Here is a 57,189-nt window from a genome sequence, read left to right as displayed (position 1 = left end):
GTGAAAGGAGTAAATAATGAGTTCTGAAAACATCAAAAATGTAGTTTTCGACATCGGTAATGTTGTTGTGCGTTGGGCTCCTTTAGAGATAACTCGGCTTACTTTTGGCGATAGCCCATCCCTAGAAGAGAAAGCGAAATCGATATTTCAGTCTGATATTTGGTTAAACTTGAATAAAGGGCTGCTATCTGAAAACGGCGCTAAATCTCAGTATCGCAAGGAGCTAGGTTTAACTGAATTAGAATGTGAGCGCCTGTTTTACTACGTAAAGCAAACTCAGATTTTGATTCATGGCTCTGTCGAACTCATTAGACGCTGTAAATCTGCTGGGTATCACGTCTTTGCATTAACTGATAACGTCCATGAAATTGTGTCTCACATAAAAGCGTTTTATACATTTTGGGACCTATTTGAAGGCGCAATAGTTTCAGCTGAGGTTGGTCTATTGAAGCCACAACCTGAAATTTACGAATCGCTTCTTTCCCAGTACGGTTTAAATGCTTCAGAAACCGTCTTCATTGATGATATGCCATATAATGTGGAAGGCGCAGAATCAGTTGGTATAAAAGCTATTCAGTTCGAAAGTGCCTCTCAATGCGAGCAAGCTTTAAAGTCTTTGGGAGTTGAGTGCTGATGGCAAAAAATTCACATAACAAAGCATTCAAGAGTGATTCGCAACGCTTGCTGTTTTCGCTTCGCTCAAAGTATAGGCAAGCGCCGCTCACACCTTAATGCGGCGTTATGTTTAATTAAGCCAATTAACTTTTGGGAAATAGAAATTCATAATGGATTACGAAAGAAAACTGAAAGCTGCTCTTGCAGAGCTAAACAATAAGGGAGTGTGGAAATCTAACTATAATCCACCAAACGACAAATTGTTGAAGATGATTGGTTGCAAACAACCACCGCCTTACTATCGTTCTTTTGTGGTAAATGTTTCCCTATCCTTTATTTCCTTCACTCCAATATACGGGATATTGATGTGGCTATTTTCTTGGGGGGCTGAGGGCAAGTCTATTACCGAAGCCGTTCTTTGGTCATCAATTGCGGGAACTCTTTTCGGTGCTACAATCGCTTTGTATTTCTATGTCCAGCATAAACGGCTGAAACTTACTGACTGGAAAAACCTAGGCGGCGAGTAAAAACCTACCAAATTGCTCAACAAAGGCTCCTAACGCTTGGCGACTTCTGTCGCAATTTCAGCTCCGTGTTTATGGCACAATATTCAAGTTAAGTGTCAACGCGTTGTCGCTTGTTAGCAAAGCGTTATGTGTTAGATTTAGTTAAGCGATTAATTTATAGGAAGCATCAAAGAATGATCAGGTTAGAGTTAGCGAAAGTTGTCGATGCTGAAATGTTGAAAGCTATTAGTATATCCGCATTTGCGAAGGACTATAAGCAGTATGGTTCTTACCCGCCTGGAATAGAGTCTCTTTTGTGGCATCAAACAGAAATTGAAAAAGGTCATTATTATAAAATTCAATATAATGATGAGTTGGCCGGAGGTATTTGTGTTATCCCATCGGAAAACAACGAAGTTGAGGTAAAATATTTTTTATATCTGACGACTTTCAAAATAAAAGAATAGGCTCTACGACAATGGAGTTGATTGAAAATGAATATTCTCATGTTCCTGTTTGGAATTTAGTCACTCCGTATAAAGCGTACCGAAATCATCATTTTTATGAAAAGCTTGGCTATCGTAAAGTTGGAGAAGTTCAGCCAAATCCAGATAATGACTTCAAAGTTTTTGAATATCAAAAAGTTTTGCGAAAAAACACATAACAAAGTGTTCAAGAGCGACTCGTAACGCATGGTATTTTTGGCTTCGCCAAAGTATATGCCATGCTACTCGCGCCTTAAAACGGCGTTATACCGCAATCAATTATCTAACCTTTTTATAGCTTTACGGTAAACATCGCTACGTTCGCGTTTTCCGACTGCTAAGACGGTTACAATGATGACATCGTCTTCAACTTTGTAGACGAGACGGTAGCCCGACTGGCGCAGCTTAATCTTATACATGTTGTCAGCTCCAGAGAGTCTTGAAGCCGCAACATGCGGGTTATCTAAGCGCTCGATTAGCTTTTTCTTAAATTGTTGTTGAAGCGTTGAGCCAAGCTTTTTCCACTCTTTGAGTGCGCTCCTTTTAAAGTCGAGTTTATAGGTCATCAATATTTACCGAAATGCTCTCTTCAGACTCACGCTCTTTCGCAATAGTTAGTAGTTCAAGATCTTCGAGTCTGTCGATCATCATTTCGTACGCTTCGGCTGGTACGCAATAAAATGCTGGCTCATTTCGGTTCAGTACAGCAACAGGTTCACCGTAAGCACTAGTTGCAACTTTCATAGGGTTAGCTTTCAACTCAGTAATGCTTGCAGCAACATCGGCTAAAATTCTAGTGGTCATGTAATAGGTCTCTTAAGTGGTCTTTATTTTGGTCATTTTAGCCTCAACCAAGCGGTATAACAAGTTGCTTAAGAGTGATTCGCAACGCGTGGCATTTTTACTATGCGTTGGTTTATGTGTTTAAGGTATTATGCGGAGGCTAAGGTCTTGCTTTGCTCACACCTTATCAAGGCGTTAGCAGTCAGAAGTAATAAGGAATTATAGATGGAATTAAAGTATCGTTTAGCTGGTTTTAAAGATTTGGAGAGTCTTGTTGCTTTGCTTTCAAATGACCCGCTTGGTAGCAAAAGAGAAGACGCGTCTGTTCCGCTGAATAGTGCGTATATTGAAGCGTTCGAAGCCATTGCACGAGATCCAAATAACGAATTACTTGTTGTTGAACTGGAAAACTCTCTAGTAGGGATGCTTCAAATTACTATTATTCCCTACCTGACACATATTGGTAGTTGGCGTTGTCTTATCGAAGGTGTACGAATCCATAGTGACTATCGTGGACAAGGTTTCGGTGAGCAAATGTTCGAATATGCTATTGAACAGGCAAAAAACAAAGGCTGTACAATCGTTCAGTTAACAAGTGACAAACAGCGTCCTGATGCAATCAGGTTCTATGAAAAACTTGGGTTCAAAGCAACACATGAAGGGTTTAAACTCGCGTTGTAAGCTGTCTGCTAACAATAAATTTAAGCAGATTCGCAACGCTTGGCACTTTTGGTTCTACTTCCAATTTAGTGCCACGGTACAATGCTTTAGGTTGGGTGGTGGCGTTGTTCACCCCTTAATTTGGCGTTATACGCATGCAGCAGTTTATCGATGGAAGGGAAGCAATGAAGTTAGCACAGTTGAATATAGCGTTGGCCAGATATGCATTGGATGCGCCGGAAATTAAAGAATTCGTTGATAACTTAGAGTTGGTGAATGGTATTGCCGAGGAAAGTGAAGGTTTTGTTTGGCGCTTAAAAGATGAAGGTGGTGATGCTACCAATATCCAATTGTTCGATGATCCGAATATGATTGCAAACATGTCCGTTTGGGAATCAGTCGATGCGTTGAAAAACTTTATGTTTCGAACCCATCATAGAGATTATATGCGACGAAAAAGTGAATGGTTCCATCGTCTTGATGAAGACAACTATGTCCTTTGGTGGGTCAACGATGACCATATTCCTAGCACAGAAGATGCCCTTGAACGGTTAAATCACCTTCGGAAGCATGGTGATAGTCCTTATGCGTTTACTTTTAAAAGTAACTACACACCTGCTGACGTAAAATCATGGGAGTAAAATGCTTCTTACAAATTGTTCAAGCAGACAGCTAACAGTCAGCGATTTTGGTTTAGCTGGGCTTGTGATTACGGTAGCTTTGATTGATTGATTGATTGAGCGCGGCGGCGGTTAGCTGTCACTTCATAAGGTGTTGGTTTGCTACAAAGAATCGGGAAGTATCGTGACAAAAAAGCAAGTAAAGATTAGACCAGCAAAAGAGAGTGAACTGGAATTTATCCATTCTCTAGTCATTTCAAATGACGAATGGACGAAGTTTAATGGTCCTTACTTTTCATACACTCACCCGTCATTAGAGCAGTTTGAAAACTCTTCATTTCAGCGCCTACTAACAGGATTAGACTTGCAGTTAATCACAGTCGACGATATTCCAGTGGGAGCAGTTAATTGTTACTGGGAATGTGAAGAAACGCGTTGGCTTGAAGCGGGAATTGTAATTTACGATAAAGAATATTGGGGTAGAGGCATTGGTGCATTAGCTATTCCTTTGTGGGTGTCGTACTTATTCGAAAATAAGGAACTTGAAAGGGTTGGTTTAACCACTTGGTCGGGTAATCCTCGAATGATGTCATTAGCATTGAAATTAGGTTTTCAGCAAGAAGCTATACTTCGTAAAGTTCGCTATTACAATGGCGAGTATTATGATTCAGTCAAATATGGGGTGTTGCGCTCGGAGTGGTTAGAACGCAACTAACAAACAATTTAATAGTGACTCCCAACGCGTGGCGATTTAACTTTGGTTCGAGGTTCGAGGTTCGAGGTTCGAGGTTCGAGGTTCGAGGTTTGTGTTTACGGTGCAATGGTTTAGTTTGGGCGTGATAGCATGTTGCACATCTTAATTGGTCGCTATACAACGAGTGCCAAATATTAACTAACAAGGAAGTGTTATGTCAGTTTTACCAGATGAAAATCAGAAACGATTCATTGCTATTCTAAGTAAAAAGATGGAGTTAGGAAGAACACTGAACGTATTGGGACATTTGAGTGTTGGATTATCGAGCCAGCTTGAAAGCAGTGAAAGTCAATATGTTGATTATGCAGACATGGATGGCAATGTACACCCTAGTTTATCTCACTACCCCTTCATTGTTTTGAAAGCGGACAACTCCAATAAACTTAGGAAAGTCAGAGAAGAAGCGATAAGCCGAAATATCAAATTTACTGATTTTACAAGTTCAATGATTGAGGGAGGCTCTGTAGAGCAGCAACAGAGAACCAAGGAAACGAGAGAAGTGGACTTAGAGTATTTAGGTGTATGCATCTTTGGCGGCACAGATACACTTAGGGAGTTTACTAAGAAGTTTAGTTTGTATAAATAAGTCGCTGTATAACAAGTATTAATGCGGAATCCCAATGCTCGGCGCTTTTTTTTGAAGTGATGCGCGCTTGGTAGATTAGTAGACAGCGCTGCTTAGTAAGGCGTTATCCCACTATGCGAGAAACTGAGTTTCTGCATACAAAAATATAGTTTACGATTCGGTTTTTTTGAGGCGGTTCTATATATGTCGTATGCCGTAAAAGCTGAAGCTCTTGCTAAAGCTATTTTAGTTCTCGTTGATGGTGGAGTTGATGATTCGCATTGTTATCGCAATTTAGTTGATAATTTGTATGCGTATCGTGTAGGTGCAGTAAATGGAACCGGTAAGTGGGATACAAGGAAGATAAAAGAGCATTGCCAATGGACAACCTCAGCTCGAAACAATGACAAAGTAGAGAAAGAGCATGTTGTGCCTATGGCTGAGGTGGTGCGCATCTTATTATCATTAACCGATCCCCAAATCACAGATGTTTATGATGTGATCGACAAGTACTGTGTGTACTGTATTGTCACGCCGGAAGAGCATCGTCTTTTGAATGTAAAATACCAAAGAAAAATGCCATCAGAGTTCTGGGACAGTAACACTGACTACTATATGGATGCTTGGGCAAGATATAAGTTGTCTGGTTTAGAGGGTAAGGTGATATGCGGAGGCTAGGGCATTGCGTTGCTCACCTTTTAGCCCGGCGCTATAATTACATCGCAGTTTGATCTCTCTCGAGTTAATTTTCTTCAGTTTGGCGTAAACAAGAATCAATCGTTAATGTCGGGTTTCGTCAACGTTAGAGAACCCAAATGTTTAAATGTCTACATTGTGCTAGCGCTATATCCATCAAAGAAAAATTTAATTTGAGGCCTGACAAGCAGCTCGCGTGCGGACAATGTTCCAAAAAGTTAAAGCCGTTTAAATTCTATTACTACGGCATCTTTTTTGTCGCTCCCTTTGCCACATCCTTTTTGCGTCTCTACCTTGAATTCAATGCTTTAAGCTCCGCAGGAATTGCGTTCGTATTTTGCATGTTGTTGTTTGTTTGTCAGCCAATGCAAAAAGCGGAGTTATCATAAATAGTTCAAGCAGACTGGTAACCGCTTACATTATTGGTTTGAAGTGGGTTTTGTGATTACGACATTAGTTCAATGACCCTGACTACGATATGGGTACTTTCTTCTTGGTATTAGGATTAGCAATGAATGATCAAAACTTTGAATACTGGAGAAAGACACGAAAACAGGGTTTTCTCTACTGGGCATTTAAAAATACAGCGTTAATGGTCGTTGCCTCTATAGTGTTTAATATTTTAATTAACTACCCATCATCAGAAGCTAAAAGCGTATCAAATTACGTGCAAGCCAATCTTGTAGAGTACGCCATCCTTCCATGCGTAATGTTTTTTGTTAACTGGGGTTTTTGGTTATATATAGAGAGAGTAAATTTAAGGCAGAATTATTGCGAAGAAATGTCGAATAACAGGTGTTTAAGAAGGGGATATCAATACTTGGTATTTCTGGTTTGATTTAGTTTTAGTTTTTACGCCACGCATGACTTAATAGGCATTATAACTGCGTGGTATTTTGAACAGCGTCGAAGTATATTAAGACGGTTTTGCATAGAAAGCAGTCCAACATTAGTGTGTAATTTGTACATAATTAATTAGGAATGGACATGTTCAAGTGCCCAAGCTGCCTAGCGCCGTTGAGTGTGAGAGATAAGCTCAACCTCTTCCCTGGCAGAGCAGTAACGTGTAAAAAATGTTCTCAAAAGTTAGAACTGTTCAAGGTCTATTATTATGCTTCTTTTTTTGTTGCGGCTTCGGGGGCATCTGTATTAGTCAATCGATGTGGATTGAACGAGTTAGTTGCAGCAGGACTAACGTTTGCCTATTGCTTTTTGTTATTTATATGCCAGCCAATCAGGAAAGTGTCGTAATTCAAGTATTAAGACTTGTTTTCAACGGATGGTGCTTTAGGGTTACTTTGAATTAGATTATTTAACAATGGTTTAGGTATGGTGATTGGCGCTGCTTATCACTTAACGCGGCATTGGAACGCTAAGATAAAAATTACAATCATTAGGATACTAAAATGAGTGAAATTGCTCGCTTCATATCTGGAGACGCTCCAGATAAATTGGGCCGTAATATTGAGCAGTTGCTAGCATACAATCACTTCTGGCTAGAGCACGATCATAAGTACATTCAAGTTCTTTTCCCGATAGATGAGGGGACTAAGTTCAATAAACATGCACCGTTGGTTACTCAAGAAGACCGAGAGGTGTTTAGTCAGTCGGAAGATCTGCGTGCTGCTCACTTAAAAGTACTCGACCTTTTGCTTGAATTTTGGGGATTGCGGCGAGATGGGTGTGAAATATCCTCAATGTTGGCACTTAGTCCTGCTAACCATGTATGGCTTAAAAGTCATGACCATAACCAACTTCGCCTGACCCGAGCAATTCGTAGTTTGTATTTGCTGGGCAACGAACAGGTAGCGGTTAAGCTGTGCAACTTTCTAATTGCAGCAGCCAATGAAACAGGCATGGTGTCAGATAAAACGGTGGAGTATTGGCGTAACGCGGTAAAAGGTTAGGAGAACGTTGTAAAAAGCGCATGCACAAACCGTTGAAGAGGAAATCTTTTATGTGTTGGTTATGTATAGCTTCATTTATTCACTATGTGCGTTAACGTATATGCACTTTAACTTTTATGTGCTTTAACTTTTATGCGCTTTGGTGCATTCGTGTGATTGGTTTCTCATTCATGTGGAGCGCTATCTCGTTATTATTCCTTATAAGTTTATAACCAATAATCGAGGTCAGAATGAGTGCTAGATATTGTGAGAAGTGCGGTAAAGAAACAGAATACAAAGAGTTAATAAAGCAAAAGCCGTCCCAATATGGCAAGAGTAAAAAACAACAGTTTAACGCATTTCTCTCGGGCTTCTTTGGTGGAGTAGCGAGTCCGGCAGGCGCATCACTCGATCTCATTGATCGGTATGTCGTTTGCCTAGAGTGTGGCAGTAAGACCTTAGATAATCATGGTGATGAATTTCAGTAAATGGTCTCCGTTTTTTGTTGCAACCATAGAGCTAGTCGTCAATTTAAGCTGGCAGCAAGCACACGGCAGTTTTTGCTTGAGGATTAGATGAAGTTGAAGTTAGTGGGTGTAAAAATAGCTGTGTATTCGGTGATTACGTTGTTAATACTTGGATTTGGCGTTACGTGCAAGGAGGCACAATGAACATAGGTATCTATATTTACGACCAAGCAGAGGTTCTGGATTTTTCAGGTCCATTTGAAGTGTTCAGTACGGCAAAAAGGCTGGGTGCTGATTGTTTGAATGTATTCCTGGTTTCAGAAAGTAACGAGCCTGTTATTGCTCGTGGTGGGTTCAAAGTGTTGTCTGACTATACGATACAGAATCATCCTCAAATTGATCTATTGGTTGTCGTTGGTGGGGTTCACACCGATGAAATATGTAAGCCTAAAATACTGAGTTGGCTGGCATCTATTGCCCCGCAAGCAAGTGAAATTGCTTCTGTTTGTACGGGGGCATTCCTACTCGCTAAGGCGGAATTACTTGAAGGTCATACTGTTACTACTCACTGGGAAGATATCACGGACTTATCTTCTCAGTTTCCAAATCTGAAAGTCATAAATAATCGACGTTGGGTAACGTCTGGGAAGTACACCACATCGGGCGGGATATCCGCAGGCATTGATATGAGCTTGCATCTCGTATCTCAGCATTATGGTTTAGAGTTTGCCAAGAAAGTAGCCAGGCAGATGGAGTACACCTGGCAAAATTGCGAATAGCAAACACTTCAAGCATAGTCGTAACGTTTGGTCGTTTGGGCTTGCGAGATTACCATTATAAATTTTGGCTTCTGTGGTGCGTGACGCACTAGGTAGGGTGGCGTTACTCTAAGGAGGGACTAATGACTATTACAACAATGATGACACTATTTGTGGCCATGGCTTTATCGGCGGCAATACCAGGCCCCAGTGTACTGGCTGTGGCGTCTCGGTCAGTAGCATACGGTTGGAAGCAAGGGTTTCTGGTCGTTTTTGGTGTGCTCTTGGCGGATTATGTGTTTATTCTTCTTGCACTTACAGGATTATCTGTAGTGTCTAGTTTGCTAGGTGAATTTGCGATACTACTGAAATATATCGGTGCTGGGTATCTGTTTTGGCTCGCATACGTTACCTGGTTGGACAACAGCAACTCGGAGTTTGGAGCAACCAACAACAGTGGTTCAAGTATTTTAGCGGGATTGTTAATGACGCTCTCTAACCCCAAGGCAATCTTGTTCTATATGGGTTTTTTCCCTGCATTTATAGATTTGACGTCTATTGATTTACTTGACGCTGTTCTAATTATGGCTATATCGACGCTATCGGTCGGTGGTGTTCTATGTAGCTATGCCGTGATGGCGTCTAAGGCTGGTAGATTGCTTAAGGGAAAACAATCAAAACGGTGGCTAAACAGACTTTCCGGAGGTATTTTGGCCTCGTGTGGGACTGCGCTGATTGTTAAGACTTAATAATTCAAACGTTCCCATCACGCGTGGCATTCTGATTTACATTGAATTGGTGAGTACAAATTATTGAGAGAAATTGAGTTGAATAATTATTTTGAAAGTCCTTTTATCGGCAAGTCTCTTAAAGAACAAGTGACGAATCCAAATATTATCGTGGGCGAGCATAGTTACTATTCTGGCTATTATCATAATCATAGCTTCGACGACTGCGCTCGTTACTTGCTTCCAGATAGGTCTGATGTTGATAAGTTAATTATTGGCAGCTACTGCTCAATTGGTTCTGGTGCTGTGTTTATGATGGCTGGTAATCAAGGGCATCAAAATAACTGGGTGAGTACCTTTCCGTTTTTTTATCAAGACAATGAAATCTTCGCAGATGCCAAAGATGGATTTGAGCGTTCGGGTGATACGGTTATCGGCAATGATGTTTGGATAGGCACTGAAGCCATGATTATGAGTGGCGTTACTGTTGGAGATGGGGCAATTATAGCAAGTCGTTCGGTCGTGACGAAGGATGTTGCCCCATATTCAATTGTCGGCTCAAACCCCGCAAAGCACATACGTTACCGATTCACTGAAGCAGAAATATCTCAGTTATTAGAGATGAAGTGGTGGGAGTGGGATGACGAACAGATAAAGGGCGCAATGAGCTTAATGTGTTCTTCTAATATTGATGGTCTCTACGATTATTGGAAAGCGTTGGTACACGGGCAGTAGGCATTAATAAAAGTCATTTTGTACGTTGAGTTAACGTGATGCTAGGTGCTAAAAATCAAAAGCATGGCGCAATAAAATATAAGAAAACACGGGTATTTAATGAAGGCATTGAGTTATCACATGTCTTAAGAAAAGCAGCGGAGTACGACTCTGTTTGTCGAGTGTAAGGAAGGGAGAGCGAGTTATGCGTGACTCATTGAGATGTCGAGTGATCGAGGTTTGTAAAAAGAAAATAGCTCAAAAGGGCGACAATGTTGGCGTTTCTTTTTATGCATTTTTCGCAAACAAAAATGATCAGCCTGAATTACTAATGGAAGCGGCAACGTGGTGGATACAAGAGCATAAGTTAGACCACTTTGAGAAGGCGCACAAAATCATTGCTATGGTAGAGACGGGGCAATAGATATTCAGTTTTTGTATGTAATTTGAAAAAGAGCTCGAATTGCAGAGCTCTTTTGATTCACTATTATACGTGAACGACGAGTTGTTCATCTTCAGAAGTGACTAAGGTCGCTTTATTTTGCTCAATTAATTGCGCGGCATATGACGGTGTAACCGCTAAAATCTGTCCTTTCGTTCTCAGGGTTAACGCTTCCCAAGCTTGATCTCTATATTTGCCCGGTTGTGTATATTGAATAAGTACTTTCATCATTTTCCCACTTCGTCTCATTAACGTGCTACTAACAGTAGTGGGTTTGTTGTGGTTGCGCATCTGTTAAATATGAAACATAAGTTTAACCAAATAAAAGATGCGAATAGTCAGTGATATTTGGGCAACTCATGACATTCGCTTGTGTATGTACGGGTTATTTTGGTTGCGCTGTCAGCCGCGGTAGGTTTCAGAAAATTGGAACCAAAGAAAAACTATCTAGGAAGAAAGTATGTTTGTAATGGAAGTTGAAGACGACTTAGCGTTGGCGTTAGTGGAGCCAAAGTTTGCTCCGTTGTATCTGGAAATTGTGGTTCGTGAACGCGATTATTTATCTCAATGGTTAGCATGGCCAGAACTCGCTCACGATGAGGCTTTTTTCTTAGCGTTTATTCAGCGTTCATTGCAGGGTTACGCGGAAGGAAAATCTATGACTTGCGCGATGGTTTGGCAAGATAACGTGGTTGGTAATATTAGCTTTAATACCATTAACACCCGTTTAAAAAAGGTTGAGATAGGGTATTGGCTAAGTGCGAAGTATCAAGGAAACGGCATCGTCACAAAATCAGTCGCTAAATTGATAGAGATTGCTTTTTTAGAGCTTGCGATGGAAAAAGTGGAAATATCGGCAGCGGTAGAAAATGGTGCGAGCCGAGGCGTAGCAGAGCGTTTAGGTTTCGCCCATGAAGGAACCATTACTCGTAGTGAGAATTTGAACGGACGAATTATTGATCATGCCATTTATGGTCTAAGCCGTACGGCATGGAGAGTAAACAGGGATTGAGGCCATGTCGTATGTCGGTATGGCGTGATAATATGACCGCTTGCGGGGAGGACACATCATGCGCTCAAATGAGACACTAATTCGGGATATTAAACGATGCACAGTGTGCATTGACTCGCTGCCTTTTGGCGCTAATCCTACTATTCAAATGAGTGAGACGTCGCGAATCCTTATTGCAGGCCAAGCGCCAGGAAAGCGCGTACATGAATCTGGAATCCCATTTGATGACCCCAGTGGCGACCGATTAAGGGAGTGGTTGGGAGTTTCTAAAGAGATCTTTTACGATCCTGATTGCTTTGCCATTGTGCCTATGGGCTTTTGCTACCCAGGGACAGGAAAAACGGGGGATTTACCCCCTAAACCCGCTTGCGCGGCAACATGGCGAGAGTCAGTGTTGGCGTCATTATCTAATGTTGAATTGACGCTGGTGATTGGCCAATATGCGATGGCGTATCACCTCCCTCAACCGCGCAAGAATTTGACGGAAGTCGTTAGCCAGTGGGAAGATTATTGGCCCGAAGTGCTGCCATTGCCTCATCCAAGCCCAAGGAATAATCGATGGCTAAAGCGTAACCCGTGGTTTCAAGAAACGGTGATTCCTCGACTTCGACAGAGAGTGACTGACGTATTAGCCCATAATTAGTTGATGGGTGAAAGAAGACAAACTTTAATATAGGAATGAAAATGACAGCGTCTATTAAGCAGCGTATTGGTAATGTGGCATTGGTTGTTGAGAACTACGACGCAGCGATCGAGTTCTACACAAAAAAACTGCAATTTACGGTCGTCGAAGACACCGATTTAGGAGGAGGGAAACGTTGGGTCCAAATTTCGCCGCCTAATTCAGATGGGACAAACTTGTTACTTGCACAAGCAAGCGGTGACCATCAGCGTCAGGCTGTCGGTAATCAAAGTGGCGGTCGTGTGTTTCTGTTTTTACAAACGAACGATTTTTGGCGAGATTATGAGTTAATGAAGCGCAATGGCGTGGTGTTTCATGAAGAACCTCGTGAAGAGGAGTATGGTGTGGTTGTGGTATTTGAAGACTTATACGGGAATAAGTGGGATTTATTGCAGCTTACTCATTAACCATTAACCATTAACCATTAACTATTAACTATTAACTATTAACTATTAACTATTAATTATTAGCCATTAATTATTAACCGTTAGCTTTTAGCTACGAGCCATCAGGGTGGGTGGCCTGTTAGCTGTGTCGGGTTCGATGAGCTAGGTGTGACTCATCTGATACATGAAGGCGCTTTCGCTTAGATAGCCATCAATTTTAGGTATATTTAAGCGAAAGACAAATTCTGAATAGGATCTATGGTGTGAACAACCCGGTGTTACGCACAACACTTTTTATATTTTTTCCCGCTACCACACAAGCATGGATCGTTACGGTTTGGCGTTTTCTCAAACGTCGTCGTTTTTGGCTTATTGATTAGTGTTTCAAGCTCAACGATGTTTTCTTCAGCAGCTGCATCAAGGGTAATGTTGGCAACAATCTTTGCTTCTGCTAATTGCAGTTCAATTTCGGCTTGACGCTCTGCGGTATTCACCACTATCGAAATTGGCGCTTCTTCCGTGCCTGCTTTTACGTCACGATTCACGTTGTAGCCAGACATTACATGATTGTGTCTGGTATCTATTCGACCTTTAAAAAACAACTTTGACATTGGAGACTCGCTTACAAATGGGGGAGTGATATTACTAGGGCGGCGATTATACCGATATCTAGCCATTGATAAAGCAACAATGCGAGACAAGCGATGCTATTGAGCATGAAAGTGTAGGTCTTTTACGAAATGCGCGAGACTCGTTACCAATTGCATTATGATGGCAGCATCAGGAATTAGATAACGATAATAACAAGGATAGTTATGTCGAAAGTGATACTAAAAGGCTACATCGTAGTACCAACTGAAGAGCGAAAAGCGGTGCTCGAGGCATTGGTGACTCATAAGGCATTAACGCTTAAAGAAGATGGTTGTTTAGTGTTTGAAGTAGATCCGGATGCAAACGACCAAACGCGTTTTAATGTTTATGAAGAGTTCGTTGATCGATCAGCATTTGAACACCACCAAGATCGAGTTAAAGCCTCTGAGTGGGGGAAAGTGACCGTTAATGTCGCAAGGCATTATCAAATTATTGAGTAATACCTTCGCTTTAGTGCCACACTAAAAATAACTATATAAAGAAGGAATAAGGTAGGGAGAAGGAGGATTACGTTAGCGTGAAGTAATCGCAAATACCGAAAAGGCAAAGTTTGAGGTATTATGCGCCATCACTATTGATTGCAGAATGATTGATTAAAGAATTTATGACCATTCAAATACAGAACATCACAGAAGAGTCAGAAGTCACTTGTTCAAACTGTCACGCTTGCTGTTGCCGTTTGGAAGTGATGATAATCACTGATACTGGTGTGCCCGAAGAGCATATCGCTTATGACCAGTGGGGCGCGGAAACGATGTTACGCTTGGATGATGGTTGGTGTTCAGCGCTTGATCGTGAGACTTACATGTGCACGATCTATGAAAATCGACCTTGGATATGTCGTGAATTTGAAATGGGTTCATATGAATGCAAGGTCGAGCGTAAAGAGCAGATGCCCTAGCTTGCAAGGGAGAAGGCCTGCTTTGTCCGTTTAGATGCCCAGACCGATCTCAATGACAGACCCCATTACCCACCTACATAGACTGCTCCGTGTAAGTGGGTTGATAGCCCCATTACGATGTAGCCATTAACGTTGGTTATCCCAAGTATCAAGTGATCCTGCGTATAAAATGGTTCTAAATATAAAATGATTCTAAGCAATAAGTGCGCTTAGTGCTGAGCACTCGTCTATTCACTATCATGCTCTGCAGTATCTAAGCTTTTTCAATGTACACCTTTCTTTTTATATACCCTGTTTCTTTCTATATCTTGTTTCGTTATATACCTTGTTTCTCTCAATATCTGCTTCTTTCTATATCCAAACTGAATATCAATTGGGAACAATCGATGTCAGTTGACTAAATGTTATCGTTATAACGGCTGTACAGTTCTGACAACGTTTTGGGCTTTCGCGATGATTGACCGTGATGACCTTGATATTCTGAGAGGATGGCTTGTCTATGCGCTTCAGCGGACTGAACGAAACTAGGATCAGCCATAGCTTGTTTACGCAGTTCATTGATTCGGTCTAATCTTTCTTGCAACATAACAACACCTCATTAAATACTGTATGTACAATCAGTATAATGTGGGGCTGTATAAATATCCAGTAATTGGAGGTAAATTAGTGAGCAGACGTCTGAGCATGGTTGAGGTATCAGTATGATGCATGAGTTTGGCGGGAGTGATAGGCGGACTGTATGGAGTGGCAATGTGCAGTGAGCGCGGTAGATGAACATCAATGTTATGCATAGCGCCGGGACTATTCTTTGCCGGAGTAATGTCGTGTCGTTGCTGGAGTAATTCCGTGGGCGAATGTCAGAATCAGATAAATCACGACTCATGCAAGAACGTCTTCGTGACGTTCGTCAGTACAGGGTCAAAATCGAAAGAAATTGCTGGTGAACTGTTAGGTGAATTACGGTTTTTTCGGCTTTTCTGTCAATTCTTGTGCGTAAAGACTTATGTTTATGTGATGAGTGTCAAATTAATACCATCAAAAAAGTGATTAAGAAATAGTCATTCAGGGCTGTTTTCTACCAATGTTATGTACTACTAACATTCGCTTGAAGTGAATTTATAGGAATAATGACGCAAACCTAAATATGATTCTATCAGCTAACGTACTGATTCCCATTTAATTTATGTTTGGAATGTTGGTTATTAAAAGCTCGGCATATTGACGAGAAGCTATGTTCGCTCTTATTTGTTGGTGTTATATAGAGGCTGGCAAGTATTTTTTTCAAGCGAATTGTTACAATTTGTAGCACATTGGCCTTGCATGTATAGTCTCCCGCCAGTTGATAAACGATGTTCGAAAGAACATAACAGATGGAGATCTATAACAATGGTCACAAATGATGCAGTCATAATGGGTATGCTCGCCTTAATTCTAGGTGGGGTATTCATTACAGAAAGCAGCCAGAATCCGTTTTGGAAAAAATTCTATACTTTTGTCCCTGGTTTATTGCTTTGCTATTTCGTCCCATCATTGTTGAACACGACCGGTGTCATCGACGGTTCAAGTTCAAACTTATATTTTGTCGCAAGTCGCTACCTTCTGCCTGGCGCACTAGTATTGTTGATTGTCTCCGCGGACTTAAGAAAAATCTTTGGTTTGGGCTCAAAAGCAATCATTATGTTTTTAACCGGTACACTCGGAATCATCATTGGCGGCCCAATCGCGTTGCTGATCATTAATGCAGTGAACCCAGAGTTAGTCGGTGGGGATGTATGGCGCGGTCTAACAACGGTTGCGGGTTCTTGGATTGGCGGCGGTGCAAACCAAGCTGCGATGAAAGAGGTATTCGACGTTGATGACAAGCTGTTTTCTGCAATGATTACGGTTGATGTTATCTGTGCCAATATTTGGATGGCAATCTTGCTGATAATGGCAGGACGCCAAAAGAAAGTCGATGCTTGGTTGAAAGCGGACACCTCTTCAATTGATGAGCTCAAAGAAACCGTTGCGCACTACGAAAAAGAGAATGCGAGACCGATTACGACGACTGACATGATGAAAGTTGTCGCTATTGCTTTTGGTCTGACGGGTCTAGCGCACTTCTTTGCAGACTTAATTGCACCGTGGATTGAGACTAATGCACCGGAGTTGGCGAAATACAGCTTAACGTCAGGCTTCTTCTGGTTAATTGTATTAGTCACGACGTTTGCACTGATCGCGTCAACCTTCAAAAGCGCACGTACTTTAGAGCACGCAGGTGCGTCAAAAATTGGTTCAGCTTTCATTTATATTCTAGTCGCTACCATTGGTATGCAGATGGATGTTACTGCAATATTGGATAACCCAGGTTACTTCTTTATTGGTATTACTTGGTTAACTATTCATGCTGTACTGATGATTGTTGTGGCTAAATTAATCCGTGCTCCGTTGTTCTTTATGGCGGTAGGTAGCCAAGCTAACGTTGGTGGTGCGGCTTCTGCTCCAGTTGTTGCCGCCGCGTTCCACCCCGCGCTAGCGCCGGTCGGTATTTTGATGGCAGTACTCGGTTATGCACTTGGTACATACGGTGCGTATATATGCGGCATTATCATGCAAGCAGCGGTTAGCGTTGTTGGTTAGATTGACCGTTCTCTAATATCGATTGGAGTCCGCATAAGCTAAGATTGATTAAGGGTAATACCGTTTGGTGTTACCCTTTTTTTTGTCTGAGTCGTGGTTTCGAGGTTGATTAATTATTCAATTGAGAGAGAATGCTAGGCTAATTTATGCGTTCACAAGCAGGGAGGCTTATGAAACCTCAAGTGTTACCCAATAATCCTAATTTTTCTTCTGGACCATGCGCGAAACGCCCAGGTTATGATATTAACAACCTGAATATTTCTACATTAGGTCGTTCTCATCGCTCTTCAGTCGGTAAGGCTGCGCTTTCAGAGGCGATTCAACAAACCAAATCGATCCTTGGTATCCCAGATGACTATCGCGTTGGTATCGTTCCAGCATCGGATACCGGCGCGATGGAAATGGTGATGTGGTCGATGCTGGGTCAACGCGCCATTGATGTCTTTCATTGGGAATCATTTGGTGCCGGTTGGCTCAATGATATTGTAAAGCAGCTTAAACTGAGTGATGTAAATACGTATTCGGCGGAGTATGGCCAGTTGCCTGATTTGTCGCAAGCCAATCCAGAAAATGACGTATTGTTCACGTGGAATGGTACGACGTCGGGCGTAAAAGTCCCTAATGGGGATTGGATCAGTGAATCGAGAACAGGGTTGACGATTTGTGATGCAACGTCTGCCGTTTTTGCGATGGAGATGCCATGGGAAAAACTGGACGTCACCACATTTAGTTGGCAGAAGGTACTTGGTGGGGAAGGAGCCCATGGTGTGATTGTATTGAGTCCAAATGCGATTAAGCGGCTTGAGTCCTATCAGCCACCTTGGCCGTTACCGAAAATTTTTAGGATGACACAATCTGGTAAAGTCATAGAAGGGCTCTTTAGTGGCGCGACGATTAATACCCCATCTATGCTATGTGTCGCGGATTATCTTGATGCATTAGGCTGGGTGTCTGATATTGGTGGCGTTGGTGCTGCGATTGAAAAGTCGCAAGCAAACTTAGCGGTGTTAACCCGTTTTGTCGCCTCTCGATCTTGGGTCCACTTTTTGGCGCAAGAGGATTCTCAGCGTTCAAACACAAGTGTTTGCTTTACTTTAGATGCGAGTGAAGCCCAAACTAAAGCCTTGGTCGCATTGTTAGACAAAGAAGGGGCAGGATACGATATTGGTGCATACAAAGATGCCCCATCGGGATTGCGAATTTGGGCTGGGGCCACGGTGGAGAGTCAAGATTTAGAAGCGTTGCTGCCTTGGCTAGATTGGGCGTATCAGCAAGTGACTCAATAACGTGTTCAATAAATTACTGCGTCCAGTCAATTAACGAGTTCGAAAAATAAACGATGCACCAAGCTACAGACTCAAACGCTCAGTTTACAGGGTGTAGCAAGAATAAAGATGAAAAGGGCAGCCAAATCGGCTGCCCTTTTTTAAATCAATCAACGCCGCTGACAACGCTGGTGGTTGTTAGCAAAACCAACTACTTATGGTCCAGAACGGCGGACTTCTTTTGATCGTAGTTAGTCTTCATTTTTAGTGCAACGTTCACTAAGTAGATTAACACCGGCACTTCAATCAGTGGACCAATCACTCCCGCAAAGGCTTGATCAGAATGAATACCAAAGACGGCGATCGATACGGCAATCGCTAACTCAAAGTTATTACCTGTTGCCGTAAAGGCAATAGACGCGTTTTTGTCGTACGGGATGCCCAGTCTTTTACCAATGAAGAAACTTATGAAAAACATCGAGACGAAATAGATGGTGAGTGGAATGGCAATGCGCACGACATCCATTGGTAGCTCTACGATCATTTCGCCTTTAAGGCTGAACATCAATACAATCGTCGCCAATAACGCGATAAGTGTCAGAGGAGAGATTTTTGGAATAAACACCGTGTTGTACCAATGTTCACCTTTCATCGACACCAGAATTTTACGGCTCAAAAAGCCAGCAATAAAAGGAATGCCTAAGTAAATGAGTACGCTGTGGGCGATATCAATCATCGAGATGTCAACGACCATACCTTCGTAGCCAAAGATAGGAGGTAGGACACTGATGAATAACCACGCCATAAAGCTGTAGCTAACAATTTGGAAAGCGCTGTTAAGTGCCACTAATGCCGCGCCATATTCTTTATTACCGCCGCCAATATCGTTCCAAACCAGTACCATCGCCACGCAACGAGCGAGACCTATTAAAATAATGCCCACCATATAGCCAGGATGATCACCCAGAAAAACTAACGCGAGCACAAACATCAAAATAGGTCCGACTATCCAGTTCATGATAAGTGACAGTGTAATGGCACGTTTATCTTTGACAGTGGAGCCAAGTAAGCGGTAGTCGACCTTGGCAAGTGGGGGATACATCATCACAATGAGACCAATCGCCAAAGGGATATTGGTACTCCCTACGGAAACGGCTTCGTTCCATTGTTCAATTTGAGGAAATTGAATCCCCAGAAAAACACCAATTGCCATGGCAGAAAAAATCCACACGGTTAAGTATCTATCTAAAAAACTCATTTTTGGTTGCATTGTTTGCTCTGCTATCGTTTATCGTCGAATTGCGATTAAATTAATGAAATTGTGACGTGGGCGACATGTCGCCGTGTTTCGTAATAATGTAGCTTAGTAGCTTAGTCGAACTATAGTTTTGCAGCTTTGCAGCTTTGCAGCTTTGCAGCTTTGCAGCTTTGCAGTTATGTCGAACTATCACTTGGTGGCTTACCGCAAGCTTGTACTAACGTTAATTTAAGATGGCCTTACTCATTGCGTCATACGTTGCAAACGCTTCTCTATTTATGCGGTAACACATTTTAGGGGGTATCGATTCTGCGCTAATAAAACCTGCGAGTCGCAGAATGCGTAGATGCTCAGAAACCGTTGATTGGGCAAGACCGAGCTGCGACACCAAATCGCTGTTTAAGCAACCACCAGATTTATCCAGTATGGACAGAATGCTGATGATTCGAATTCTTGCTGGGTGTGAGAGTGCTTTGCACATGGCAGCAAACTGTTGTTCATCCTGCTCTCTTTCCGCCGTTGGAGTAAAGTCGCTTGGCAGTGTTGGTTGGCAAGTAGAAGTCATTCGCTATCTCTAATCGTTAAAAGACGATTAATGGTAGGAGGAATAATAACAGAGGTCAATGGTTTCTTTTCGTTATTTGAGCAAAACGTAGAGCATCGTGATAAATAACAATATTATTCAATGAATTAACCTTGTGTATTTCAGCGGGGTCTATCCATGGCGCTGCGAGGCGTTGCGACTAAATAGCCGTTGTTAGTGTTTGGATGTTTTATTCATTAGCGTAATAACAAAATATTATAATTATAAGAACTAATGATAATTATACATTTATTGAAGGGGCGTTAAGATAGTGCCAATGATTTAGTCACGTTTCACGGTTGGTCGTTCCACCGCTTGAACGCTTAGATAGAGAATGATGAAAATGAAAATTTTGCACACCATGTTACGCGTCGCCAACCTTGAAAAGTCTATTGAATTTTATACACAAGTGCTGGGGATGTCTGTATTAGATAGAACCGACAATAACGATTATCGCTATACGCTGGTGTTTGTAGGGTATCCAGGGCAACCAAGCAGTTCGACGATTGAACTGACATTTAACTGGGACACCGACCAGTACGAAATGGGCAACGCCTTCGGTCACATCGCGCTTGGAACCGATGATATCTATGCTATGTGCGACGCAATTAAACAGCAGGGTGGTCAAGTCACTCGTGAGCCAGGTCCAGTCAAAGGGGGCAGTACTCACATCGCTTTTGTTGTTGACCCAGACGGCTACCAAATTGAACTGATCCAAGTTAACTAAAGGAAATCATAATGAAAGACGCTTTATTTCAACCGTTGCAACTTGGTTCTCTTACATTAAAGAATCGTATCGTCATGCCTCCGATGACGCGTTCACGTGCTACGCAACCTGGTAATGTCGCCAATGATATGATGGCGACATACTATGCACAGCGTGCAAGTGCTGGATTGATTGTTGCAGAAGGCACTCAAATTCATCCTCAAGGACAAGGTTATGCTTGGACACCAGGTATTTACTCTGCGGAGCAAATTAGAGGCTGGAAAAAGGTAACGGACGCGGTACATGATAACGGTGGTGTTATTTTTGCACAGCTATGGCATGTCGGTCGTGTGACTCACCCAGATAATATTGGCGGCCAACAACCTATTTCATCTTCAGCGATTAAGGCTGAGAACGTGAAAGTGTTTATTGACAATTGCACGCAAGAGCCTGGCTTTGTGGACGTGGTGGAACCTCGTGCCATGACGAAGTCTGACATTTTGGACGTTGTTGGTCAGTATCGTCAAGCGGCGATCAATGCGTTAGAAGCCGGGTTTGATGGGATTGAACTTCACGCGGCGAATGGATATTTGATCAATCAATTTATTGATTCAGAGGCCAATAACCGTACTGACGAATATGGCGGCTCTGTCGAAAATCGATTGCGTTTCATGCGAGAAGTGGTAGAAGCGATGAGCGATGCGATTGGCGCTGACCGAGTCGGTGTGCGTTTGGCGCCGTTTACATCTCTAAATGGCACGGTGGATGCAAATCCAGTAGAAACGTATACCGCGGCGGCAGCCATGCTAAATGAACTTGGTATCGTGTACCTGCACATCGCAGAAGTCGATTGGGACGACGCACCAGGAACGCCAGTGGCCTTTAAGCAAGCGGTCCGCGATGCATTTAAAGGGGTGCTCATTTATGCAGGGCGTTATAACGCAGAAAAAGCTGAGCAGGCAGTCGTCGAAGGTATGACCGATCTGGTTGGTTTTGGTCGACCTTTTGTCGCTAATCCCGATTTACCTGCTCGAATTCAACATCAATACCCATTAGCCGAACATGATCCCAATACGTTGTTTGGTGGCAATGAAAAAGGTCTGAATGATTACCCAGCGTATGGTCAGTAATCTTAGATAACGAGTATTGTCGATACAGTGAATGAAAACCGCACAATTTCTGTGCGGTTTTTTGTTTGCAGCGCGATAAAGACAAATTTTTGAATCGGTATTGAAGTTTTTTTATCAAGGAGTGAATTAACATCGTATACTACGCTTGATATTACCAATGTACTGTAGGACTCCCATGTCATTAGAAGAACAACAAAACAACCCTCTCCATGGCCTTAAACTTGAAGAGATGGTGACTGAACTTGTTGATTATTATGGGTGGGACATTTTGGACGCAGCGATGCGTATGAACTGTTTTCACACCAACCCGTCTATCGCCAGCAGCGTGAAGTACTTGAAAAAAACAGAATGGGCACGAGAGAAGGTTGAGATCTTTTATCTTTCACGTTTTAAGCGTATGCCTAAACCAAGAGAGGAGGAATATGACATCCCACCTCGTAAGCGTACTTTTGCTAATGGTATTGTGCCTAAAGAGCCAATGAAGTTGACGGTTGAATCTATTCACGCGTCACAAGCTAAAGCGGCATCCACGTACAAAGCACGTACGTCTGGCGGTCGTCATAGAGGTCGTTAATCGACGGAAAGCTACATTTTTCAGGTGCAGGGAAAGATTGCTTCAGGTGCAGGGAACGTGCCTGATTCCAGAATCGTTACCAAGGTATTTCACTGCCATCAAAACTAAAGAATTTTCCGGTATCACTGGGAGTGACGGTGTTCATTAAAGCGACGAGCTTCTGGGCAACCAAGTGTGGGGGAAAAAGTTTGTGTGGCGGAACCTTACTTTGGAACGGTGTAGACAGCGCCGTATCCGTGGTCCCGGGATGAAAAGAGAACACACAGCAGGTTGGATTTTTGTATTGCCATTCAATACTAATGGTTTTAATCGCCATATTTAACGCAGCCTTTGAGCAACGGTAACTGATCCATCCCCCAAGTTGGTTATCCTCGATACTGCCTATGCGAGCTGACAGTGCGATAAAATACGTCGGCTTTTTAGAGCGTAGCGCTTGAGCAAAATGCTTGGCGAGTAGTAGTGTGGATGTGGTGTTGAGTTGTATGTTTTTATGGAAGAAATCTGGACTGAATTGGCTCACTGATTTTTCGGGCATGCATTGCCCTTGCGAAGGTCCTTGAGATTGACCTTGAGATTGGCTTTGATGCAAAAAACCCACAGCGTTGATCACGATATCTATGTTTGGAATCGCTGCCGCTAAAGTTTGAATATCTTGCTCCGATGTGACATCCAGTTGATGCCAGACCAGTTTTGGCGACACAAGAGCATGTGAATGCCGACAAAACGTGGCATGAATCATGGTCGTTTCACTCGCTAAAAGAAAGTGCTCTACCAAGGCAAAACCTATTCCTCCAGAGCCTCCAATAATAAGGATGTTCATCCGTGTCTCCTAACTTATCTGTATTCAAACCCGCCCAACACCGTTTCTACGCAGTAATCACAAACAAGAAGCAATGCAAATGGTAATAAAGTTGCTGGCGCTTTTGGTTCCGGCTTTATGCTATTATTGGCGTTACTCCCACACCAACTGACACGCAAGTGATAGACATTGTTTTCTATGGCGGGCGATAGTCGCAGACGATACTAATTCTAGATGAAGCCCATTAATTCTAACGTCAAACACCTTCTCTCGTTCACAACGGATATCAGTGACTGCACGCTGCCGAGCGCCTTTACTTTCCCTTATTATTACACGCCGCATCCTTTAGCGGCGATGGCAATGACTGAGTTACAAAACTACCTCGAGACACAAGCTGAGTGGTCATATGATTTTGCTCAGCGGGGCATGATGTTTGGTGTATTAGTAGTGAAAAATGCAGCGGGCGATATCGGGTATTTATCATCGTTTTGTGATGACGTTATCCAGGCAGATTGTAATCAAGCGTACCCAACATTTTTTGTTGATGCGGTTGTTGAAGCGGTTGTTGATGTGAATACGTCGAAAACCCAAGATCTAGATGGTCAGCTTACGTCACTTGAACTCGATATTAGTAAGCAGAGAAGCTCGGCGAATTACCTGCAACTAAAGCAACATCTACAGGAACAACGTCTAGAGTCAGAGCGGCAGATTGCAGCACAACAACAGCGAAATAGTGAGGCAAAAGCCGAGCGAAAACAGCAAAGACTCGATATGGAAAGCCAACTTGGGCAATCAATCGATGATGCGGGTTTACAGAGCTTTATTCAGGCGCTAGGTGTGCAAAGTAGCCACGAAAAAAGGGCGTTTAAAGCACTAAAACAGCAATGGCAGAGTCAATTAGCTGATATTGAAGAGCAATACCAGCACGAGCAATGCAAGATCGCAAGAATGGAAACTCAACATAAGGAATTGCAGGCTTTACTAAAGATTCAACAGCAGAAATCCGTCCAGTTTTTAAATCGAAAAGGCGTCAAGAAAAGCCTGTTCGATTTGTCTAGTCAATCTAGCCAAAGTGATGATCAACAGCCAATTACGCAGTCGTCAGGGCAAAATTTGCCTAAACTATTGCAAGCTGCGTTTTTACAAAACCTCACGCCGCTCGCATTAGGTGAATTTTGGTGGGGCGCTGCGCCTTATGATCAAATCCGCCAACATAAAAACTTATACCCTGTTTGTCAAAGTAAGTGCTTTGAGGTGTTACAGCATATGCTGGAAGGTATAGCGATTGATCCTAGCCCTCTTGAGCAAACGCCGTCATTCGATAAATCACTAGATATTGTTTATGAAGATGATGTATTGGTGGTCGTGAATAAACCTGCAGAATTTTTATCCGTTTCAGGCAAGTACATCAGTGATTCGGTACAGGCTCGAATGCAAGCAAGATACCCTCATGCGACTGGACCTATGATTGTTCATCGTCTTGATATGTCGACATCCGGACTGCTCGTGCTCACACTTTCTGGTGAAGCGAATAAACACGTGCAGAAGCAATTTATTGACCGCAGGGTAGAAAAACGTTACACCGCACTACTTGAAGGTAAGATCCTGCGAGAGACTGGCGTTATTACGTTACCACTTCGAGGCGACTTAGCGGACAGACCAAGGCAAATGGTCTGCCATGAAGAAGGCAGAGCAGCGGAAACCACGTATCGGGTGATCGATGTCACCGACAATCGAACTAAAATTCATTTATTTCCCAAGACAGGACGAACCCATCAATTACGTGTCCATTGTGCCCATCAAGCAGGTCTCAATATACCCATCGTCGGTGATGATTTGTATGGATTTAAGGATACCCGTTTACATCTTCACGCTGGGTATTTGAAATTTCAACACCCATCAACAGGGGAAGTAATGGAATTTGAAGTGTGTGAAGACTTTTAGATAACTTGTTTACCAAAAGAAGAGAACGGTGGTTTGGTGATACTTTTTCCGGCGGTCTAAACGTCCATGAGTCTCTCTTCTTTTGCGTTTAATCGTATGTATGCCTCGATTCGGTGAATATTCCTCGATATTCATTTACCCACATAAACTCGTTGTTCCAGTTACTTATTTTAAACAATTAAGCTAATGATTTTTGACTTTTCGGTTGATAAATGGCAATTTATTTTTAATTGAACGTTCAATTAAAAAACATTCAGGTAACATTTATGCCAAAAGTAGGAATGCCAGAGATACGTCGCCCACAACTTGTAGAGGCGACCATAGCCGTCATTGATGAAGTTGGGCTGTCTGGCGCAAGTGTTGCACTCATTAGCCGAAAAGCTGGGGTGTCAGCAGGCATTATTAATCATTATTTTGGTGGTAAACATGGCTTGCTACAAGAAACGATGCGCTCGGTATTACGTCAGTTATCTGCGACATCAATTCAACATTTAAGCGCCGTTGATAGCCAAGATGTTCCTGGTCGAGTGAAAGCGATAGTGGCAGCGAATTTCGATGGCTATCAAGTTGAAAGTAAGGTGACAAAGACTTGGCTTGCATTTTGGGCACAGTCCATGCACGACAAGGACCTCTACCGACTTCAACGTGTGAATGAAAAGCGTTTGTTGTCACACCTTCGCCGAGAGTTAAAACAAGTGTTGCCCGAACAGCAGGCTAAATTTGTTGCTCAAGGTATCGCGGCATTGATCGATGGTATTTGGCTACGTGGTGCGCTGAATCCACAAGGCATTTGTGCTCAAAACGCGCAGCTGATTATCTCTGATTATCTAGAAAAACAGTTACCTACGGCGTTAACGCCCCCACAGTAGCCCGACAGTGCAGCCGTTAATTCGAAGGCAAATGGGCCTTTAGCGAAAATTAGTCTGTATCGAAACTAGACTGTATCGAAATTATGCTGCGCGACAATTAGTCTGCGAAAAAGCTAGGTGTAGCACGCCAAATTAGATGAATCATCAAGGAACATGGATGCAAATGAAGTCTCTCTATATTCACGGTCAGGCCACGCCAGCCTCATCAAACGAAACCTTTTTAACGCGTAATCCTGCAACTGGTGAAACGCTAGCGGAGTTAGGCCAAGCAAGCACACAAGACGTTGACCGCGCGGTGGAGTCCGCTAAGCAGGGATTCAAAGTTTGGTCTGCTATGAGTGGCTCAGAGCGAGGGCGTATTTTGATGCGCGCCGTGGCAATCCTTCGTGAGCGCAATGATGAACTTGCTGCATTGGAAGTTCAAGACACTGGTAAGCCAATCCAAGAAGCGATAGAAGTGGATATTGTCACGGGTGCAGACGTTGTTGAATACTACGCTGGTTTAGCCGCAACGATTCAAGGGCAGCAACAAGATTTAGGTCATGGCCAGTTTTTTTATACGCGTCGCGAGCCGCTGGGTGTTTGCGCGGGTATCGGGGCGTGGAACTATCCTATTCAGATCGCGATGTGGAAATCAGCACCGGCTCTAGCAGCGGGTAATGCGATGGTCTTCAAACCATCAGAAGAAACGCCATTATCGGTACTAAAACTTGCTGAGATTTATACCGAGGCGGGTGTTCCTGACGGCGTGTTTAATGTTGTGCAAGGGGATTACCGCGTAGGGCAGTGCCTGTCGCGTCATCCTGATATCTCGAAAGTATCGTTTACGGGCGAATCAGGGACGGGGAAAAAAGTCATGGCAGATGCAGCAGGTACGCTGAAGGACGTGACGATGGAGTTAGGCGGTAAATCACCTCTTATCGTGTTTGAAGATGCAAAGCTGGAAAATGCCGTATCGGCGGCGATGCTTGCTAATTTTTACACTCAAGGTGAGGTCTGTACTAATGGCACTCGTGTGTTTGTTCATGAGAACGTTTATGACGCGTTTATTGAGCAGTTACAACAAAGAACCCGCAAGTTAGTTATCGGTAATCCAGCGCACATGTCCACGCAAATAGGGGCGTTAATTTCAGCTGAGCATCTAGAGAAGGTATTAGGTTTTATTGAAGCGGGCAAAGCGTCGGGAGCACGCTTACTTTGCGGTGGCGCTCGTGAAACCAACCAAGGTCTTGAGAAGGGGTATTTTGTTCAACCGACAATTTTTGTTGATTGCGCGGATGATATGCCACAAGTCAAAGAGGAGATTTTTGGCCCTGTCATGTCTGTACTGCGTTTTTCTGACGAAGAAGAGGTGATTCGACGAGCCAATGATACGCAATATGGCTTGGCGGCAGGACTATTTACTCAAAATCTGTCTCGTGCACATCGGGTGATTGCAAAAATAGAAGCTGGGATCTGCTGGGTGAATACGTGGGGAGGCTCTCCGGCAGAAATGCCAGTAGGGGGTTACAAACAATCGGGTATCGGACGTGAAAATGGGATTGAAACGCTTAATCACTATACCCAAAACAAGAGCGTGATGATTGAGCTTGGCGATCTGGACTGTCCTTACGAATAGAAAAACTAGACCTTTAGTATGAAGGTGAGTGGGCTCAGAACGTGCATTTTATTATTGGATTCAAAGGGAAAGGAAATGACGACCAAGTATGACTACATCATTGTTGGTGCAGGCTCAGCAGGCTGTGTGTTAGCCGATAGATTGAGTGCTTCGGGTGAGCACAGTGTTCTGGTGCTTGAAGCTGGAGGCACTGATCGGAGTATATTTATTCAAATGCCGACCGCCTTATCTTATCCAATGAACAGTGAAAAATACGCTTGGCAATTTGAAACGCAGCCAGAAACAGGTTTGGACGATCGACGTTTACATTGTCCACGAGGGAGAGTGCTGGGTGGAAGCTCGTCCATCAACGGTATGGTGTATGTGCGAGGTCATGCTTGTGACTTTGATGAGTGGCAAGAGCAAGGTGCTGCAGGTTGGAGCTATCAAGAATGCTTGCCATATTTTCGTCGTGCTGAGTCTTGGATGGGCGGTGAAGACGTTTATCGCGGTGGCGATGGTCCTGTTGCGACTTGTAATGGTAACAACATGACACTGAACCCGCTGTATGACGCCTTTATTGATGCTGGACAGCAAGCTGGTTATCCGAAAACCGACGATTATAACGGCTACCAGCAAGAAGGTTTTGGGCCAATGCATATGACCGTTGATAAAGGGGTAAGAGCATCCACCTCTAACGCGTACTTACGTCGAGCCATGAAGCGCCCCAATGTGACGCTCAAGACAGGTGTGGTTACTCGACGTGTGCTATTGCAAGACAAGCAAGCCGTTGGCGTAGAAATTGAAAAAGGCCATAACACTGAATCGCTATTCGCTAACCGAGAGGTGCTGCTTTGCGCCGGTTCTGTTGGTTCGGTGCAACTGCTGCAACTGTCAGGCGTTGGGCCTAAACAAGTGTTAGAGCAGGCAGGTATTGAGGTGGCAGTTGATCTACCCGGTGTGGGTGAAAATTTACAAGATCATTTAGAGATCTATTTTCAATACGCGTGCCTTCAACCGATTACATTAAACAGCAAACTTGGTTTAATCAGTAAAGGGTTAATTGGCGCTCGCTGGATACTGCGCCGAGATGGTCTAGGTGCGACAAATCACTTTGAATCGTGTGCGTTTATTCGTTCTCGTGCTGGACTCAAGTGGCCAAACTTGCAGTATCACTTTTTGCCTGCTGCAATGCGCTATGACGGCCAAGCAGCGTTCTCCGGACACGGTTTTCAGGTGCATGTGGGTCCAAATAAACCTCAAAGTCGTGGACGAATTTTCATTACGTCAAACGACCCACATCAAAAGCCACACATCGAATTTAACTATATCAGTACAGAACAAGACAAGCAGGACTGGCGAGATTGCATTCGTCTTACTCGAGAAATTTTGGCGCAACCTGCGATGGATGCGTACCGTGGCGAGGAAATTCAACCTGGTAGGGATGTCATCAGTGACGATGCGATTGATGCGTGGGTACGTCAAAATGTTGAAAGTGCGTATCATCCCTCCTGCACACTAAAAATGGGAGCGGATAATGATGCGATGGCCGTACTCAATTCAGATTGCCAAGTTAGACATATCAGTGCTTTGCGTGTCGTCGACTCGTCAGTATTTCCAACCATACCCAATGGCAATTTAAACGCGCCGACAATTATGGTGGCTGAGAAAATTGCTGATGCGATATTGAATCAATCGCCACTGACCAAGTCAGAAGCCCCCACCTGGATTGCTCCTAATTGGGAAACGACACAGCGACATGGTGTGGCCGAACGTCCAATGGTCCCCTGATAAAGCCGTGTGAACTTATTTTATCTATCTAAACCTCATGACTTCTATCGAACGAGCCAATGGCATTTTTGCAAGAATGGTTATGAAAGCGCTTCACAGCGTAGGTCGGGATGGTAGAATACGCGTCTACTCGATTTAATAGATCCAATGAGGCAGTAACATGAACCCGATTCTAGCTATCCTAAAAGAAAATAATATCAGTGATGAGCAGGTAAGTGAGTTGTTCCAAACCCTAACTCAAAACCCGCTAGCAGCAATGGCGACCATTGGTCAGCTAGGTCTCCCACAAGAGCAACTTCAGCAATTGATGACGCAAGTGATGCAAAACCCAACATTGATTAAAGAAGCGGTCGAAGAGCTAGGTTTAGACTTTTCGAAAGTTGAAGCAGCAAAAGCGCAATTAAATAAATAGCCGCATAGGGCTGATTTGGTCAGCGCTTGTGCTTGTGGAATCTAATCGTTTGTTTAGATTCCACATGATTTTAGGCTTCGTGATAAGTGGTACTTTATCCATGTTGCCATCGATGTCAGTCGCGACATCGCTCTCTATATCGTTAACGATACTACTTAGTTGCTAACGATACTGCTTAGTCGCTAACGATACTGCTTGGAGCGGCACTCTTCGTATCCTCGCCTATTTCTTCTTCTCGTGTCATTTTGCGTAATATTACCCGAACTCAACATAACATTGGCAATCGAACATAACATCAGCGATCGAACATAGGCTGCGCTCGTACAACTGTGTTAAGGCATTGGATGGAGGCAAAATGCAAACTCTCACGATATTTTATGACGGTACCTGTCCGTTGTGTAAGAAAGAAATGGCGGCGCTGACAAAACACGATGAAAACAACAAAATCGATACTGTGGACATCTACAGTGATGCTTTTGAGGCGTATCCACAAATAGACCGAGTAGAGGCAAATACCATTTTACATGCACTTGATGAAGATGGCCGACTCTGGCTGGGGCTAGACGTAACTTACCATGCTTGGAAATTGGTGGGGAAGGGGTGGTTGTATGCGCCGCTTCGCTGGCGTTTCATTAAACCTATTGCTGATCGGTGTTATCTCTATTTTGCCAAAAACCGCTACCAGATTTCGTTTTGGTTAACGGGAAAATCGCGATGTAACAATGGCACGTGTTCTCGCTGACCAGTACGCACAGTGATCAAAGGCTTATGCTCTGGACAGCAGAAGCATAAGAAGAAGTAGAGAATGCCAACATTGCGCTGTATATTGACAGCCATTAGCCGACGTTGCTTGGCTTGTCTTTGATTCTATAAATAAAAAGAGTGTAAATTGGAACTACTAAATATCGACTGCTTAGGTAAATCACTTCGCTTGGAAGGCTCTATGGCGGGTTGGCAGCAGCTTTTTTGGGGAGGGGAGGTTGTCTCGGTTATACCGGCTTCCACGGATTATGACGGCGTCAAAGAGCATCAATTTCAACTGTCGGTACAGACACCACAAGTTAGCGGTGCCCCTGACGCGACGATGGAAGTCGCGGCTTCACAGACCCTCACAGTAAGACTCGTTACCGATTTAACCTGGCAGCCCTTTACGATTCGCTATCAATTATTTGTCAACGACGAACAAGTGACGCAGGGCGATAGAAACACAAAAGATATTGAACAGCAGGTTCCTGTTACACCGATAGAAAAACAAAACAAGCTGAGTGTCATCGGCTTGGCGTCTTTAGGGTTTAAGTTACTTAAAAGTGCCAAAGTCATCAAAGTCGTATTGATGGGGGCAAGTGTCGCCGCGTACTCTTGGTTGTTTTCACTGCAGTTTGCATTGGCGCTGATCGCCTGTTTAGTGTTCCATGAATATGGACACATTCGAGCGATGAAATACTTTGGTATGAAAACCAAAGGTATCTACTTAATCCCATTTATGGGTGGGCTTGCGTTGAGTGATGAAAGGATTAACACTCGTTGGCAAGACGTCGTGATTTCTATCATGGGACCAACGTTTGGTTTGTTTATGTCGCTGCTGTCTTTGGTGGCTTACTGGGTTACGGGCGCCGACATTTTCGCAGGTCTCGCTGCCTTTAATGCGTTACTCAATCTGTTTAATCTGTTGCCGATCTTACCGCTGGATGGTGGACATATTTTAAAAAGCATCAGCTTTTCCATGAACTCTTTAGTTGGGCTGGTGATGTGTATTGCTGGTGCGGCGTTTGGTGTTTATCTAAGTTATACCTTAAACCTAACTCTTTTAGGCTTGATGCTACTGATTGGTAGTATTGAAATTGGGTTTGAGTGGCGAGCTCGCCATTATAGCCATTTATTGCCACTGGATCGTTCTGGTCAGATCGTCTCCGCCATTTGGTACGTTGTTACTGTCGCCAGCTTAGTTGGGATTATCTGGTACCTTGCAGGCTCCGGGGACGATATGCTGGGGTTACCACTACTGATTCTGCAAAGTTAATGACGCGGTTTGCTTCATCTTCCCCGGCTAATGACTATCGTTAATCGTTTAATGTGACCCTTTACTCGTGGCTCTTTTTATCGTCATCGATAAGTAGAGTCACTGGCGTCGAGTTATCAATGCTTGATGAAGATACTTGCTCGATCTATCAGACTTATCCATTTACCGGAACGTTTGATTTACTATACCGTTCGATTTTCACACGATTGTTGAGCGCGCTCACAGCCATGTACCTGATTAGTCCATGAGTGAATTAAGGGTATTAACATCATTTTAAATTAGTTGTTACATGATGCGGATCGTGTGTGGTAATAATAGTGTGATCTAGGTAGAATACGCCCTCAAAAAAATACAAGTCTAGCAAGTGAGCATTTTCTAATGAGCAGAAAAATTGAGTTATTGGCACCGGGCGGCGATGTAGAAGCCATCAAAGCAGCAATCGTTGCAGGCGCGAATGCCGTCTATTGTGGGTTGGACACCTTTAACGCTCGTAACCGAGCGTCGAACTTATCTCTTGATGAGTTAAATGGTGTCATTCGCCTTGCTCATGAATATGGCTGTGAGGTGTTCCTAACTCTGAATGTCGTGCTTCTTGAGTATGAGATTAAGAGCATTGTTAAGTTACTTAACCAATTAGTGAATACGAAAGTAGATGGCATTATCGTTCAAGATTTAGGTTTGTTCGATTTAGTGAAAAAGCATTTCCCAACGCTAGATGTTCATGCTTCTACACAGCTTACAACGCACAATGAAGGTCAGATTAAGTTCCTTTCTAAGATTGGCGCAACGCGTGTAAACCTGTCTCGCGAGTTAAACCTGCCTGAAATAAAAATGCTGACGCAAGTCGCTCACGACCACGATGTATTAACCGAAGTATTTGTGCACGGCGCATTGTGTATTGCTTTCTCAGGGCAGTGCTATTCAAGTTCAGTGAGTGTCGGTAATTCAGGAAACCGTGGTCGCTGTAGCCAAGCGTGCCGTGATGAGTATGAAATTACCAATGCGGGCAACAAGTTCCCACTCAACTTAAAAGACAACTCAGCATACTACGATTTACCGGAATTGGTGGATGCAAAAGTCGATTCATTAAAAGTTGAAGGTCGTATTAAAGGCGCGCACTACGTTTACACTGTGATTGATACATGGCGCAAACAGATTGATAGCTTTGTAGAAAAGGGCTTATTGATTGAAGACGACTCTAACTTGCACAAAGTATTCAACCGTGACTTCACGAACTCGTTCTTAAAAGGCAATTTAACAAAGGACATGTTTATCGATAACCCTCGTGATAACAGCGCTAACTATGCGGCTGAAAAGAAAGGGGCGATATCGGTCGTTCAGATCCAAGACGTGAACACTGAACTTCATGCGGATAAGAACGCACTTGGCCAAGAAATGCGAGAAAAAATCGAGTTTTTGGACATTCGTAAAACCCCCGTTACGTTAGTGTTCACTGCTAAAATGGGTCAACCATTAACCGTGACGGTGACGTCGGATGCAGACAGTTTTGATGTGATGTCGACATCAATTTTATCCGCTGCCGATGAAAAATCGATTACTCAAGAGTTCTTGCAAAAACGGTTTAAATCTCTAAAAAGCGCGGTTCATACTATTGAGTCGTATGACTTTTCTGCCGTTGATGCGGATCTCTCGATTCCATTTAGAGAAGTGTCGGTACTTAAAGACGAGATCGACTTTATTTTGAATGGCTCGGTAGCTGTTGTTAAACATGTTGATGTACCAGCGTTGGAGAAGTTCGCAAAAGTGAATGACAAGCCGACGTTGTCTATGTTGATTGCAGATGAAAAAGATCTGCATTTGTGTGATGTGACAGATGCTGATATTTACTTCAAATTGCCGGAAAGCTTCAAAAAGCGCAACAATAAATACATTGATATTCTTGCTGCTAACCCAAGATTGATTCCTTGGTTCCCTGCGGTATTGATCGGTAAAGATTACGATGAAGCAGTGCGCGTTTTAGAAGAGGTGAAACCAGCACGTATTGTGACCAACAATACGGGTATCGCTTATAAAGCTTACGAGATGGGCATTGAGTGGGTCGCAGGCCCATTTATGAACACCACAAACTCTCACGCATTAATTACGCTAAAAGAAGAGCTAAATTGTGCAGGTGCGTTTATTTCGAATGAGATCAATCATGGCCAGATTCGTCATATTTCTCGTCCGGAAAACTTTAAGCTTTTCTACAGTATCTATCATCCGATTTTGATGATGACGAGTCGTCAGTGTTTCTTCCAACGCACCGTTGGTTGTAACAAAGCTGCGATAGAAGATGGCTGTATGCTCAAGTGTGAAAAAGCGACGACGATTACCAATGTGAAAGGGATATCGTTCGCGGTTGATAAACAAAAAGGTGGCTACCCTAGTATCTATAACCACGAGCAATTCTTAAACTACGACATTGTTAACGATTTATCGGGATTGTTTGACGAGTTCTTTATTGATCTAACCAACATCGGTGCGGGTTCAAAAGAGCAACAAGATAAAGTTGAGTTGATCAAACACTTCGAAGGTTTACTGGCGGGTGTTGAGGGTTCTCAACAACAGTTAGATCGCTTAGTTGAAGTTCGTACTAATGCTCAGTATGTACAAGGGTTATAAGAAAAGACTCTGCAAGTAACAACGGACGGGTTCTTGTTTAGTTCCTAGTTCCTAGTTCCTAGTTCCTAGCGTGAGCGATGACTATCGTGAAGTCACTCTTTAAAGCCCCTGATCAGCGTTGTCTGTTCGGGGGCTTTTGCGTTTATTTAGGTCGTTCTTAACGCTCTAAATGTTTGAATTGCAGCTCAACAAGTCGTTGGTATAGCTCGCAACTGTTGAGCAGAGATTGGTGGTTACCCACATCAATTAATTGTCCTCGTTCGAGTACGGCAATGTTGTCTGCGTGCTGTATTGTCGACAATCGATGAGCGATGATAATGGTCGTTCTGCCGTGCATTAAGGCTTCTAGCGCTTGCTGCACATGGTGCTCACTTTCACTATCTAGTGCGCTGGTTGCTTCATCAAGTAACAGTATATTGGGATCTTTTAAAATCGCACGAGCGATGGCAATACGTTGTCGTTGCCCACCAGAGAGTCTGACTCCTCGCTCCCCAAGAAAGCTATGGTACCCCTCGGGTAGGTTCATAATGAACTCGTGTGCATGGGCTTTTTTCGCAGCCTCGATGACCTGTTCATCAGTGGCATCTGGGTTACCGTAACGTATATTGTGAAAAACGTTATGACTAAACAGAGCAGGCTGCTGAGGGACCAACGCCATTTGTTTACGAAGGTCGATGGGATCGAAGTCACGTACGTCGACTCCGCCTAATGTGACGGATCCTGATTGGGGGTCGTAAAAGCGTTGTAAAAGCTCAAATAAGGTTGTTTTCCCAGCGCCAGAAGGGCCGACTAATGCGAGCACTTTACCTGCTTCAGCATGCAACGTTAAATGGCGTGTTGCGGCTTCATCTGGTCTAGACGGGTAGTGAAACGTCACGTTGTTAAAGCTGACATCAGAAGAGACAACTTGACTGGTGTGAACCTGGTTCACTGGCGCAATGATATGGCTTTCCACTTGTAAGATCTCTATTAGCCTTTCGGTGGCACCTGCGGCGCGTTGTAGCTCTCCTAGCACTTCAGAGATGGTTGCTAATGAAGACGCGACCATGATGGCGTAAAAAACAAACGCGCCAAGATCGCCCGCCGACATGGTGCCATTAATCACATCACTTCCGCCGACCCAGAGCATGCCAGCAATCGCACTAAACACGATGACGATGACACCAGAGATTAAAATCGCCCGCTGTTTCACTCGTTGGCGACCAATTTCATAGGCCTTTTCAACTTCGTTAGAGAATGCCGCGCGCTCTTGCACTTCATGGCTATAGCTTTGCACCGTTTTTATATGTTCGATGGCTTCTCCAGCATAACTACCGACATCGGCCATGGAGTCTTGGCTCTGACGAGACAGTGCACGAACGCGTCGACCATACAGTAAAATTGGGATCAGGATAAAAGGAACAGAAGCTAAGACAATCAGCGTCAATTTGATGTTGGTAGCAAACAGCATCACAATCGCACCGATACACATGAGTGCGCTGCGCATGGCCATTGAGAACGATGAACCAATGATACTTTGCAATAAGGTCGTATCCGTTGTGATACGGGACATGATGTCACCACTGCTATTCGTTTCGAAGTAACTAGGATGCAGAGTGATAACATGGTTGAACACGGCTAAACGAATATCGGCGCTGACGCGTTCTCCAACCGAAGAGACCAAATAAAATCGGAAAAAAGTACCGATGGAAATAAGCAAGGTCACAATAAGAATGAATTGAATCGCGTACCCAAGGTCTTTTATTGATTGTTGAGAAAATCCTTCGTCAATCAAGATACGGACACCGTGACCGACCGAAAGCGTTAACGAGGCAGTAAAAATTAGCGCAATTAATGCCGCGATAACTTTCCATTTATAGGGACGAATAAACGCCATCAGTTCAAACAGTATCCCCAAATTTTTACTCTTTGGTGGGGTGGGATTCTTGGTAGCGTTAACGGTGTTGTTAGATGCATCAGAAGGTTGCATAGCGCGCCTTTAATTCTGTCTCTGTTAGATAAGTTATTGGGGTTAAAGCGTTAAATAGCAAGTTCTAATTAATCGCTGTCAGTGCAACCTGCATTTTGAATCCCAAAGATTATTGTGCAACACTGGCGTGAAGAAGAGGCGAGTCGCGGACTGCCTTCATTATTAATACCGTTGAGTTCCCCTAAGGGTGAGTGCTATTAACTCCTGCGGAACAACGGTTGGACTCAATATCAAACTGGATACAAGATATGCCCTTGCAGGATGTAAAAACCGGTGTAATACCCATACTGTATTCTTTGCAGCATTGCCCCTATGCGATGCGCGCTCGAATCGCGATATTTAGGTCTAAGCAACGGGTGTTGATTAGAGCGGTTAAGCTTAACAATAAACCTCAGGAAATGTTGTTAGCCTCCCCAAAGGGCAGTGTGCCAGTTCTGGTGCTCGATCACACCGTGCTTGAAGAAAGTTTGGAGATCATGTTGTGGGCGTTAGCCCAAAGCGATCCTGATGACTTGCTTCCCTCGACTAAAGGCCAATCACTACCAGAGATGATAGGCCTTATTAACCATTTTGAAGCGGAATTTGTCCCAGCGTTAGAGGCCTACAGCTGCGCAAAGCGGTACCATGATGACAACTTGGCCGCTTGTCGTCAGCGCTGTGAAGTGGTGTTATCAGCATTAGAAGAGCGACTGTCGAAGCACTCGTTCCTCTTTTCAGAGTCTGAAAGTATAGTCGACCTTGCCATTATGCCGTTCATTCGAAAATTTGCCCGTGTCGAGCGTCAGTGGTACTTGCAAAGCCCTTACCCAAATTTACGTCGCTGGCTAGACAGCTACTTGCAAAGTCGTATGTTTTCCAAAGTAATGGAAAAACATGAGTTGTGGTTGGAAAACAGGCTCGACTTGTATTTTGGTGATGCTATCAAGCCGTCACGATAGGCATGCTTATTGGCGTTTTAGCTTACGTCTATCACGAATGTTGAGTGTCATTAAAGTCAAATGCTTAGTGTTATTAACGTTAAATGCTTAGTGTGATAAAAGTTAAATGCTGAGTTCGATTAACGTTAACCGTGGCGAACGCTTCTCCCAACTCGATGGTAAGGGTGGAATGAAAGGTAACTTTAAATCGTCATTTTTAGCCGATAACGGGGATTCTTTTCTGATTTTATTAACGGATAAGGGCGGAAATAGACTAATATACCCGGCTATTATTTTAGCCTGAGCCCTTTACATCGATGAGCACTAACACAACCCCAGCAACTTTTAATGAACTTGGCCTTATTCCACCGCTATTAGCCCGACTAACTGAGCTGGAATATCAACAGCCAACGCCGATTCAGGCGCAAGCGATACCAAGTGTTTTAGCTGGACGTGATCTCATTGCAGGGGCAAATACCGGTTCAGGTAAAACCGCTACCTTTGCTTTGCCGCTATTACAGCAATTGCATGACGAAAAGCCGTCAATGAGCAAAAGTACGAAAGGCAATTATGTCACGGGTCTGATTCTCGTCCCAACGCGTGAACTGGCTAAACAAGTTGCAGACACGATTCGCTCTTATGCTGTGCACTTTAACGGCGCGATTAAAACGGTCGCCGTGTTTGGTGGGGTGTCGGCCAACACGCAAATGCTTTCGCTGCGTGGTGGCACAGATATTCTTGTCGCAACCCCAGGTCGACTACTGGATCTCATTTCAAGCAACGCGATTAAGTTAGATAAGGTGAAAACCTTAGTGCTTGATGAAGCAGACCGAATGCTAAGCCTTGGTTTTACCGAAGAACTGACCAAACTATTGGCGCTAGTACCACAGCGTAAGCAAACCTTATTGTTCTCAGCAACCTTCCCTGAACAAGTGCAAACCTTAACTCAAGGCTTGTTGAATAACCCTGTTGAAATCCAATTGCAAAGTGCTGATGCCAGCACCCTAGTACAGCGCGTGTTCTCTGTGAATAGAGGCGAGAAAACAGCGGTACTTGCGCACTTGATTCAACAACACCAATGGCGACAAGCCCTTATTTTTGTGAATGCTAAAAACGCTTGTAATCACCTTGCTGAAAAACTGTCAAAACGTGGCATTACCGCAGAAGTGTTCCATGGTGACAAAGGTCAAGGTGCGCGTAGCCGAGTACTAGAAGCGTTCAAAGCGGGTGAGATTGAAGTGTTGATCGCGACCGATATTGCAGCCCGTGGTCTAGACATTGAGAAACTACCTGTCGTTATTAACTTTGATTTGCCAAGAAGTCCGGCGGATTACATGCATCGCATTGGCCGAAGTGGTCGTGCGGGAGAAGTCGGTCTTGCATTATCATTGATTGATTATGAAGATTATCATCACTTCAAGATCATCGAGAAAAAGAACAAAATTCGCCTCGAACGTGAGGAAGTAGCGGGCTTTGAGGTTGAAGAAGAGTTTAAAGAAGAATACCTTCAGTTAAATAAGCCAATGGCAAAGCCTGCTGGCACCGGCAAGAAAAAGAATAAGCGTAGCTAGTTTTCTAAACCGGTGATTGGCGACGTAAACGCCATTTCCCTAAATCATGCTTATTGAACGAATAAACCCGGCTATATCGCCGGGTTTATTCGTTTCTAACTGTGTGAAGCTTAATCGCGTATGATCATTTGTTCACGCTCAGGTCCAACCGACACCATACGAACGGGAACGCCCATCAGCGCCTCAATGCGAGTGACATAGGCTTGCGCACCTTTAGGTAAGCTCTCAAACGTACGGCAACCAGTAATATCTTCATCCCAGCCCTGCATATCTTCATAAACAGGTTTTAGCGCAGCGGTTTGTGGCCAGATAGGGTTTTCGGTATGTTCGCCATCATAAGCGATACAGATACGAAGATCTTTCATGCCAGTGAGACAGTCGATTTTTGTAAGCGCAATCTCAGTTGCGGCTTGAAGCTCAACACCGTTTTTGGTCGCCACGGCGTCAAAGAATCCCATGTCACGTGGACGACCTGTCGTTGCACCATATTCATTGGCGCTTTCACGGAAGTTGTCTTGCTCTTCCATTGCGGTTACCAGCGTCCCCGTGCCGACTGATGAGCTAAAGGCTTTAGCCACAGCAATCACTCGCTCAGGTCGAAGTGCAGGTAATCCACTGCCAATACCAGCGTAAGCGGCAGTCACGTTTGATGAAGTCGTCCAAGGGTACTCACCGTAGACTAAGTCGCGGCCAGCGCCGAGTTGGGCTTCAAAGAGTAAGTTTGCGTTTTGTGCTTGGAGGGCCTTCAGTGGCTCGGTTACGTTGCAAATATAAGGGCGCCAAGACTGAGTGACCTCAAGAAGCCACTCTGTTAACTCTTTTGCTGTTTGGGTGTAATCGCAAGTAGGGTATAGCGCTTTGAGTTGCGGCATCTTCCAGTCCAGCATGAACTGAAGGCGTTGTTCTAGAACATCCGGTTGCTTTAGCCAACCGACTAGAATGCCTTTTTTCATCACTCTATCGCCGTAAGCGGGCGCTATCCCTTGGCGAGTCGAGCCATACGCAGCATCACCTAGGCGTTGCTCTTCAAGTGTATCTTCAAGTGCGTGCAGTGGAAGACACAGGGTGGCACGATCAGAGATACAAAGGTTAACATTTATACCCGCCGCTTCAACTTCGGCGATTTCTTCACTCAAGGCAGCAGGGCTAATGACCATGCCTGGGCCTAAAACCGCAGTACAATTAGGATTAAATATGCCGCTTGGTAGCTGGTGCAATTTAAAAGTACCAAAGTCGTTCACGACGGTATGGCCAGCATTATTTCCGCCTTGAAAACGGATACTTGCAGAGGCATCCGCTGCTAGAAAATCAACGATTCTACCTTTGCCTTCATCACCCCAATTGGCTCCCACAACAACAATAGACGACATAATATTTCTCCTAATTGATTAGGAAATCAGCTTAACCGTGTAGAGTGAATAAGAAAAATTAATTATAATTATTAGGTTGATAAGGATTTCATATCGATTGGCTCTGTTCTTCGAGTTCAGCCCACGACTAACGTCATCACCTATGGAGGAAATATGCTAGATATTCATTGGCTTAAGACCTTTGTTACGCTTGCAGAATATAAGCATTTTGGCAAAGCCGCTCATGCATTGCACATGACGCAACCCAACGTGAGTTTGCATTTGAAGCAGCTTGAACAGAGCACGGGTGTGAAACTACTGGATCGCAGCCCTTTTCATTTGACGCAAGCCGGGGAACGCCTGTTAGAAAGCAGTCTAAAGACCCTTCAGGAGTTACAAGTTTGCCAAGCGGATCTTAATGCGCTCAATGAATTAGATCGTGGCACTATCACTATTGCGGCGAGCGATATTATTTCAAGGATGTTGCTGATTGAAGCATTCAAATTGTTTAAAGAGGCGTACCCGGGGCTGGATATCGTTTTATTAAATACCACGTCTTCTCAAGCTTCTGAACGAGTAAAAAATGCAGAGGCTGATTTAGGTTTTGTGATCTCTCAAAAGCAAACCCAGCCGCTGCATTTCGTCGAACTGCAGCAAGTTAAATGGGTCGCGTTTGGCAATGATTTTGGAAAACATATCAAGGAGCAAAGCGAGCTCACGCTTATTCTTCTAGGGCATGATACACGCACCCGAGATCTGATTGATGAAGCGTTGCCAAAGTTAAATTTGTCAAACTATCGAGTGATGGAAGTGGGCAGTGTTGACGCACAAATTGATTGGGCTGAAGCAGGCTTTGGGGTTGCGATAGTGCCTGAATTTGCGTTGTCTACAAAGCGTCACGTGACGACAACCATTACTCCATTACCGGAGTTTCCAACAACGAATCTGGGATATATTGTACGGCAAAATCAAATTCTTTCGAAAGCGACCAAGCAGCTTTTACAATGGGTAGGCTATGATGGTTGAGGGCTGAATTTGAATCTAGAACTTGGCAATCTCTTTGTGCTCGATTAATAAAACCTTTCGATAGGGTTCGCTATTTCTATCAAAATTGATGATAATCTAGGTTATTCTTAAGCGATTGTTTTGCTATCGTGAATCTGTTCTCTATCTTGGCATTCAATCGTTCTCTGTGACACTTTCTCCCAAATAAAGCTCTCATGACTACAAGACAGTTTATCGCGCACTATGTGCATATGAATCGAAAATCGTACCTACTCGCGATTATTTTTATTTTTCTCGTCAATTGGCTTCAAGTCGAAATCCCACGTTATATTCAGTTGGCTATCGATCTGATTGATGATGCCTCCAATGTGGGTCATCAGCAGCTACAAAGCTATGTCGGCATTGTTGTCGGTATGTCTGTTGCCATGGTGGTGGTGCGTATTCTGTCGCGAATGTATGCGCTGAATCCCGGACGTATCACCGAAGCGGCGTTAAAAAATACCCTGTTAGAAAAATTGAATCGATTGCCGCACAGTTATCATGAAAAGTTCGCCTCTGGAAGGTTGATATCGATTATGAATAACGATGTCATGGGCATTCGACTGCTATTTGGTATTGGCTTTCTCCAGTTCTTCAATACCATGTTCGCGTTGTCACTGACCCCTTTGTATATGTGGCGAATTTCACCAGAATTAACCCTCTATTCGGTTATCCCCATCTCGATTGCATTTGTCATTTTTCGTGTTGGGTTTACTCGCATGAAAGCACTGCATACCGAGCATATGCATCGCCTACAAAATCTTTCGGCGCAACTCATGAGCTACCTTTCAGGCATTGATTTGATCAAAAGCCAGCGAATGTCTTCTTGGGTGACGGCAGAAACGGAAAAACTTAACCAACAACTGTTGCGCTGTCGCATGCGAATTACGCGTATTCAGGTTTTTCTCATGCCAGTTCTAGATTACGCCAATGACGTGATGAAAATTCTCATTCTGGGTCTTGGTGGTTATATGTTGATGAATCAGGAACTGACTCTGGGTGAGATTACGGCATTTTTGACCTATTCCGTATTATTGGCGATGCCTTTAATGCAGTTAGGGCGCATCGCGACGATTTATCAACGTGGTGTAGTGGGCATTCAAAGCGCTCAAACTATTCTGAATGCCGATATTCCTGACACCGATAAAACGGTGCTTTCGCTTGATGGCGTTGAGCAATTGAAGGGGCAGACGTTCTCTGTTCGTAACCTTAGCTTCCAATATCAAAAAGAGAGCCGTCTCATTCTCGATGACATCAGCTTTGATATTCCTGCCGGTAAAAAAGTCGGTGTGTTGGGGGGGATTGGTGCTGGCAAAACAACATTGGTTAATTGTCTTAATCATCATCTTGATATCCCCAGTAATAGTGTGTTTCTTGGTGATAAAGACATCGCCAGCTTTTCTCGACATGATCTGCGACGCTATATCAAAACGGTCACTCAGGACCCGTATTTATTTTCAGCGACAGTTGAGGAGAACATTCGATTTGGCAGTCCACATAGCGACGTAGCCAAAGAGCAGGTTGATGAAGTGCTTGCTTTAAGCCAACTGGCCTCAGATGTCGCGCGATTTGAAAACGGCGATCAAACCCTAGTCGGTGAGAAAGGCGTGATGTTGTCCGGTGGTCAGAAACAACGGTTGAGTATTGCTCGCGCGCTGTTAGAACCTGCTGATCTCATTATTATGGATAACGTCCTTTCCGCTGTCGATTACGATACCGAGCGCAAAATATTGGATGCACTTTTTCAGAGATTAAAACATCAGTCTGTTTTAGTGGTTTCTCATCGTGTAAACGCGTTGGAATATATGGATGAAATCATCGTTCTCAACGAGGGAAAAATTATTGCCAAAGGTGATCATCAAACCTTGTTAAAAACTTGCCCGTATTACTACGAGACATGGCAATTGCAACAGAATGAAACGGAGGTCACCGCATGCTAAAAGGCGTTGACGTAAAGTATCTTAAACACTTTTTTAAGTTTGCTAAAACCTATAAAAAATCCGCGTTCATTGGCATTGCTATGTTGCCACTTTCGGTCATGACGAGTCTGTTGTTTCCGTGGCTCATCATTCAAATTATTGATGTTCAATTTAGTAAGAATGACTTAAGTGGATTATTGCAGTACGTGGTTTACCTAGTGTTGGTGCTCATTGCCAGCTATGTCGTGGATACCACTTATTCTTATAATTTGCGTAAGACCGGGCAACATACTATTACAGACATGCGGTCGGTGTTGTTTGCACGGGTTCTAAAATTACCACGCAGTTATTTTGACACTGTGCCCGCAGGAGTCACGCTTTCTCGCCTTACTAGTGATTTAGAAACGATAGGCGAGACGTTTGTTCAGTCTGTTGTTGGATTGGTTAAGGACTCAATTAACACCATCGCTTTGCTCATAATGATGCTGTTCATTGATTGGAAATTGACCCTGATTGTATTAGTCGTGATGCCCCCTGTGATGTATTTGACGGTGCGAGTTAGGAACAAATTGCGGGCAATGCATAAAATTACCCGCTCAGCGTTAGCGAGGGGGATTGGTTTCTTGCAAGAAGTACTGTTTGGTATGGATACCGTTCAGATGTATCGAGCAGAAAAGTACGTTGAAAATAAATACCACGGGCACATCGATGAATTCTTAGTCGCTCAAAAGAAAATCAATAAATACGATGCAATTTTGTTTTCGTTTATTTCAGGTATCACCTCGGTCACCATTGCTTTGATGATTTGGTATGGTTCTGAACAAGTGTTACAAGGAGCGTTAACGCTGGGTGTGTTGATTGCGTTCATTAATACTCTAGAGAAGGTCTTTGTGCCTATTCGTGATTTCACGTCGCAAATCGCGTCCATCCAAAGCTCGTTTGCCGCGTTTGATCATATTGAAGAACTTTTCACTGAGCCAACCGAAGAAGAGGGGCGAGATCTTCTTGCTAGTCATCAGGTAGAAGAATCGCTGAGAAACTTTGAGAGTTTAGAATTTAACAATGTGAGTTTTCGGTATAAGCCTGATTCTCCATACGTACTGAAAAATGTATCGTTTGTTTTACAAAAAGGGCACCAGATCGCCTTAGTCGGTTCAACGGGGTCAGGTAAATCAACCATCATGCGTTTGATATCTAAAACGTACCAAGATTATGAAGGCAGTATCTTGTTAAATGGGATTGAGCTGTCGATGCTTTCTAGTGACGATACTGCGCATCTTTTTTCGATGATGATGCAAGATGTTCATCTGTTTGCCGAAAGCGTGCATTTCAATATTGCCTTAGGGAAAACGGGTATATCACGCGAGCAAGTAGAGCAGGCAGCGCAATATGTGTACGCGGACAAATTCATTGCACAGTTACCCAAGAGTTACGATTTTTTGCTTGATAAAAATGGCTCAAACCTGTCAGTGGGCCAAACGCAATTAATCTCGTTTGCCCGGGCGATTGCCCAAGGTGGGCAAGTGATGATGCTTGATGAAGCAACGAGTTCGGTTGATTCCATTACTGAAGATCTTATCCAAAAGGCAATGACACGTTTATTCAAAGAAAAAACGGTTATCGCTATTGCTCATCGCTTAAGTACGGTTAGGCATTCGGATAAGATTTTGGTGTTAGATCAGGGGCGGGTGGTTGAGCAAGGGAATCATCAACAACTCGTTGCCCTAAATGGTATCTATGCTGGGCTATTGAGCGAATCGATTGTCGAGCCGAATTCAACGAAAGAATAATGCATTGATGACTAGAGTCATACCGAGGCGGGACACTCACAGTGTTGTGGATTTTCAATTAATACAAATGTTAATTATTTGTAACTGACCTGTCATAAATGCAGGGCATGATAGCGACCAGAATATAAATAATGGCCATTTGAATGGCCTTTTCTTCAATAGAAAGGAAGTCACTGTGAAGCTATTTGACCAAAACCATGACCAGCGTCCGTTAGATTGTGAACCTGAATTCAATAAATTTGTTGATGCAGCAATGTCTCGTCGACGTTTTTTAAAGGCAACGGGTGCGGCTGGCACGGTTGGTTTTTTTGCAGCAAGTCCCGTTAGCCAAGCTATCGCGAGCACCAAACCAAGTCAGTCAGCGTTATTGGGTTTTGACGCGATCGCCATTTCTACTGCCGATACAATAGAGGTGCCTGAGGGCTATCAAGCCGATGTATTAATCTCATGGGGTGACGCGATTAAGAAGGGGGCGCCAGCCTTTAGTCAGTCGAATGACGCCAAAGCGCAAGAAATGCAGTTTGGTGACAACAACGACGGCATGACTTTCTTTCTGATTTCAGATGATCGCGCGGTTCTTGCGGTGAACAACGAGTACACCAATAATGAGTACTTGTATCAGCATCAAGGTAAGAACATTTCTGCAGACGACGTACGCAAGGGGCAAGCCGCTCACGGTGTTTCAGTGGTTGAACTGAAGAAGAATAATGGTCAGTGGCAAGTCAATATTGAAGGGCGTTTAAATCGACGAGTCACAGCGTTGACTGAAATGGAGATGACTGGAGTCGCTGCAGGACACGATCTATTAAAAACCAACGCAGATAAGTCTGGCAAGGTCATACTGGGTACTTTTAACAACTGTGCGAACGGGCAAACACCGTGGGGCACGTACCTAACGTGTGAAGAGAATTTTAACGGTTATTTTGCAGATACATCCGATAATCCGTTGTCAGAAAGTAATCAGCGTTATGGTCTAGGCAAGAAAGACCGAGGCTACGATTGGTACAAGTACGATACCCGCTTTGATATGGCACAAGAGCCCAATGAACCGCATCGCCACGGTTGGGTGGTTGAAATTGATCCTATGAATCCTAATTCAACCCCTAAGAAGCGCAGTGCGCTTGGGCGTTTTAAGCACGAAAATGCCGCGCTTACGATTAATGATGATGGACACGCTGTGGTTTATCTTGGTGACGATGAGCGTGGCGAACACCTTTATAAGTTTGTTTCAAAGAATAAGTATGTGCCGGGCTCAGATTCCAACCGAGACCTACTCGAAGACGGGACATTATACGTGGCTAAATTTGAAGGCACAGAAGGCGAACTCAATGGAAAAGGGCAGTGGTTAGAGCTCACTTGGGGCAAAAACGGACTTACGCCAGAGAATGGATTTCCTGATGCCGCATCAGTCATGATCTTTGCGCGCATGGCGGCGACGCAAGTAGGCGCAACAACGATGGATCGCCCAGAGTGGGTCGCGGTTCATCCAATTAATAAGTCGGTCTTCTGCACGTTGACCAACAACAAGAACCGTGGCGTTGATGCGTCGCAACCAATTAATGTGGTGAACCCACGAGAGAAAAACCCATATGGGCACATTGTGCGTTGGAACCCAATGAACGGCGACCATGCATCAGAAGGTTTTGAGTGGGATATTTATGTCTTGGCAGGCAATCCGGAAGTGCATCAATCGGGTCTAATGGCAGGTAGCGACAACATAAACAAAGACAATATGTTTAATAGCCCAGATGGTATTGGCTTCGATATGGCAGGACGTTTGTGGATTCAGACGGATGGCAAATACTCCAACAAAGGTGACTTTGCTGGTATGGGAAATAATCAGATGCTGTGTAGTGATCCGCAAACGGGTGAGATTCGCCGATTTTTGACCGGTCCAATCGCCTGTGAAATTACTGGTCTGACTTTTTCACCAGATCATAAAACCATGTTTGTGGGTGTTCAACATCCGGGCGAAGATTTAGCTCCTTCACATTTTCCTGATGGAGGTAACACCGTGCCACGCTCCTCAGTCATGATGATTACGCGTAAAGATGGTGGCGTGATAGGTGCTTAGTCGTTAGTAGCTGGCCAGTTAGTTAGCCAGTTAGTTAGCGAGCTAGAAGATTAAAAGGGACGCTATGAGCGTCTCTTTTTCGTTATGTGCACTCATACTGAACGAGGCGCTAGTCCGTATTCATTATCGTGATCACTTTGGAAAATGAAAAAAACTAACAACACCAAAGCTCCGATCAACGGAATGAGGTAAAGAAACAACCAGTATCCACTTCGTCCGGTATCATGGAGTCTTCTGCAACCAGCAGCTAGCGTTGGAAGCAGCACAGCTAATGAATAAAATGTCCCGAAAAGACCAAATTGATCACTTCCACTCCCTATTATTCGGTCAATGATGTTCAAAACCAAAGCGACAACGAAGCTAACTAAGATATAACTCCAATACTGTTTTCGGGTCGACCTTCCTTTGAAATTCATATAGTTATTTTTGAGTACATCAACGTAGTTATTGAACATGTAATGGTTTGGCATGCAAACTCCTTGGTGTGATTATGAGACTTAAAAGGCGGATCCGGTTTGTCAGCATGGATCCGATTTGAAACGTATTTCTGACGATATTTTGCTAGCCGCTAGCTTATTTGAGCCGTTTCGCTAATCCGTCCCTACCATTCATTAGTGGGCCGTGTGCATTCACAAAGTATAATATAAGTTCAAATATAGATGAGTCTCCCTGCCATGAGTCTGATTGGTGGATGAGATTTGTTTTGTGTGGGACAAAGGGCGTAGATGTCACATTTTATTTGCAACGTCCTGCGTTTGCTATGTTTTCCCCTATACGGCTGCGTGGGGGAATCGTGTTGCGTTAAAAATTGAAGAGGGTGCTCGCGACATAAAAATGGTAAGGTTTGCTTAATTCTTATAGGTTTACACTTAACGTAATTGAAGCCAGTCATCTCTAGGCGGTATCAATTAGTATTGAAGTGAGTTCAGACGCTCAACGAGCAAGGAGAGTTAATGCTTAATTCTGCAACAGCGAAAGCGGTGATCGATCATGCACTTTTTTTGGGGGCTGACTTCGCCGAGTTATTCGTTGAACACCATCAAACTAACACGGTCCAAATTTCGTCAAGCGAAGTGGACAAAGTCAATTCAGGTATCGATTTTGGTATTGGTATCCGTCTTTTTTTCGGTCACAAAGTGCTATATGGTTACACGAACAGTACGGATGAAGCGGAATTAAAACGCGTTACGTCGCTGCTGGCTGCAAAAGATAAACGCGATCAAATCGCCTCTGCGGGTACCTTGAACCTAAACCGCTATCCACTTCAACATCGTTGCCGTCTACCTTTAGGGAAAGACGCGAATCTAGACTCAAAAATTGAGTTCCTTCTTAACATAGACCAAGCAGCTCGCTCCGAAAGTGAATACATCAGCCAATTTATTGGCAGCGTGCTACAGCGTGAGCAACAGGTGTCTATCTTTAACTCTGACGGCCTGCATGTCGATGATACTCGTCATTACATTCGAATTGCAGGTAATACCGTTGCACAGAAGGGCAGCGAGCAATCTTCTGGTATGGAAGGCCCTGGCGCGTTAGCTGGTTGGGAGTATAGCGAGCAATTGGATGCGAATGAGTTAGGTAAAACGATCGCTCAGCAAGCGTTGGTTAAATTAGGGGCTGATGCGTGTCCATCTGGAGAAATGCCAGTGGTCATTGGCAATGGATTTGGCGGTGTTATTTTCCATGAGGCGTGTGGGCATTTGCTTGAAACCACGTCAGTTGCGAAAAAGGCCTCAGTATTCCATGACAAGATGGGTGAAATGATCGCTAACACCGCGGTTAATGCCGTTGATGATGGCACGATGACCAACGAATGGGGTTCCATTCACATTGACGATGAAGGCATGCCAACGCAGCGTACCCAACTCATTAAAGACGGTCAGCTCAGCAGTTTTATGGTCGATAGAATGGGTGGGATGAAGACGGGCTACGAGCCTACAGGCTCTGGACGCCGACAAAATTACAAGTTCGCACCCACATCACGGATGCGCAATACCTTCATTGAAGAAGGCAAACATTCATTAGACGATATGCTGGCCGGTATAGAGCGCGGTATTTATGCCAAAAAGATGGGTGGCGGCTCCGTTCAACCGGGCACAGGGGAATTTAACTTTGCTGTTCGCGAAGCGTATTTGATCGAAAATGGCAAAATTACCAAGCCACTAAAAACGGCAACACTGATTAGCACCGGACCCAAAGTACTGCAAGAAATTAGCATGGTCGGCACAGACATGGCCCTTGCGCCAGGTATGTGTGGTTCTGTGAGTGGTGCGGTACCGACGACGGTAGGTCAGCCTTCGCTGAAAGTCGATAATATCTTGGTAGGAGGTGGCAACTAATGAGTCAAGAACTAATGAGTCAAGAACGGATGAGCCAACAACAAAAAATCGTCAATTCAATTGATTACGTTCTATCTGAAGCGAAACGTCAAGGCGCAGAAGCCGATGTGATTGTTAATCGCAATAGTAGCTTTTCTCTTAAAGCAAACCAAGGTCAGTTAGATGAGTATAAAGTGAGCTCTAGCCAAGTGCTGGGGGTTCGAGTGGTAAAAGATGCTCGTGTAGCAACCAGTTATTCTGAGTCTCTAGAGCAGCCAAGCCTAGATCTAATGCTAACGAACGCCTTACAAAGTGCGCGTTTCTCTAAGCAAGATGAGCATCAAAGTATTCGCTGCGTTAATAGCACCATTACAACGGATATCGCAGAAATTGCTCAACTGGATACTGCGTCAGTGGATGAAAAAATCGCTTTGTCGTTAGCACTGGAGCAAGGGGTTGTCGCACTTCCTTATGCAACCAGCTCACCTTACAACGGCTACAGTGACGGAGAAGCCCAGCTAATCATTGCCAACACTCAAGGAACAATGTGTCAGCACTTCGAACGGTCATTTAGTTGCTATGCCTATACGCTCTTTGAAAAAGAGGGTAAACAGTCCATGGCAGGTAAGGTGTCGGTAGGTCGTCGTTTTGAAGACTTAGACGCTGCATTCTGCATTGACGAGGGCTATAACCTTGCTCGGGATTTACTTGAAGGCGCTCCTGTTGCTACGGGCAATTACTCTGCAATTTTCAACGTTAATGCGTTAAGCAGTCTATTTAGTGCTTTTGGCAGTGCGTTTTCCGGTGTCAGCGCGGTGAAAGGGATTACACCACTCGCCGATAAGCTTGGGCAGCATGTGGCGAGCGAGTTGATTACGTTCACCGATGCTGCGTATATGGCAAATGGTATGGCCATTGCCGCGTTTGATAGTGAAGGGTTTGCCACTCAAGATAACGTCCTTATCGCCGATGGTAGGCTCAATACGTTACTGCATAATAGCCAAACGGCGAGTTACCTAGGTGCGGCGTCAACCGCAAGTGCGTCGCGTGGGGCGAAGTCGAGCTTAGATGTGTCCGCCAATCATAAGCTTATTGCATCAGGCAGTAGCAGTGCATCAGAGGTGAAAGCAGGCGAATATTTGGAGCTTGTTGAGTTGCAAGGTGTACATTCAGGAGCCGATGCGGTCAGTGGTGATTTCTCATTTGGCGCAAGTGGTTTCTTATGCCGAGATGGGCAACGCATTCAGCCAGTACGTGGTATTACGGTTGCGGGTAACTTCTACAAGATGTTGCAAGAAGTCGAAGCGGTAGGGGAGATTCAGCTTATCAACGATAGCCGTACCTTCTTTGCGCCTGATATCCGTTTTGCTCGCTTGAGTATTGGCGGTAAATAGCGGCTTATCGCGTGATATTAGTGACTTATCACGTGATATTAAAGACTTATCGCATGATATTAAAGACGTTAAGGGACTCGATTGAGTCCCTTTTTTATTGTTGAGATTAATTCTGCCTGCTAATTCTCTTCGCTTTACCCCACCAGTTTTTGTTTTGAATGAGCATTCAACTTATCAAACTCACCCAGACACCTTCTAAAAATCACAATTGGCAAACCAACTGTTATGTTATAACATAACTATAATATTTAGTTAGCGTTGGTGCGCTTGGACGTTTGGCACCCGTTGGATTATGAGAGAAATATGAATCAGAAAAAAATCTCTGTCACCGTATTGTCTGGCTTTCTTGGAGCCGGTAAAACAACGGTTCTTAGTCATATCCTTAATAATCGTCAAGGCAAGCGAGTCGCTGTGATTGTTAATGATATGAGTGAAATCAATATCGACTCCGCAACGGTTAAGAATGAAGTTTCACTGGACTACCAACAAGAGAAATTGGTGGAGATGAGTAACGGATGCATCTGTTGTACTTTGCGCGAAGATTTGTTGCTCGAGGTGAGTCGCCTTGCGAAAGAGGGACGGTTCGATAATCTCGTTATTGAATCTACAGGGATTGCAGAGCCGCTTCCTGTGGCCGAAACATTTACCTTTACAGATGGCGACGGTGAGTCTCTTTCTGATATCGCGACATTAGACACTATGGTCACGGTGGTCGATGCGGTTAACTTCTTACATGACTATGAAGCTGCACAGGATCTACAAGAAACAGAGCAGCACCTTGGTGAAGACGATGAACGCAGTGTCACCGATCTACTTATTGAACAGGTCGAATTTGCTGATGTATTGCTAATTAGTAAAGCCGATCTTGTTTCTGAAGACGATGTCTCAAGACTCACTGCAATCCTAACCATGTTAAACACTAGAGCTCGTATCATTCCAATTTGCAATGGCAAGGTCGATATAGGCGAGGTGTTGAATACCGGTCGGTTTGATTTTGAGCAGGCACAATCTGCACCTGGTTGGCTAAAAGAGCTAAGAGGTGAACATATACCTGAAACGGAAGAGTACGGTATTGGTAGTTTTAGCTATCGAGCTCGCCGTCCATTTCATCCAGAAAAATTCCATGATTTTCTTCATGATACAGAACGATTTGGCAAGCTCATTCGATCTAAAGGTTACTTTTGGTTAGCTTCTCGTCCAGAGTTTGCGGGGCAATGGAGCCAAGCAGGAGGCATTGGTAACCACGGTTTTGCAGGGTTGTTTTGGAAAGCGACGCCTAAAAATCAATGGCCGATGGATCCTGAGATACTTGAAGACATTCAACAAAGTTGGGTAGAACCCTTTGGTGATATGCGACAGGAATTAGTGTTTATTGGTCAGGGTCTTGATCAAGCCGCAATGATTCAAGCGCTCGATGAGTGTTTGTTAAATGAACAAGAATTGTCGGCCGGAGAAGATTATTGGTTGACGCTATCGGATCCGTTTCCTAGCTGGGAGGCAGAAGTATGAGTATAAGCACCATGAGTCTAAACACCGTTAGTACTTTAGAGGCAGTGAATGTCGTTGCTGTAACGTCTTCACTAGCGAAAGCGCCGCAGCCAACTGTTCTTTCTGATATTTATAAACAAGACCATAACCTCGCGGTTTGGCAGCGTTCTCTACCCGCAACGTTAATTCAGTCGATTGATGAAATGCTCAAGCAAGGCGCCGCGTTATCTGTGGTACAAACGGTGACGCCAGACAATACTGCTACGTTGCTTCGAAACAAATTGGCGGATCATGCATGCGCGGAAGAACTGAGTCAGGATATTGCGTTAATTGTTGATATGTTTTGTTGTCTTTTCGACGTTAACGAAGCGGGGCTGCGACTAACCACACTCGATAGCCCAATGTGCCCTAAGTTTCACGTTGATCATTTGCCATGCCGCTTAGTCACAACTTATGCAGGCGCGGCAACCCAGTGGCTGCGCAACGAAGAGGTTGATCGTCGTAAATTAGGGGCGGGCGGTGCTGGTTTGCCAGATCACCAATCAGGTTTGTATCAAGGTTCAAATGTTATCAATCAGATAGAACGCGGCGATGTTGCCTTATTGAAAGGAAGCGGTTGGGAAGGCAATGAAGACTCTGGGCTGGTACATCGATCGCCAGAAGCAACACCAGAACAACGTCGATTGCTACTAACGTTAGACTTGAGGTAGCGAAAATGAGAGATATTGACGGCATCATTGAACATGTAGAGCGAACCTGTAAGGCGAGAGGAAAACAGTTAACGTCTAAACGAAAACTCGTGCTGCAAGCTTTGGTTCACGCTAATAAAGCCCTGTCTGCTTACGAATTGGTGGATTATTGTAAGGAGCATTTGGCTGAAAACATTCAAGCGATGTCGGTTTATCGAATTTTGGATTTTTTAGAGAGTGAACAATTAGCTCATAAACTAAAAGTGTCCAATAAATATATTGTTTGCTCCCACATCCTTTGCGATCACGAGCATGGTATTGCGCAGTTTTTAATTTGCTCAAAATGCGAGAAAATTAGCGAGCAAACAATTGATTCTGCGACAATAAATGGCCTTCAATCTCAAGCAAGGCAAGAAGGGTTTACCGTTGTCAGTCCGCAAATTGAGATTAACTGTTTGTGTGATGACTGTGCGAAACAATGAGCGCTCTAAATAATGAGTGTTAATAGGTCCTTTACTATCCAATGCTCGTCAGTTGGCAGTATGCTTTTCATTTATCCCCTAACAACGACAAAATTACTATGATAAGAAGAAACCCAACCGGACACTTACCCGAGGTGTCAGAATCCGCATTTATCGATCCGACCGCGATTATTTGCGGAAAAGTGATCATTGAAGCGAACGTTTTCATTGGACCTTATGCCGTTATTCGTGCAGATGAGGTTAACGAGCAGGGGGAGATGGACGCGATTGTAATAAAACGAGATACCAATATTCAAGATGGTGTGGTGATTCACTCAAAATCGGGGGCGGCGGTCACCATCGGCGAACGCTCATCCATTGCGCATCGTTCTATTATTCATGGCCCCTGTGAAGTTCGTGATGATGTGTTTATTGGTTTTAATTCTGTGGTGTTTAATGCGGTCATTGGTAGTGGTTGCGTGATCCGCCATAACTGTGTGGTGGATGGGCTAGACCTACCAGAGCATTTTCATGTCCCACCGATGACAAATATTGGCGCGGGCTTTGATTTAAACAGTATCTCTAAAGTCCCACCGGAGTACTCCGCCTTTTCTGAATCTGTCGTTTCCGCTAACCATACTCTCGTTAAAGGTTACAGGAGAATCGCCAATGAGCTCTGATAAAACGCCGATTTTAGCGGTGCCGACAAATATCATTACTGGCTTTCTTGGCGTTGGAAAAACATCGGCCATCGTTAAATTAATGGAACACAAGCCTGAGCACGAACGTTGGGCAATACTGGTTAATGAGTTCGGCGAAATAGGGGTTGATGGCAGTTTACTGCAGGGACAGAAAAACCCAGAGCAGCGCGTTTTCATTCGTGAAGTTCCCGGAGGGTGTATGTGCTGCGCGGCGGGCTTGCCGATGCAAATTGCGCTTAATCAATTATTGTCAGAAGCTCGACCAGACCGTTTATTGATAGAGCCAACGGGACTTGGCCACCCTAAAGAAGTGTTGCAAGTGCTATCAACAGACCACTATCGGCAGATCTTATCATTACAAAAGAACATTACTTTAGTGGATGCGCGTAAGTTATCCGATAGCCGCTATACCAGTAATGAAACGTTCAATCAGCAGATTGCAATTGCCGATACCGTCGTGGGTAACAAAACCGATCTCTATCAACAAGGCGATGCGGAAAAACTGCAAGCGTACGTTGCAGCCGTTGGTCGCCCGATGACTAAGGTGATGTTTGCACAACATGGTGCGATTCCATTCTCAGATTTTGAGGGTGATACTAGTATCCATGAGCATCCACCACATAATCACCACCATGGGCACAGTAAGCCACTCGCCTCTGAATTACCGATGCCTGAAAGTGGTATTATCAAAGCAACCAATCAAGGGGAGGGGTTTGAAAGTGTTGGCTGGCGATTTTCACCCAATAAACACTTTGACCGTCAGCGATTAATTAACCTTCTGGTCGGGCTTGATGTCGAAAGAATGAAAGCGGTATTCATTACAGAAGATGGCATATTTGGCTACAACATGACCGAAGACGGACTCACCGAAATGGAATTAAACGAGACTGTTGAGAGCCGGATTGAGGTGATTTCTAGCGAGGTGGATACAGCGTTAGAAAATCAGCTAATGCAATGTGTGGTGAGCCCATTGCATCAATGACGTCGATTACCAACGGTTTGTACTGCCAGCTTGACGCTGCGTGTACCTTCTCGTTGGTGTTCATATTTAGCCGTGTAGGCTTGAGCGTTATGTCAATCACAGCTCAACATTTCCTTCGAAAGAAAGTGTTAATAGACTCGCTCTTAGCAAACAATCCTTGGCATATATGGGTAATACTATCCTGCTTTTTCCTATCAAAGATGAAACCTTCGATTCTACCTATTGCGCAAGCAAACGTTTACGTGTATTTTCTCGCCACTTAAATTTTAACTAATATTTTGTTGGGTCTTTATTGAATGGCTGGGACCCAATAGAAACGAGGAATAGGCATGACCGAGAATACAGCAACTGCACCGGGTAGTTGGCTCAATAACTTCTTTTTGATTTCACAACGCGGAAGTAACGTTCGTCAAGAGGTTGTTGCAGGTCTAACGACATTTTTGGCAATGGTATATTCGGTTATCGTTGTCCCTAGCATGCTTGGTGTTGCGGGTTTTGACCAAGGCTCTGTGTTTATCGCCACGTGTTTAGTGGCTGCTTTTGGTTCAATGTTGATGGGGTTTTGGGCGAACTTACCAATGGCCATTGGTTGTGCTATCTCGTTAACGGCGTTTACCGCGTTTAGCTTGGTGTTGGGGCAGGGCGTTTCAATACCGGTTGCTTTAGGTGCCGTATTTTTAATGGGGGTTATTTTTACCGCCATTACCGTGACGGGCGTGCGCCAATGGATTCTAACTAACCTTCCTGAAGGCATTGCTCACGGTACGGGTATTGGTATTGGTTTATTTCTTTTATTGATCGCCGCGAGCGGTGTAGGTCTTGTCATCAAAAACCCGGTAGAAGGATTACCAGTCACGTTAGGTGAGTTCACATCGTTTCCTGTGATCATGTCTATGCTGGGTCTTGCCGCTATTTTTGGACTTGAAAAGCGTCAGGTTCCTGGTGGCATTCTCTTTGTTATAGTTGCGATTTCTGTGTTCGGTCTGATTTTTGATCCTGCTGTGCAATATCAGGGATTTTTCGCGTTACCTAGCATTGGTGGTGAGGGCTCTCTGATGGGGACGATGGACATCATGGGGGCGCTCAATCCAATCGTTTTACCGAGTGTATTGGCCTTGGTCATGACCGCTATTTTTGATGCCACTGGTACTATTCGAGCGGTGGCGGGTCAAGCCAATCTGCTTGATAAAGACGGCAATATTATTGATGGCGGTAAAGCGCTAACCTCAGATTCTGTGTCGAGTATTGTTTCTGGTGCGGTGGGTGGTGCGCCGGCGGCCGTTTATATTGAATCAGCAGCGGGTACTGCGGCTGGTGGTAAAACGGGTCTTACCGCTGTAGTGGTGGGTGTGCTGTTCCTGTTTCTATTATTTTTAGCGCCGATTAGTTATTTAGTGCCTGCATACGCAACAGCACCAGCGTTAATGTACGTGGGTTTACTGATGCTAGGTAACGTACGTAAACTGAATTTTGATGATTCAGTTGATGCATTATCGGGTTTGGTTTGTGCGGTATTCATTGTTCTAACCGGTAACATCGTAACAGGCATCATGCTAGGTTTCTTGTGCCTTGTTGTTGGCCGTCTTTTCTCTGGTGAATGGAAGAAACTGAATCTGGGTATTGTGCTTATTACCCTAGTGTTAGTTGTTTTCTATGCAGGTGGTTGGGCAATCTAACGTCTCCTATCAGCAAATTTAGTTTAAATACCCAGTCAATTGACTGGGTATTTTTTTGTGTATCACTGAATAAGATGTCTGTGTTTTGAAAGGATGGTTGATATGACGAAAACGCCATATTAAGGAGGTAATGGAAACTAACTCGTTTATGTCCCATTTCGTGTTGCAGGCCATCCCAAAAATTACCGTCATTCCCTTGGAAAAGGAAATCTCATTCAGCGCGCTGCAAAGCCGAGTTACGTGACTTAGTCGATGATTTTCAGTTATCTACACGCGGTCGGAGATCCTCACTTTCGTGAGGGTGACGGCTATGTGAGGTACGTGAGAAGCAAAGGAAAGTAGATTGT

The 57,189-nt window shown here is 44.0% G+C and carries 58 protein-coding genes; 47 read left to right on the top strand and 11 right to left on the bottom strand.

From position 1 onward, the window contains the following. The first annotated feature begins 16 nt into the window (after positions 1–16). From M9196_RS21010 to M9196_RS20995, 4 genes are all read left to right on the top strand, one after another. A complete protein-coding gene (locus M9196_RS21010; protein WP_250619451.1) occupies positions 17–634 on the top strand; it encodes an HAD family hydrolase in 618 nt (205 codons plus the stop codon). Between the two features lie 151 nt (positions 635–785). Next, on the top strand, positions 786–1,142 hold the full coding sequence (locus M9196_RS21005; RefSeq protein ID WP_250619450.1) for a DUF6404 family protein: 357 nt from the start codon (positions 786–788) through the stop codon (positions 1,140–1,142). 173 nt (positions 1,143–1,315) lie between these two features. After that, on the top strand, positions 1,316–1,588 hold the full coding sequence (locus M9196_RS21000; RefSeq protein ID WP_250619449.1) for a hypothetical protein: 273 nt from the start codon (positions 1,316–1,318) through the stop codon (positions 1,586–1,588). Positions 1,589–1,599: 11 nt separating this feature from the next. Continuing rightward, complete coding sequence (locus M9196_RS20995; RefSeq protein ID WP_250619448.1) at positions 1,600–1,785, top strand: hypothetical protein; 186 nt, start codon at positions 1,600–1,602, stop codon at positions 1,783–1,785. Between the two features lie 96 nt (positions 1,786–1,881). Here M9196_RS20995 and M9196_RS20990 read toward each other — a convergent pair whose 3' ends face one another. Both M9196_RS20990 and M9196_RS20985 read right to left on the bottom strand, forming a co-directional pair. Next, positions 1,882–2,172, bottom strand: a complete 291-nt coding sequence (locus M9196_RS20990) for a type II toxin-antitoxin system RelE family toxin (RefSeq protein WP_250619447.1) — start codon at positions 2,170–2,172, stop codon at positions 1,882–1,884. After that, complete coding sequence (locus tag M9196_RS20985; protein WP_250619446.1) at positions 2,162–2,410, bottom strand: type II toxin-antitoxin system Phd/YefM family antitoxin; 249 nt, start codon at positions 2,408–2,410, stop codon at positions 2,162–2,164. Before M9196_RS20985 ends, M9196_RS20990 begins: the two co-directional genes overlap by 11 nt. 204 nt (positions 2,411–2,614) lie before the next feature. Between M9196_RS20985 and M9196_RS20975 the strand changes: the two genes are divergently transcribed. From M9196_RS20975 to M9196_RS20925, 11 genes are all read left to right on the top strand, one after another. Beyond that, entirely contained in the window at positions 2,615–3,070 is a 456-nt protein-coding gene (locus tag M9196_RS20975; protein ID WP_250619445.1) for a GNAT family N-acetyltransferase, read from the top strand. A 164-nt stretch (positions 3,071–3,234) separates the two neighbouring features. Then, positions 3,235–3,690 (top strand): DUF3291 domain-containing protein, encoded by a 456-nt coding sequence (locus tag M9196_RS20970; protein WP_250619457.1) that lies wholly within the window; start codon positions 3,235–3,237, stop codon positions 3,688–3,690. A gap of 163 nt (positions 3,691–3,853) precedes the next feature. Continuing rightward, positions 3,854–4,384: a GNAT family N-acetyltransferase gene (locus M9196_RS20965; RefSeq protein ID WP_250619444.1), complete on the top strand. Its 531-nt coding sequence runs from the start codon at positions 3,854–3,856 to the stop codon at positions 4,382–4,384. 193 nt (positions 4,385–4,577) lie between these two features. Beyond that, complete coding sequence (locus M9196_RS20960; RefSeq protein WP_250619443.1) at positions 4,578–5,009, top strand: DUF2000 domain-containing protein; 432 nt, start codon at positions 4,578–4,580, stop codon at positions 5,007–5,009. Between the two features lie 183 nt (positions 5,010–5,192). Then, the gene (locus M9196_RS20955) at positions 5,193–5,666 is read left to right on the top strand and encodes a hypothetical protein (RefSeq protein WP_250619442.1); all 474 of its coding nucleotides are present in this window, start codon (positions 5,193–5,195) and stop codon (positions 5,664–5,666) included. 1,424 nt (positions 5,667–7,090) lie between these two features. Then, positions 7,091–7,591 (top strand): opioid growth factor receptor-related protein, encoded by a 501-nt coding sequence (locus M9196_RS20950; RefSeq protein WP_250619441.1) that lies wholly within the window; start codon positions 7,091–7,093, stop codon positions 7,589–7,591. Between the two features lie 230 nt (positions 7,592–7,821). Next, positions 7,822–8,058: a hypothetical protein gene (locus M9196_RS20945; RefSeq protein WP_250619440.1), complete on the top strand. Its 237-nt coding sequence runs from the start codon at positions 7,822–7,824 to the stop codon at positions 8,056–8,058. 179 nt (positions 8,059–8,237) lie between these two features. Next, the gene (locus M9196_RS20940; RefSeq protein WP_250619439.1) at positions 8,238–8,816 is read left to right on the top strand and encodes a DJ-1/PfpI family protein; all 579 of its coding nucleotides are present in this window, start codon (positions 8,238–8,240) and stop codon (positions 8,814–8,816) included. Positions 8,817–8,938: 122 nt separating this feature from the next. Then, positions 8,939–9,544, top strand: coding sequence for a LysE family translocator (locus M9196_RS20935; protein WP_250619438.1), 606 nt, complete (start codon positions 8,939–8,941; stop codon positions 9,542–9,544). 78 nt (positions 9,545–9,622) lie between these two features. Beyond that, on the top strand, positions 9,623–10,258 hold the full coding sequence (catB, locus tag M9196_RS20930; protein ID WP_250619437.1) for a type B chloramphenicol O-acetyltransferase: 636 nt from the start codon (positions 9,623–9,625) through the stop codon (positions 10,256–10,258). A gap of 184 nt (positions 10,259–10,442) precedes the next feature. Next, positions 10,443–10,661: a DUF6500 family protein gene (locus M9196_RS20925; RefSeq protein WP_250619436.1), complete on the top strand. Its 219-nt coding sequence runs from the start codon at positions 10,443–10,445 to the stop codon at positions 10,659–10,661. A 63-nt stretch (positions 10,662–10,724) separates the two neighbouring features. On the opposite strand, the gene M9196_RS20920 is transcribed toward M9196_RS20925, so the two are convergent. Further along, positions 10,725–10,907, bottom strand: coding sequence for a hypothetical protein (locus tag M9196_RS20920; protein ID WP_250619456.1), 183 nt, complete (start codon positions 10,905–10,907; stop codon positions 10,725–10,727). A 232-nt stretch (positions 10,908–11,139) separates the two neighbouring features. On the opposite strand from M9196_RS20920, the gene M9196_RS20915 reads away from it, so the two are divergent. Genes M9196_RS20915 through M9196_RS20905 form a run of 3 tightly spaced genes read left to right on the top strand, consistent with a single transcriptional unit; the run spans position 11,140 to position 12,780 of the window. Then, the gene (locus M9196_RS20915) at positions 11,140–11,691 is read left to right on the top strand and encodes a GNAT family N-acetyltransferase (protein ID WP_250619435.1); all 552 of its coding nucleotides are present in this window, start codon (positions 11,140–11,142) and stop codon (positions 11,689–11,691) included. 58 nt (positions 11,692–11,749) lie between these two features. Then, positions 11,750–12,334, top strand: a complete 585-nt coding sequence (locus M9196_RS20910; protein ID WP_250619434.1) for a uracil-DNA glycosylase family protein — start codon at positions 11,750–11,752, stop codon at positions 12,332–12,334. Between the two features lie 41 nt (positions 12,335–12,375). Then, positions 12,376–12,780, top strand: a complete 405-nt coding sequence (locus M9196_RS20905; RefSeq protein WP_250619433.1) for a VOC family protein — start codon at positions 12,376–12,378, stop codon at positions 12,778–12,780. A 257-nt stretch (positions 12,781–13,037) separates the two neighbouring features. Here the strand turns inward: M9196_RS20905 and M9196_RS20900 are convergent, their stop codons facing one another. Continuing rightward, positions 13,038–13,370 carry a PBPRA1643 family SWIM/SEC-C metal-binding motif protein gene (locus M9196_RS20900; protein WP_250619432.1) on the bottom strand — a complete coding sequence of 111 codons (333 nt, stop codon included), beginning with the start codon at positions 13,368–13,370 and terminating at the stop codon, positions 13,038–13,040. A gap of 204 nt (positions 13,371–13,574) precedes the next feature. On the opposite strand from M9196_RS20900, the gene M9196_RS20895 reads away from it, so the two are divergent. Then, the gene (locus tag M9196_RS20895) at positions 13,575–13,850 is read left to right on the top strand and encodes a putative quinol monooxygenase (protein ID WP_250619431.1); all 276 of its coding nucleotides are present in this window, start codon (positions 13,575–13,577) and stop codon (positions 13,848–13,850) included. A gap of 164 nt (positions 13,851–14,014) precedes the next feature. Further along, the gene (locus M9196_RS20890; protein ID WP_250619430.1) at positions 14,015–14,311 is read left to right on the top strand and encodes a YkgJ family cysteine cluster protein; all 297 of its coding nucleotides are present in this window, start codon (positions 14,015–14,017) and stop codon (positions 14,309–14,311) included. 397 nt (positions 14,312–14,708) lie between these two features. Here M9196_RS20890 and M9196_RS20885 read toward each other — a convergent pair whose 3' ends face one another. Next, positions 14,709–14,897, bottom strand: coding sequence for a hypothetical protein (locus M9196_RS20885; protein ID WP_250619429.1), 189 nt, complete (start codon positions 14,895–14,897; stop codon positions 14,709–14,711). An 800-nt stretch (positions 14,898–15,697) separates the two neighbouring features. Here M9196_RS20885 and M9196_RS20880 point away from each other — a divergent pair. Continuing rightward, positions 15,698–16,930 (top strand): DUF819 family protein, encoded by a 1,233-nt coding sequence (locus M9196_RS20880; RefSeq protein ID WP_250619428.1) that lies wholly within the window; start codon positions 15,698–15,700, stop codon positions 16,928–16,930. A gap of 170 nt (positions 16,931–17,100) precedes the next feature. Next, complete coding sequence (locus M9196_RS20875; RefSeq protein ID WP_250619427.1) at positions 17,101–18,216, top strand: phosphoserine transaminase; 1,116 nt, start codon at positions 17,101–17,103, stop codon at positions 18,214–18,216. A 190-nt stretch (positions 18,217–18,406) separates the two neighbouring features. On the opposite strand, the gene arsB is transcribed toward M9196_RS20875, so the two are convergent. Next, the gene (arsB, locus tag M9196_RS20870) at positions 18,407–19,465 is read right to left on the bottom strand and encodes an ACR3 family arsenite efflux transporter (RefSeq protein ID WP_250619426.1); all 1,059 of its coding nucleotides are present in this window, start codon (positions 19,463–19,465) and stop codon (positions 18,407–18,409) included. A gap of 211 nt (positions 19,466–19,676) precedes the next feature. Continuing rightward, on the bottom strand, positions 19,677–20,018 hold the full coding sequence (locus tag M9196_RS20865) for an ArsR/SmtB family transcription factor (RefSeq protein ID WP_250619425.1): 342 nt from the start codon (positions 20,016–20,018) through the stop codon (positions 19,677–19,679). Between the two features lie 361 nt (positions 20,019–20,379). Here M9196_RS20865 and gloA point away from each other — a divergent pair, with 361 nt between their 5' ends. The 3 genes from gloA to M9196_RS20850 all read left to right on the top strand — a co-directional run bounded on the left by gloA (position 20,380) and on the right by M9196_RS20850 (position 22,446). After that, positions 20,380–20,763 carry a lactoylglutathione lyase gene (gene gloA / locus M9196_RS20860; RefSeq protein ID WP_250619455.1) on the top strand — a complete coding sequence of 128 codons (384 nt, stop codon included), beginning with the start codon at positions 20,380–20,382 and terminating at the stop codon, positions 20,761–20,763. A gap of 11 nt (positions 20,764–20,774) precedes the next feature. Next, positions 20,775–21,872 (top strand): alkene reductase, encoded by a 1,098-nt coding sequence (locus tag M9196_RS20855; RefSeq protein ID WP_250619424.1) that lies wholly within the window; start codon positions 20,775–20,777, stop codon positions 21,870–21,872. A gap of 175 nt (positions 21,873–22,047) precedes the next feature. Continuing rightward, entirely contained in the window at positions 22,048–22,446 is a 399-nt protein-coding gene (locus M9196_RS20850) for a VF530 family protein (RefSeq protein WP_250619423.1), read from the top strand. 76 nt (positions 22,447–22,522) lie between these two features. On the opposite strand, the gene M9196_RS20845 is transcribed toward M9196_RS20850, so the two are convergent. Beyond that, positions 22,523–23,266, bottom strand: a complete 744-nt coding sequence (locus M9196_RS20845; protein ID WP_250619422.1) for an SDR family NAD(P)-dependent oxidoreductase — start codon at positions 23,264–23,266, stop codon at positions 22,523–22,525. 213 nt (positions 23,267–23,479) lie between these two features. Between M9196_RS20845 and M9196_RS20840 the strand changes: the two genes are divergently transcribed. From M9196_RS20840 to M9196_RS20805, 8 genes are all read left to right on the top strand, one after another. After that, entirely contained in the window at positions 23,480–25,189 is a 1,710-nt protein-coding gene (locus tag M9196_RS20840) for an RluA family pseudouridine synthase (RefSeq protein ID WP_250619421.1), read from the top strand. Between the two features lie 266 nt (positions 25,190–25,455). Further along, positions 25,456–26,058 (top strand): transcriptional regulator BetI, encoded by a 603-nt coding sequence (gene betI, locus M9196_RS20835; protein ID WP_250619420.1) that lies wholly within the window; start codon positions 25,456–25,458, stop codon positions 26,056–26,058. Positions 26,059–26,215: 157 nt separating this feature from the next. After that, positions 26,216–27,676 (top strand): betaine-aldehyde dehydrogenase, encoded by a 1,461-nt coding sequence (gene betB / locus M9196_RS20830; RefSeq protein ID WP_250619419.1) that lies wholly within the window; start codon positions 26,216–26,218, stop codon positions 27,674–27,676. 75 nt (positions 27,677–27,751) lie between these two features. After that, positions 27,752–29,446 carry a choline dehydrogenase gene (gene betA, locus M9196_RS20825; protein ID WP_250619418.1) on the top strand — a complete coding sequence of 565 codons (1,695 nt, stop codon included), beginning with the start codon at positions 27,752–27,754 and terminating at the stop codon, positions 29,444–29,446. Positions 29,447–29,606: 160 nt separating this feature from the next. Further along, a complete protein-coding gene (locus M9196_RS20820) occupies positions 29,607–29,858 on the top strand; it encodes a DUF2999 family protein (protein ID WP_250619417.1) in 252 nt (83 codons plus the stop codon). 355 nt (positions 29,859–30,213) lie between these two features. Continuing rightward, entirely contained in the window at positions 30,214–30,600 is a 387-nt protein-coding gene (locus M9196_RS20815) for a thiol-disulfide oxidoreductase DCC family protein (protein WP_250619416.1), read from the top strand. 147 nt (positions 30,601–30,747) lie between these two features. Then, the gene (locus M9196_RS20810; protein ID WP_250619415.1) at positions 30,748–31,878 is read left to right on the top strand and encodes a site-2 protease family protein; all 1,131 of its coding nucleotides are present in this window, start codon (positions 30,748–30,750) and stop codon (positions 31,876–31,878) included. Positions 31,879–32,256: 378 nt separating this feature from the next. Continuing rightward, positions 32,257–34,500 carry a peptidase U32 family protein gene (locus M9196_RS20805; protein WP_250619414.1) on the top strand — a complete coding sequence of 748 codons (2,244 nt, stop codon included), beginning with the start codon at positions 32,257–32,259 and terminating at the stop codon, positions 34,498–34,500. A 157-nt stretch (positions 34,501–34,657) separates the two neighbouring features. Here the strand turns inward: M9196_RS20805 and M9196_RS20800 are convergent, their stop codons facing one another. Further along, positions 34,658–36,469, bottom strand: coding sequence for an ABC transporter ATP-binding protein/permease (locus M9196_RS20800; protein ID WP_250619413.1), 1,812 nt, complete (start codon positions 36,467–36,469; stop codon positions 34,658–34,660). Between the two features lie 248 nt (positions 36,470–36,717). On the opposite strand from M9196_RS20800, the gene M9196_RS20795 reads away from it, so the two are divergent. Beyond that, positions 36,718–37,407, top strand: a complete 690-nt coding sequence (locus M9196_RS20795) for a glutathione S-transferase (protein WP_250619454.1) — start codon at positions 36,718–36,720, stop codon at positions 37,405–37,407. Positions 37,408–37,703: 296 nt separating this feature from the next. Further along, positions 37,704–38,957: a DEAD/DEAH box helicase gene (locus M9196_RS20790; RefSeq protein ID WP_250619412.1), complete on the top strand. Its 1,254-nt coding sequence runs from the start codon at positions 37,704–37,706 to the stop codon at positions 38,955–38,957. A gap of 110 nt (positions 38,958–39,067) precedes the next feature. On the opposite strand, the gene M9196_RS20785 is transcribed toward M9196_RS20790, so the two are convergent. Further along, positions 39,068–40,327 carry an adenylosuccinate synthase gene (locus M9196_RS20785; protein WP_250619411.1) on the bottom strand — a complete coding sequence of 420 codons (1,260 nt, stop codon included), beginning with the start codon at positions 40,325–40,327 and terminating at the stop codon, positions 39,068–39,070. A 153-nt stretch (positions 40,328–40,480) separates the two neighbouring features. Here M9196_RS20785 and M9196_RS20780 point away from each other — a divergent pair, with 153 nt between their 5' ends. The 4 genes from M9196_RS20780 (at position 40,481) to M9196_RS20765 (ending at position 47,133) form a co-directional block, all read left to right on the top strand. Continuing rightward, complete coding sequence (locus M9196_RS20780; protein WP_250619410.1) at positions 40,481–41,332, top strand: LysR family transcriptional regulator; 852 nt, start codon at positions 40,481–40,483, stop codon at positions 41,330–41,332. Between the two features lie 194 nt (positions 41,333–41,526). After that, on the top strand, positions 41,527–43,290 hold the full coding sequence (locus M9196_RS20775) for an ABC transporter ATP-binding protein (protein ID WP_250619409.1): 1,764 nt from the start codon (positions 41,527–41,529) through the stop codon (positions 43,288–43,290). Next, entirely contained in the window at positions 43,284–45,059 is a 1,776-nt protein-coding gene (locus tag M9196_RS20770) for an ABC transporter ATP-binding protein (RefSeq protein ID WP_250619408.1), read from the top strand. Before M9196_RS20775 ends, M9196_RS20770 begins: the two co-directional genes overlap by 7 nt. Positions 45,060–45,312: 253 nt before the next feature. Continuing rightward, complete coding sequence (locus M9196_RS20765) at positions 45,313–47,133, top strand: PhoX family protein (RefSeq protein ID WP_284677248.1); 1,821 nt, start codon at positions 45,313–45,315, stop codon at positions 47,131–47,133. Between the two features lie 92 nt (positions 47,134–47,225). Here M9196_RS20765 and M9196_RS20760 read toward each other — a convergent pair whose 3' ends face one another. Next, positions 47,226–47,603, bottom strand: coding sequence for a DUF805 domain-containing protein (locus M9196_RS20760; protein WP_250619406.1), 378 nt, complete (start codon positions 47,601–47,603; stop codon positions 47,226–47,228). A 483-nt stretch (positions 47,604–48,086) separates the two neighbouring features. Here M9196_RS20760 and M9196_RS20755 point away from each other — a divergent pair, with 483 nt between their 5' ends. From M9196_RS20755 to M9196_RS20720, 8 genes are all read left to right on the top strand, one after another. Further along, on the top strand, positions 48,087–49,472 hold the full coding sequence (locus tag M9196_RS20755) for a TldD/PmbA family protein (protein ID WP_250619405.1): 1,386 nt from the start codon (positions 48,087–48,089) through the stop codon (positions 49,470–49,472). 29 nt (positions 49,473–49,501) lie between these two features. After that, complete coding sequence (locus M9196_RS20750) at positions 49,502–50,845, top strand: TldD/PmbA family protein (RefSeq protein WP_250619453.1); 1,344 nt, start codon at positions 49,502–49,504, stop codon at positions 50,843–50,845. Between the two features lie 303 nt (positions 50,846–51,148). Next, positions 51,149–52,354, top strand: a complete 1,206-nt coding sequence (zigA, locus tag M9196_RS20745) for a zinc metallochaperone GTPase ZigA (RefSeq protein WP_250619404.1) — start codon at positions 51,149–51,151, stop codon at positions 52,352–52,354. Next, on the top strand, positions 52,351–53,043 hold the full coding sequence (locus M9196_RS20740; protein WP_406707704.1) for a DUF1826 domain-containing protein: 693 nt from the start codon (positions 52,351–52,353) through the stop codon (positions 53,041–53,043). Before zigA ends, M9196_RS20740 begins: the two co-directional genes overlap by 4 nt. A gap of 5 nt (positions 53,044–53,048) precedes the next feature. After that, on the top strand, positions 53,049–53,504 hold the full coding sequence (locus tag M9196_RS20735) for a Fur family transcriptional regulator (RefSeq protein WP_250619403.1): 456 nt from the start codon (positions 53,049–53,051) through the stop codon (positions 53,502–53,504). 98 nt (positions 53,505–53,602) lie between these two features. Beyond that, positions 53,603–54,163, top strand: coding sequence for an LbetaH domain-containing protein (locus M9196_RS20730; protein ID WP_250619402.1), 561 nt, complete (start codon positions 53,603–53,605; stop codon positions 54,161–54,163). Next, the gene (locus M9196_RS20725) at positions 54,153–55,166 is read left to right on the top strand and encodes a CobW family GTP-binding protein (RefSeq protein ID WP_250619401.1); all 1,014 of its coding nucleotides are present in this window, start codon (positions 54,153–54,155) and stop codon (positions 55,164–55,166) included. Before M9196_RS20730 ends, M9196_RS20725 begins: the two co-directional genes overlap by 11 nt. Positions 55,167–55,495: 329 nt before the next feature. Then, positions 55,496–56,842, top strand: coding sequence for an NCS2 family permease (locus M9196_RS20720; protein ID WP_250619400.1), 1,347 nt, complete (start codon positions 55,496–55,498; stop codon positions 56,840–56,842). The last annotated feature ends 347 nt before the right edge of the window (positions 56,843–57,189 follow it).

Origin of the sequence: Vibrio methylphosphonaticus (assembly GCF_023634655.1) — a bacterium.
Lineage (GTDB): Bacteria > Pseudomonadota > Gammaproteobacteria > Enterobacterales > Vibrionaceae > Vibrio > Vibrio methylphosphonaticus.
This window is presented reverse-complemented; position numbering and strand designations above follow the sequence as displayed.

What these genes read in the sequence shown, in the direction of transcription:
- M9196_RS21010 (WP_250619451.1), top strand. Translation starts at nt 17, where the DNA reads ATGAGTTCTGAAAACATCAAAAATGTAGTTTTCGACATCGGTAATGTT.
- M9196_RS21005 (WP_250619450.1), top strand. Translation starts at nt 786, where the DNA reads ATGGATTACGAAAGAAAACTGAAAGCTGCTCTTGCAGAGCTAAACAAT.
- M9196_RS21000 (WP_250619449.1), top strand. Translation starts at nt 1,316, where the DNA reads ATGATCAGGTTAGAGTTAGCGAAAGTTGTCGATGCTGAAATGTTGAAA.
- M9196_RS20995 (WP_250619448.1), top strand. Translation starts at nt 1,600, where the DNA reads ATGGAGTTGATTGAAAATGAATATTCTCATGTTCCTGTTTGGAATTTA.
- M9196_RS20990 (WP_250619447.1), bottom strand. Translation starts at nt 2,172, where the DNA reads ATGACCTATAAACTCGACTTTAAAAGGAGCGCACTCAAAGAGTGGAAA.
- M9196_RS20985 (WP_250619446.1), bottom strand. Translation starts at nt 2,410, where the DNA reads ATGACCACTAGAATTTTAGCCGATGTTGCTGCAAGCATTACTGAGTTG.
- M9196_RS20975 (WP_250619445.1), top strand. Translation starts at nt 2,615, where the DNA reads ATGGAATTAAAGTATCGTTTAGCTGGTTTTAAAGATTTGGAGAGTCTT.
- M9196_RS20970 (WP_250619457.1), top strand. Translation starts at nt 3,235, where the DNA reads ATGAAGTTAGCACAGTTGAATATAGCGTTGGCCAGATATGCATTGGAT.
- M9196_RS20960 (WP_250619443.1), top strand. Translation starts at nt 4,578, where the DNA reads ATGTCAGTTTTACCAGATGAAAATCAGAAACGATTCATTGCTATTCTA.
- M9196_RS20955 (WP_250619442.1), top strand. Translation starts at nt 5,193, where the DNA reads ATGTCGTATGCCGTAAAAGCTGAAGCTCTTGCTAAAGCTATTTTAGTT.
- M9196_RS20950 (WP_250619441.1), top strand. Translation starts at nt 7,091, where the DNA reads ATGAGTGAAATTGCTCGCTTCATATCTGGAGACGCTCCAGATAAATTG.
- M9196_RS20945 (WP_250619440.1), top strand. Translation starts at nt 7,822, where the DNA reads ATGAGTGCTAGATATTGTGAGAAGTGCGGTAAAGAAACAGAATACAAA.
- M9196_RS20940 (WP_250619439.1), top strand. Translation starts at nt 8,238, where the DNA reads ATGAACATAGGTATCTATATTTACGACCAAGCAGAGGTTCTGGATTTT.
- M9196_RS20935 (WP_250619438.1), top strand. Translation starts at nt 8,939, where the DNA reads ATGACTATTACAACAATGATGACACTATTTGTGGCCATGGCTTTATCG.
- M9196_RS20925 (WP_250619436.1), top strand. Translation starts at nt 10,443, where the DNA reads ATGCGTGACTCATTGAGATGTCGAGTGATCGAGGTTTGTAAAAAGAAA.
- M9196_RS20920 (WP_250619456.1), bottom strand. Translation starts at nt 10,907, where the DNA reads ATGAAAGTACTTATTCAATATACACAACCGGGCAAATATAGAGATCAA.
- M9196_RS20915 (WP_250619435.1), top strand. Translation starts at nt 11,140, where the DNA reads ATGTTTGTAATGGAAGTTGAAGACGACTTAGCGTTGGCGTTAGTGGAG.
- M9196_RS20910 (WP_250619434.1), top strand. Translation starts at nt 11,750, where the DNA reads ATGCGCTCAAATGAGACACTAATTCGGGATATTAAACGATGCACAGTG.
- M9196_RS20905 (WP_250619433.1), top strand. Translation starts at nt 12,376, where the DNA reads ATGACAGCGTCTATTAAGCAGCGTATTGGTAATGTGGCATTGGTTGTT.
- M9196_RS20900 (WP_250619432.1), bottom strand. Translation starts at nt 13,370, where the DNA reads ATGTCAAAGTTGTTTTTTAAAGGTCGAATAGATACCAGACACAATCAT.
- M9196_RS20895 (WP_250619431.1), top strand. Translation starts at nt 13,575, where the DNA reads ATGTCGAAAGTGATACTAAAAGGCTACATCGTAGTACCAACTGAAGAG.
- M9196_RS20890 (WP_250619430.1), top strand. Translation starts at nt 14,015, where the DNA reads ATGACCATTCAAATACAGAACATCACAGAAGAGTCAGAAGTCACTTGT.
- M9196_RS20885 (WP_250619429.1), bottom strand. Translation starts at nt 14,897, where the DNA reads ATGTTGCAAGAAAGATTAGACCGAATCAATGAACTGCGTAAACAAGCT.
- M9196_RS20880 (WP_250619428.1), top strand. Translation starts at nt 15,698, where the DNA reads ATGGTCACAAATGATGCAGTCATAATGGGTATGCTCGCCTTAATTCTA.
- M9196_RS20875 (WP_250619427.1), top strand. Translation starts at nt 17,101, where the DNA reads ATGAAACCTCAAGTGTTACCCAATAATCCTAATTTTTCTTCTGGACCA.
- arsB (WP_250619426.1), bottom strand. Translation starts at nt 19,465, where the DNA reads ATGCAACCAAAAATGAGTTTTTTAGATAGATACTTAACCGTGTGGATT.
- M9196_RS20865 (WP_250619425.1), bottom strand. Translation starts at nt 20,018, where the DNA reads ATGACTTCTACTTGCCAACCAACACTGCCAAGCGACTTTACTCCAACG.
- gloA (WP_250619455.1), top strand. Translation starts at nt 20,380, where the DNA reads ATGAAAATTTTGCACACCATGTTACGCGTCGCCAACCTTGAAAAGTCT.
- M9196_RS20855 (WP_250619424.1), top strand. Translation starts at nt 20,775, where the DNA reads ATGAAAGACGCTTTATTTCAACCGTTGCAACTTGGTTCTCTTACATTA.
- M9196_RS20850 (WP_250619423.1), top strand. Translation starts at nt 22,048, where the DNA reads ATGTCATTAGAAGAACAACAAAACAACCCTCTCCATGGCCTTAAACTT.
- M9196_RS20845 (WP_250619422.1), bottom strand. Translation starts at nt 23,266, where the DNA reads ATGAACATCCTTATTATTGGAGGCTCTGGAGGAATAGGTTTTGCCTTG.
- M9196_RS20840 (WP_250619421.1), top strand. Translation starts at nt 23,480, where the DNA reads ATGAAGCCCATTAATTCTAACGTCAAACACCTTCTCTCGTTCACAACG.
- betI (WP_250619420.1), top strand. Translation starts at nt 25,456, where the DNA reads ATGCCAAAAGTAGGAATGCCAGAGATACGTCGCCCACAACTTGTAGAG.
- betB (WP_250619419.1), top strand. Translation starts at nt 26,216, where the DNA reads ATGCAAATGAAGTCTCTCTATATTCACGGTCAGGCCACGCCAGCCTCA.
- betA (WP_250619418.1), top strand. Translation starts at nt 27,752, where the DNA reads ATGACGACCAAGTATGACTACATCATTGTTGGTGCAGGCTCAGCAGGC.
- M9196_RS20820 (WP_250619417.1), top strand. Translation starts at nt 29,607, where the DNA reads ATGAACCCGATTCTAGCTATCCTAAAAGAAAATAATATCAGTGATGAG.
- M9196_RS20815 (WP_250619416.1), top strand. Translation starts at nt 30,214, where the DNA reads ATGCAAACTCTCACGATATTTTATGACGGTACCTGTCCGTTGTGTAAG.
- M9196_RS20805 (WP_250619414.1), top strand. Translation starts at nt 32,257, where the DNA reads ATGAGCAGAAAAATTGAGTTATTGGCACCGGGCGGCGATGTAGAAGCC.
- M9196_RS20800 (WP_250619413.1), bottom strand. Translation starts at nt 36,469, where the DNA reads ATGCAACCTTCTGATGCATCTAACAACACCGTTAACGCTACCAAGAAT.
- M9196_RS20795 (WP_250619454.1), top strand. Translation starts at nt 36,718, where the DNA reads ATGCCCTTGCAGGATGTAAAAACCGGTGTAATACCCATACTGTATTCT.
- M9196_RS20790 (WP_250619412.1), top strand. Translation starts at nt 37,704, where the DNA reads ATGAGCACTAACACAACCCCAGCAACTTTTAATGAACTTGGCCTTATT.
- M9196_RS20785 (WP_250619411.1), bottom strand. Translation starts at nt 40,327, where the DNA reads ATGTCGTCTATTGTTGTTGTGGGAGCCAATTGGGGTGATGAAGGCAAA.
- M9196_RS20780 (WP_250619410.1), top strand. Translation starts at nt 40,481, where the DNA reads ATGCTAGATATTCATTGGCTTAAGACCTTTGTTACGCTTGCAGAATAT.
- M9196_RS20775 (WP_250619409.1), top strand. Translation starts at nt 41,527, where the DNA reads ATGACTACAAGACAGTTTATCGCGCACTATGTGCATATGAATCGAAAA.
- M9196_RS20770 (WP_250619408.1), top strand. Translation starts at nt 43,284, where the DNA reads ATGCTAAAAGGCGTTGACGTAAAGTATCTTAAACACTTTTTTAAGTTT.
- M9196_RS20765 (WP_284677248.1), top strand. Translation starts at nt 45,313, where the DNA reads ATGTCTCGTCGACGTTTTTTAAAGGCAACGGGTGCGGCTGGCACGGTT.
- M9196_RS20760 (WP_250619406.1), bottom strand. Translation starts at nt 47,603, where the DNA reads ATGCCAAACCATTACATGTTCAATAACTACGTTGATGTACTCAAAAAT.
- M9196_RS20755 (WP_250619405.1), top strand. Translation starts at nt 48,087, where the DNA reads ATGCTTAATTCTGCAACAGCGAAAGCGGTGATCGATCATGCACTTTTT.
- M9196_RS20750 (WP_250619453.1), top strand. Translation starts at nt 49,502, where the DNA reads ATGAGCCAACAACAAAAAATCGTCAATTCAATTGATTACGTTCTATCT.
- zigA (WP_250619404.1), top strand. Translation starts at nt 51,149, where the DNA reads ATGAATCAGAAAAAAATCTCTGTCACCGTATTGTCTGGCTTTCTTGGA.
- M9196_RS20740 (WP_406707704.1), top strand. Translation starts at nt 52,351, where the DNA reads ATGAGTATAAGCACCATGAGTCTAAACACCGTTAGTACTTTAGAGGCA.
- M9196_RS20735 (WP_250619403.1), top strand. Translation starts at nt 53,049, where the DNA reads ATGAGAGATATTGACGGCATCATTGAACATGTAGAGCGAACCTGTAAG.
- M9196_RS20730 (WP_250619402.1), top strand. Translation starts at nt 53,603, where the DNA reads ATGATAAGAAGAAACCCAACCGGACACTTACCCGAGGTGTCAGAATCC.
- M9196_RS20725 (WP_250619401.1), top strand. Translation starts at nt 54,153, where the DNA reads ATGAGCTCTGATAAAACGCCGATTTTAGCGGTGCCGACAAATATCATT.
- M9196_RS20720 (WP_250619400.1), top strand. Translation starts at nt 55,496, where the DNA reads ATGACCGAGAATACAGCAACTGCACCGGGTAGTTGGCTCAATAACTTC.